This window comes from Hyphomonas sp. (genome assembly GCF_041398465.1).
GTDB lineage: Bacteria > Pseudomonadota > Alphaproteobacteria > Caulobacterales > Hyphomonadaceae > Hyphomonas.
Map to the genome: position 1 here is coordinate 789,099 of NZ_JAWKUS010000001.1, position 54,748 is coordinate 843,846.

At 61.1% G+C, this 54,748-nt stretch carries 60 protein-coding genes; 27 read left to right on the forward strand and 33 right to left on the reverse strand.

The features are described from left to right. The first annotated feature begins 6 nt into the window (after positions 1–6). Together R3C98_RS03795 and R3C98_RS03800 are read left to right on the forward strand one after the other, a co-directional pair. On the forward strand, positions 7–519 hold the full coding sequence (locus R3C98_RS03795; protein WP_371312788.1) for a prolyl-tRNA synthetase associated domain-containing protein: 513 nt from the start codon (positions 7–9) through the stop codon (positions 517–519). Between the two features lie 96 nt (positions 520–615). After that, positions 616–1,632, forward strand: coding sequence for an aldo/keto reductase (locus R3C98_RS03800; protein WP_371312789.1), 1,017 nt, complete (start codon positions 616–618; stop codon positions 1,630–1,632). Between the two features lie 95 nt (positions 1,633–1,727). Here R3C98_RS03800 and R3C98_RS03805 read toward each other — a convergent pair whose 3' ends face one another. Continuing rightward, complete coding sequence (locus R3C98_RS03805; RefSeq protein WP_371312790.1) at positions 1,728–4,292, reverse strand: DNA translocase FtsK 4TM domain-containing protein; 2,565 nt, start codon at positions 4,290–4,292, stop codon at positions 1,728–1,730. Positions 4,293–4,625: 333 nt separating this feature from the next. Then, positions 4,626–6,008 carry an ammonium transporter gene (gene amt, locus R3C98_RS03810; protein WP_371312791.1) on the reverse strand — a complete coding sequence of 461 codons (1,383 nt, stop codon included), beginning with the start codon at positions 6,006–6,008 and terminating at the stop codon, positions 4,626–4,628. Positions 6,009–6,220: 212 nt separating this feature from the next. On the opposite strand from amt, the gene R3C98_RS03815 reads away from it, so the two are divergent. Next, entirely contained in the window at positions 6,221–7,471 is a 1,251-nt protein-coding gene (locus tag R3C98_RS03815) for an FAD-dependent monooxygenase (RefSeq protein ID WP_371312792.1), read from the forward strand. On the opposite strand, the gene R3C98_RS03820 is transcribed toward R3C98_RS03815, so the two are convergent. From R3C98_RS03820 to trxA, 4 genes are read right to left on the reverse strand one after another with little or no spacing between them, the layout of a single operon-like run. After that, positions 7,461–7,781 carry a gamma-butyrobetaine hydroxylase-like domain-containing protein gene (locus tag R3C98_RS03820; RefSeq protein WP_371312793.1) on the reverse strand — a complete coding sequence of 107 codons (321 nt, stop codon included), beginning with the start codon at positions 7,779–7,781 and terminating at the stop codon, positions 7,461–7,463. The two genes, R3C98_RS03815 and R3C98_RS03820, sit on opposite strands and share 11 nt — an antisense overlap. Next, a complete protein-coding gene (locus R3C98_RS03825) occupies positions 7,778–8,002 on the reverse strand; it encodes a Trm112 family protein (RefSeq protein ID WP_371312794.1) in 225 nt (74 codons plus the stop codon). The genes R3C98_RS03820 and R3C98_RS03825 overlap by 4 nt, the downstream gene beginning before the upstream one ends. Before the next feature lie 7 nt (positions 8,003–8,009). Then, on the reverse strand, positions 8,010–8,660 hold the full coding sequence (locus tag R3C98_RS03830) for an LON peptidase substrate-binding domain-containing protein (RefSeq protein WP_371312795.1): 651 nt from the start codon (positions 8,658–8,660) through the stop codon (positions 8,010–8,012). A gap of 58 nt (positions 8,661–8,718) precedes the next feature. Further along, a complete protein-coding gene (gene trxA, locus R3C98_RS03835; protein ID WP_371312796.1) occupies positions 8,719–9,606 on the reverse strand; it encodes a thioredoxin in 888 nt (295 codons plus the stop codon). A gap of 231 nt (positions 9,607–9,837) precedes the next feature. Here trxA and R3C98_RS03840 point away from each other — a divergent pair, with 231 nt between their 5' ends. Together R3C98_RS03840 and R3C98_RS03845 are read left to right on the forward strand one after the other, a co-directional pair. Beyond that, on the forward strand, positions 9,838–10,497 hold the full coding sequence (locus R3C98_RS03840; RefSeq protein ID WP_371312797.1) for an outer membrane lipoprotein carrier protein LolA: 660 nt from the start codon (positions 9,838–9,840) through the stop codon (positions 10,495–10,497). A gap of 308 nt (positions 10,498–10,805) precedes the next feature. Next, positions 10,806–11,612, forward strand: a complete 807-nt coding sequence (locus tag R3C98_RS03845) for an exodeoxyribonuclease III (protein WP_371312798.1) — start codon at positions 10,806–10,808, stop codon at positions 11,610–11,612. A gap of 19 nt (positions 11,613–11,631) precedes the next feature. Here R3C98_RS03845 and R3C98_RS03850 read toward each other — a convergent pair whose 3' ends face one another. Then, the gene (locus R3C98_RS03850; protein WP_034766915.1) at positions 11,632–12,318 is read right to left on the reverse strand and encodes a response regulator transcription factor; all 687 of its coding nucleotides are present in this window, start codon (positions 12,316–12,318) and stop codon (positions 11,632–11,634) included. A gap of 99 nt (positions 12,319–12,417) precedes the next feature. Between R3C98_RS03850 and R3C98_RS03855 the strand changes: the two genes are divergently transcribed. Continuing rightward, on the forward strand, positions 12,418–12,927 hold the full coding sequence (locus R3C98_RS03855) for a L,D-transpeptidase (RefSeq protein WP_371312799.1): 510 nt from the start codon (positions 12,418–12,420) through the stop codon (positions 12,925–12,927). 1 nt (position 12,928) lies between these two features. Here R3C98_RS03855 and R3C98_RS03860 read toward each other — a convergent pair whose 3' ends face one another. Further along, a complete protein-coding gene (locus tag R3C98_RS03860; RefSeq protein WP_371312800.1) occupies positions 12,929–13,594 on the reverse strand; it encodes a YggS family pyridoxal phosphate-dependent enzyme in 666 nt (221 codons plus the stop codon). Between R3C98_RS03860 and R3C98_RS03865 the strand changes: the two genes are divergently transcribed. Next, on the forward strand, positions 13,578–14,234 hold the full coding sequence (locus R3C98_RS03865) for a thiamine phosphate synthase (protein WP_371312801.1): 657 nt from the start codon (positions 13,578–13,580) through the stop codon (positions 14,232–14,234). The two genes, R3C98_RS03860 and R3C98_RS03865, sit on opposite strands and share 17 nt — an antisense overlap. Here R3C98_RS03865 and R3C98_RS03870 read toward each other — a convergent pair. Further along, positions 14,231–14,689, reverse strand: coding sequence for an NtrZ family periplasmic regulatory protein (locus R3C98_RS03870; protein WP_371312802.1), 459 nt, complete (start codon positions 14,687–14,689; stop codon positions 14,231–14,233). The two genes, R3C98_RS03865 and R3C98_RS03870, sit on opposite strands and share 4 nt — an antisense overlap. Positions 14,690–14,769: 80 nt before the next feature. Beyond that, positions 14,770–15,936: a porin gene (locus R3C98_RS03875; protein WP_371312803.1), complete on the reverse strand. Its 1,167-nt coding sequence runs from the start codon at positions 15,934–15,936 to the stop codon at positions 14,770–14,772. 104 nt (positions 15,937–16,040) lie between these two features. Here R3C98_RS03875 and R3C98_RS03880 point away from each other — a divergent pair, with 104 nt between their 5' ends. From R3C98_RS03880 to holA, 4 genes are read left to right on the forward strand one after another with little or no spacing between them, the layout of a single operon-like run. Further along, positions 16,041–16,469 carry a DUF3576 domain-containing protein gene (locus tag R3C98_RS03880; RefSeq protein WP_371312804.1) on the forward strand — a complete coding sequence of 143 codons (429 nt, stop codon included), beginning with the start codon at positions 16,041–16,043 and terminating at the stop codon, positions 16,467–16,469. Between the two features lie 38 nt (positions 16,470–16,507). Continuing rightward, entirely contained in the window at positions 16,508–19,072 is a 2,565-nt protein-coding gene (gene leuS / locus R3C98_RS03885; protein ID WP_371312805.1) for a leucine--tRNA ligase, read from the forward strand. Further along, positions 19,069–19,542 carry an LPS assembly lipoprotein LptE gene (gene lptE, locus R3C98_RS03890; protein ID WP_371312806.1) on the forward strand — a complete coding sequence of 158 codons (474 nt, stop codon included), beginning with the start codon at positions 19,069–19,071 and terminating at the stop codon, positions 19,540–19,542. Before leuS ends, lptE begins: the two co-directional genes overlap by 4 nt. Further along, a complete protein-coding gene (holA, locus tag R3C98_RS03895) occupies positions 19,542–20,576 on the forward strand; it encodes a DNA polymerase III subunit delta (RefSeq protein WP_371312807.1) in 1,035 nt (344 codons plus the stop codon). Before lptE ends, holA begins: the two co-directional genes overlap by 1 nt. A gap of 2 nt (positions 20,577–20,578) precedes the next feature. On the opposite strand, the gene R3C98_RS03900 is transcribed toward holA, so the two are convergent. The 9 genes from R3C98_RS03900 to hemE all read right to left on the reverse strand — a co-directional run bounded on the left by R3C98_RS03900 (position 20,579) and on the right by hemE (position 30,195). Continuing rightward, positions 20,579–21,493, reverse strand: coding sequence for a ParB/RepB/Spo0J family partition protein (locus R3C98_RS03900; RefSeq protein WP_371312808.1), 915 nt, complete (start codon positions 21,491–21,493; stop codon positions 20,579–20,581). A 5-nt stretch (positions 21,494–21,498) separates the two neighbouring features. Beyond that, on the reverse strand, positions 21,499–22,302 hold the full coding sequence (locus R3C98_RS03905) for a ParA family protein (protein WP_034767098.1): 804 nt from the start codon (positions 22,300–22,302) through the stop codon (positions 21,499–21,501). Next, positions 22,298–22,918: a 16S rRNA (guanine(527)-N(7))-methyltransferase RsmG gene (gene rsmG, locus R3C98_RS03910; RefSeq protein WP_371312809.1), complete on the reverse strand. Its 621-nt coding sequence runs from the start codon at positions 22,916–22,918 to the stop codon at positions 22,298–22,300. The genes R3C98_RS03905 and rsmG overlap by 5 nt, the downstream gene beginning before the upstream one ends. A 3-nt stretch (positions 22,919–22,921) precedes the next feature. Beyond that, positions 22,922–24,787, reverse strand: coding sequence for a tRNA uridine-5-carboxymethylaminomethyl(34) synthesis enzyme MnmG (gene mnmG / locus R3C98_RS03915; RefSeq protein ID WP_371312810.1), 1,866 nt, complete (start codon positions 24,785–24,787; stop codon positions 22,922–22,924). Positions 24,788–24,852: 65 nt separating this feature from the next. Next, positions 24,853–26,178, reverse strand: coding sequence for a tRNA uridine-5-carboxymethylaminomethyl(34) synthesis GTPase MnmE (gene mnmE / locus R3C98_RS03920; protein WP_371312811.1), 1,326 nt, complete (start codon positions 26,176–26,178; stop codon positions 24,853–24,855). 16 nt (positions 26,179–26,194) lie between these two features. Beyond that, a complete protein-coding gene (gene rho, locus R3C98_RS03925; RefSeq protein ID WP_321439451.1) occupies positions 26,195–27,484 on the reverse strand; it encodes a transcription termination factor Rho in 1,290 nt (429 codons plus the stop codon). 158 nt (positions 27,485–27,642) lie between these two features. After that, positions 27,643–28,071, reverse strand: a complete 429-nt coding sequence (locus R3C98_RS03930) for a CopD family protein (protein WP_371312812.1) — start codon at positions 28,069–28,071, stop codon at positions 27,643–27,645. Between the two features lie 13 nt (positions 28,072–28,084). Then, positions 28,085–29,155, reverse strand: a complete 1,071-nt coding sequence (hemH, locus tag R3C98_RS03935; RefSeq protein ID WP_371312813.1) for a ferrochelatase — start codon at positions 29,153–29,155, stop codon at positions 28,085–28,087. A gap of 2 nt (positions 29,156–29,157) precedes the next feature. Then, positions 29,158–30,195, reverse strand: coding sequence for a uroporphyrinogen decarboxylase (hemE, locus tag R3C98_RS03940; RefSeq protein WP_371312814.1), 1,038 nt, complete (start codon positions 30,193–30,195; stop codon positions 29,158–29,160). Positions 30,196–30,536: 341 nt separating this feature from the next. On the opposite strand from hemE, the gene R3C98_RS03945 reads away from it, so the two are divergent. From R3C98_RS03945 to dnaQ, 5 genes are read left to right on the forward strand one after another with little or no spacing between them, the layout of a single operon-like run. Further along, positions 30,537–31,379, forward strand: coding sequence for a pyruvate, water dikinase regulatory protein (locus tag R3C98_RS03945; RefSeq protein WP_371312815.1), 843 nt, complete (start codon positions 30,537–30,539; stop codon positions 31,377–31,379). After that, positions 31,376–31,972 carry a Maf family protein gene (locus tag R3C98_RS03950; protein WP_371312816.1) on the forward strand — a complete coding sequence of 199 codons (597 nt, stop codon included), beginning with the start codon at positions 31,376–31,378 and terminating at the stop codon, positions 31,970–31,972. The genes R3C98_RS03945 and R3C98_RS03950 overlap by 4 nt, the downstream gene beginning before the upstream one ends. Beyond that, positions 31,969–32,784, forward strand: coding sequence for a shikimate dehydrogenase (gene aroE / locus R3C98_RS03955; protein ID WP_371312817.1), 816 nt, complete (start codon positions 31,969–31,971; stop codon positions 32,782–32,784). Before R3C98_RS03950 ends, aroE begins: the two co-directional genes overlap by 4 nt. Next, positions 32,781–33,389: a dephospho-CoA kinase gene (gene coaE / locus R3C98_RS03960; RefSeq protein WP_371312818.1), complete on the forward strand. Its 609-nt coding sequence runs from the start codon at positions 32,781–32,783 to the stop codon at positions 33,387–33,389. Before aroE ends, coaE begins: the two co-directional genes overlap by 4 nt. Further along, entirely contained in the window at positions 33,386–34,087 is a 702-nt protein-coding gene (dnaQ, locus tag R3C98_RS03965; RefSeq protein WP_371312819.1) for a DNA polymerase III subunit epsilon, read from the forward strand. Before coaE ends, dnaQ begins: the two co-directional genes overlap by 4 nt. Here dnaQ and secB read toward each other — a convergent pair. Continuing rightward, entirely contained in the window at positions 34,075–34,587 is a 513-nt protein-coding gene (gene secB / locus R3C98_RS03970) for a protein-export chaperone SecB (protein ID WP_371312820.1), read from the reverse strand. The two genes, dnaQ and secB, sit on opposite strands and share 13 nt — an antisense overlap. A 153-nt stretch (positions 34,588–34,740) precedes the next feature. On the opposite strand from secB, the gene R3C98_RS03975 reads away from it, so the two are divergent. From R3C98_RS03975 to R3C98_RS03985, 3 genes are read left to right on the forward strand one after another with little or no spacing between them, the layout of a single operon-like run. Next, positions 34,741–35,328 carry a Tim44/TimA family putative adaptor protein gene (locus R3C98_RS03975; RefSeq protein WP_371312821.1) on the forward strand — a complete coding sequence of 196 codons (588 nt, stop codon included), beginning with the start codon at positions 34,741–34,743 and terminating at the stop codon, positions 35,326–35,328. Between the two features lie 60 nt (positions 35,329–35,388). Next, the gene (locus R3C98_RS03980) at positions 35,389–36,612 is read left to right on the forward strand and encodes a murein transglycosylase A (protein ID WP_371312822.1); all 1,224 of its coding nucleotides are present in this window, start codon (positions 35,389–35,391) and stop codon (positions 36,610–36,612) included. Between the two features lie 9 nt (positions 36,613–36,621). Further along, positions 36,622–37,146 (forward strand): Smr/MutS family protein, encoded by a 525-nt coding sequence (locus tag R3C98_RS03985; protein ID WP_371312823.1) that lies wholly within the window; start codon positions 36,622–36,624, stop codon positions 37,144–37,146. A gap of 146 nt (positions 37,147–37,292) precedes the next feature. Here R3C98_RS03985 and R3C98_RS03990 read toward each other — a convergent pair whose 3' ends face one another. Both R3C98_RS03990 and R3C98_RS03995 read right to left on the reverse strand, forming a co-directional pair. After that, positions 37,293–37,964 carry a DUF1013 domain-containing protein gene (locus tag R3C98_RS03990; RefSeq protein WP_371312824.1) on the reverse strand — a complete coding sequence of 224 codons (672 nt, stop codon included), beginning with the start codon at positions 37,962–37,964 and terminating at the stop codon, positions 37,293–37,295. A 174-nt stretch (positions 37,965–38,138) separates the two neighbouring features. Continuing rightward, positions 38,139–39,143: an NAD(P)H-quinone oxidoreductase gene (locus R3C98_RS03995; protein WP_371312825.1), complete on the reverse strand. Its 1,005-nt coding sequence runs from the start codon at positions 39,141–39,143 to the stop codon at positions 38,139–38,141. A 53-nt stretch (positions 39,144–39,196) separates the two neighbouring features. Between R3C98_RS03995 and R3C98_RS04000 the strand changes: the two genes are divergently transcribed. Then, positions 39,197–39,385: a DUF1192 family protein gene (locus R3C98_RS04000; protein WP_371312826.1), complete on the forward strand. Its 189-nt coding sequence runs from the start codon at positions 39,197–39,199 to the stop codon at positions 39,383–39,385. Between the two features lie 62 nt (positions 39,386–39,447). Continuing rightward, complete coding sequence (locus R3C98_RS04005) at positions 39,448–39,996, forward strand: DUF1465 family protein (protein ID WP_371312827.1); 549 nt, start codon at positions 39,448–39,450, stop codon at positions 39,994–39,996. Here the strand turns inward: R3C98_RS04005 and R3C98_RS04010 are convergent. Next, positions 39,993–41,045, reverse strand: coding sequence for an acyltransferase family protein (locus R3C98_RS04010; protein WP_371312828.1), 1,053 nt, complete (start codon positions 41,043–41,045; stop codon positions 39,993–39,995). The genes R3C98_RS04005 and R3C98_RS04010 overlap by 4 nt on opposite strands. Before the next feature lie 98 nt (positions 41,046–41,143). Then, on the reverse strand, positions 41,144–41,743 hold the full coding sequence (locus tag R3C98_RS04015; protein ID WP_371312829.1) for a TetR/AcrR family transcriptional regulator: 600 nt from the start codon (positions 41,741–41,743) through the stop codon (positions 41,144–41,146). 147 nt (positions 41,744–41,890) lie between these two features. Between R3C98_RS04015 and R3C98_RS04020 the strand changes: the two genes are divergently transcribed. Beyond that, positions 41,891–42,514 (forward strand): carbonic anhydrase, encoded by a 624-nt coding sequence (locus tag R3C98_RS04020; RefSeq protein WP_371312830.1) that lies wholly within the window; start codon positions 41,891–41,893, stop codon positions 42,512–42,514. On the opposite strand, the gene R3C98_RS04025 is transcribed toward R3C98_RS04020, so the two are convergent. The 5 genes from R3C98_RS04025 to R3C98_RS04045 all read right to left on the reverse strand — a co-directional run bounded on the left by R3C98_RS04025 (position 42,511) and on the right by R3C98_RS04045 (position 45,696). Next, a complete protein-coding gene (locus R3C98_RS04025) occupies positions 42,511–43,140 on the reverse strand; it encodes a LysE family translocator (RefSeq protein WP_371312831.1) in 630 nt (209 codons plus the stop codon). The genes R3C98_RS04020 and R3C98_RS04025 overlap by 4 nt on opposite strands. Before the next feature lie 26 nt (positions 43,141–43,166). Next, positions 43,167–43,697, reverse strand: a complete 531-nt coding sequence (ppa, locus tag R3C98_RS04030; RefSeq protein WP_035581329.1) for an inorganic diphosphatase — start codon at positions 43,695–43,697, stop codon at positions 43,167–43,169. Positions 43,698–43,794: 97 nt separating this feature from the next. After that, positions 43,795–44,097, reverse strand: coding sequence for a putative quinol monooxygenase (locus R3C98_RS04035; RefSeq protein ID WP_371312832.1), 303 nt, complete (start codon positions 44,095–44,097; stop codon positions 43,795–43,797). A gap of 10 nt (positions 44,098–44,107) precedes the next feature. Next, positions 44,108–44,722 carry a TIGR02466 family protein gene (locus R3C98_RS04040; RefSeq protein WP_371312833.1) on the reverse strand — a complete coding sequence of 205 codons (615 nt, stop codon included), beginning with the start codon at positions 44,720–44,722 and terminating at the stop codon, positions 44,108–44,110. Between the two features lie 65 nt (positions 44,723–44,787). Then, on the reverse strand, positions 44,788–45,696 hold the full coding sequence (locus R3C98_RS04045; protein ID WP_371312834.1) for a class I SAM-dependent methyltransferase: 909 nt from the start codon (positions 45,694–45,696) through the stop codon (positions 44,788–44,790). Positions 45,697–45,897: 201 nt separating this feature from the next. Between R3C98_RS04045 and R3C98_RS04050 the strand changes: the two genes are divergently transcribed. Further along, positions 45,898–46,374: an Hsp20 family protein gene (locus R3C98_RS04050; protein WP_371312835.1), complete on the forward strand. Its 477-nt coding sequence runs from the start codon at positions 45,898–45,900 to the stop codon at positions 46,372–46,374. Between the two features lie 75 nt (positions 46,375–46,449). Here the strand turns inward: R3C98_RS04050 and R3C98_RS04055 are convergent, their stop codons facing one another. Next, positions 46,450–47,475: a glutathione S-transferase family protein gene (locus R3C98_RS04055; protein WP_371312836.1), complete on the reverse strand. Its 1,026-nt coding sequence runs from the start codon at positions 47,473–47,475 to the stop codon at positions 46,450–46,452. Between the two features lie 134 nt (positions 47,476–47,609). Here R3C98_RS04055 and R3C98_RS04060 point away from each other — a divergent pair, with 134 nt between their 5' ends. Further along, positions 47,610–48,698 carry a glycosyltransferase gene (locus R3C98_RS04060; RefSeq protein ID WP_371312837.1) on the forward strand — a complete coding sequence of 363 codons (1,089 nt, stop codon included), beginning with the start codon at positions 47,610–47,612 and terminating at the stop codon, positions 48,696–48,698. Here R3C98_RS04060 and R3C98_RS04065 read toward each other — a convergent pair. The 3 genes from R3C98_RS04065 to R3C98_RS04075 form a co-directional block, all read right to left on the reverse strand. Next, entirely contained in the window at positions 48,662–49,111 is a 450-nt protein-coding gene (locus R3C98_RS04065; RefSeq protein WP_371312838.1) for a bifunctional diaminohydroxyphosphoribosylaminopyrimidine deaminase/5-amino-6-(5-phosphoribosylamino)uracil reductase RibD, read from the reverse strand. The genes R3C98_RS04060 and R3C98_RS04065 overlap by 37 nt on opposite strands. Further along, complete coding sequence (gene gpmA / locus R3C98_RS04070; RefSeq protein ID WP_371312839.1) at positions 49,108–49,821, reverse strand: 2,3-diphosphoglycerate-dependent phosphoglycerate mutase; 714 nt, start codon at positions 49,819–49,821, stop codon at positions 49,108–49,110. Before gpmA ends, R3C98_RS04065 begins: the two co-directional genes overlap by 4 nt. Before the next feature lie 70 nt (positions 49,822–49,891). Then, positions 49,892–51,031 (reverse strand): AGE family epimerase/isomerase, encoded by a 1,140-nt coding sequence (locus tag R3C98_RS04075; protein WP_371312840.1) that lies wholly within the window; start codon positions 51,029–51,031, stop codon positions 49,892–49,894. A 141-nt stretch (positions 51,032–51,172) separates the two neighbouring features. Here R3C98_RS04075 and R3C98_RS04080 point away from each other — a divergent pair, with 141 nt between their 5' ends. The 3 genes from R3C98_RS04080 (at position 51,173) to R3C98_RS04090 (ending at position 54,595) form a co-directional block, all read left to right on the forward strand. Beyond that, positions 51,173–51,766, forward strand: a complete 594-nt coding sequence (locus tag R3C98_RS04080; RefSeq protein ID WP_371312841.1) for a hypothetical protein — start codon at positions 51,173–51,175, stop codon at positions 51,764–51,766. A gap of 47 nt (positions 51,767–51,813) precedes the next feature. Beyond that, on the forward strand, positions 51,814–53,916 hold the full coding sequence (locus R3C98_RS04085) for a prolyl oligopeptidase family protein (RefSeq protein ID WP_371312842.1): 2,103 nt from the start codon (positions 51,814–51,816) through the stop codon (positions 53,914–53,916). 88 nt (positions 53,917–54,004) lie between these two features. Further along, on the forward strand, positions 54,005–54,595 hold the full coding sequence (locus R3C98_RS04090; protein WP_371312843.1) for a GNAT family N-acetyltransferase: 591 nt from the start codon (positions 54,005–54,007) through the stop codon (positions 54,593–54,595). Positions 54,596–54,748: the final 153 nt, after the last annotated feature.

Consider the following 54,748-nt stretch of genomic DNA (forward strand, 5'->3'; position numbering starts at 1 on the left):
GGCCCCATGACGGCAACCCCCGACGATCTGTTCGCCTATCTCGATACGCTGGGCATCGCGCACTCCACGCAGTGGCACGAAGCCGTGTTCACCGTCGACCAGAGCACCGAAGTCAAACGCACCGTGCCCGGCGGGCATACAAAGAACCTCTTTCTGAGGGACAAGGACGACAACATCATCCTGATCGCGGCGGAGGCGCACTCACAGCTTAAGCTGAACAAGCTGCACAAGCTTATTGGAACGAAGCGGCTGTCCTTCGGTTCGCCGGACCTGATGGAAGAGCTGCTTGGTGTGACCCCCGGTTCGGTCACCGCGTTTGCCCTGATGAACGATACCGAAGGCCGCGTGCGGTTTCTGGTCGATGCGGCGCTCATGGAACATGACCCGGTCAATTTCCACCCGCTGACCAATACCGGCACGACCACGGTCTCAAAGGCGGATTTCGAAAAATTCGTCCGCGCCACCGAACACGGCTTTGAAGTGATCGACTTCACGCAGCTTTTGACTGACGCTGAGTAAGCCCGTCGGGCGCTTCACGAATTTGTTCGCGTTCGCCTCTGGTCATGCCGTTTCTGGCCGCTAGTGTCGCCGCAACAAGACAGGGAGAACGCCAACATGCAACACCGCCGCCTCGGCCGAAGCGCCATTTATGTATCCGATATCTGTATGGGCACGATGACATTCGGTTCCCAGACCGATGAAACCGAATCCCTGCGTATCCTCGATGCGAGCTTCGATGCCGGGATCAATTTCTACGACACGGCCGAAAACTATCCCGTGCCGCCGGACACGAAGTGGGCCGGACGTACGGAAGAAATCGTCGGCAAATGGCTGAAAACCAAGGATCGGGATTCCATCATCCTCGCCACCAAGGTGTGCGGGCCCTCCCATGGCTGGATCAAGGGCAGCCAGCGCGCCGGCATGACGGCGCTTGACCGCCACAACATTACCAAAGCCATCGAGGACAGCCTCACCCGTCTCGGAACGGACTATGTGGATCTCTACCAGACCCACTGGCCGGACCACGGCACGGCCTATGACGAAACCATGGAAACGCTGGACGATCTGGTCCAGGCCGGGAAGGTGCGCATCGTCGGCTGTTCCAATGAGGACGCCTGGGGCCTGATGAAAAGCCTCGAAGCCTCCAGCCGTCTTGGCACGGTACGCTATGAGACCATCCAGAACAATTTCAGCCTGAACAATCGTCGCTTCGAGGACGCGCTCTCGAAGGTCTGCGTAAAAGAAGGCGTCAGCCTGATCCCCTACTCCCCGATCGGCGGCGGTGTCCTCTCCGGCAAATATCAGGACGGGGCTCGCCCGGAAGGCGCGCGCTTCTCCCGTTATCTGGAAATCGGTGGCCGTCAGGCAGCGATGGCCCACCGCTTCGTGAACGAGAAATCGCTCGCCTCTACTGCCCGGTTCATGGAGATCGCAAAAGAGGCCGGCATCAACGTCGTTACGCTCGCCACGGCGTGGTCGAAGCAGCACAAATTCGTGGCTTCCACCATCGTCGGCGTCTCAAAGTTCGACCAGCTGGACGACATCTTCGCCGCAGCTGACTTGACCTTGTCAGACGATGTGATGAAAGCCTGTGACGCGGTGACGAAGGACATCCAGTACCCGATGGGCTGACACCGCCACAAATTGAAACCCCCGTTCGCATTTCACCGCGAACGGGGGTTGCCCCAAGTGCCCACCTTAGCTGGGTGAGTTTATTCAGGCGACGGTCATTCCGGAGACGGACGCGCGTTCGCCAGGACTTCGCGTTTGCCGGCATGGTTCGGCGCGGAAATGATACCTTCTTCTTCCAGCCGGTCGATGACGCCTGCGGCCTTGTTGTAGCCGATCTTCAGGCGGCGCTGCAGATAGGACGTGGAAGCGCGCTGGTCGCGGACCACGATGGCAATGGCCTGGGAGAAGAGATCATCTTCTTCGTCGCCGGTCGAGGTGCCGAGCATCGCATCCATCACAGCCGAACCGGTGGAGCCGTCATCCGGCGCTTCCAGGATATCCATCACATAGTCCGGTTCGCCCTGCTCGCGCAGCCAGTCGGTGACGGCGCCGACATCTTCGTCCGAGACGAACGGGCCGTGCAGGCGGGTCGATTTATGACCCGGTGCCTGGTAAAGCAGGTCGCCCATGCCGAGCAGCTGTTCGGCGCCCTGCTCGTTGAGGATGGTACGGGAGTCGATCTTCGTCGTGACCATGTAGGAAATTCGGGTCGGGAAGTTCGCCTTGATCGTACCGGTAATGACGTCTACGGACGGACGCTGCGTTGCGGTGATCAGGTGAATACCGGCAGCACGCGCCATCTGGGCGAGACGCTGGACACAGCCTTCCACTTCCTTGCCGGCCACCAGCATCAGGTCGGCCATCTCGTCGATCACGACCACGATGTTCGGGATATGCTCGGTCGGCAGGATCTCGGTCTCATAGACCGGCTTGCCGCGATCGTCGAAACCGGTCTGAACCTTGCGGACAAGCTGTTCTCCGGAATTACGGTACTTCGCGGCCTTGTCGTTGAACCCGGCCAGATTCCGGACGCCGGCCTTGGACATCAGTTCGTAGCGGCTTTCCATTTCACGTACCGTCCACTGCAGCGCGTTCACGGCCTTTTTCGGATCGGTCACAACCGGTGCCAGCAGGTGCGGGATTCCTTCGTAGATCGACAGTTCGAGCATTTTCGGGTCGATCATGATGAAACGGCACTGTTCCGGCGTGTGACGGTAGATCAGTGACAGGATCATCGCGTTCACACCGACCGACTTACCCGAACCCGTCGTACCGGCGATCAGCAGGTGAGGCATCTTGGCGAGGTCAACCACGGTCGGCACGCCGCCAATGTCTTCGCCAAGCGCCATCGGCAGGCTGGCGCGCGAACCGGTATAGGCGTCCGACTGAAGCAGCGTGCGGAGATAGACCGTGTCACGATCTTCGTTCGGCAGTTCGATACCAATAGCGTTCTTGCCTGGCACAACCGCAACGCGGGCAGACTTCGCGCTCATCGAGCGGGCGATGTCGTCGGCCAGGGAAATGACGCGAGAAGATTTCACGCCCGGCGCCGGTTCCATTTCGAACAGGGTGATCACCGGGCCAGGGCGTACTTCCTTCACACGGCCACGGACACCGAACTCCTTCAGGACGTCCGACAGCTTGGCGGCCTTGGCGAGCAGTGCATCTTCATCAATCGAGTCGGCTCGTTCGGCCGTCTGCTCCAGCAGGTCGATGGTTGGCAGCCGACCAGTCTTGCGGCGGCGTTCGACCGGCTTGGAAACGCGCGGCTCGATCGCTTTCGGCTTGGCCTTCGGCAGGGTGAAGAGCGGCTTACGCACCTGTTCTTCATCCTCGTCGTCTTCGTATTCCTCTGCTTCGTCGTCGATGTCGTCTTCGTAATCGTCGTAGTCGTCTTCGGCGTCGTCGAGGTATTCCTCTTCATCGTCGAAGTCGTCGTCTTCTTCGATCTCGATGACTTTCTTGCCGCGCTTGCGCAGGAAGCCGGGCGTTTCATCGTCATCGGTCAGCACGACCCGGGCGCGGTCTTCGCGGGCGTCGACCATCTCGTCTTCGACTTCAATCCTGCGCTTCGGTGCGATGGCACGGGCGATGGCGAGCAGCACGCCGCCGACGCCGCTGGCCTGGCGGGCGGCACGGGCACCGGACGATGCGGCCGCATGCTTCAGAAGACGGGCGTCCCCGCGGCGGAAGCCAAGGGCAGACAGTCCGGCCCACAGGGCGAGCGTTCCCAAGAAGAAGGCCGCCCAGCTTTCCGGGGATGGCAGCATCAGCGCGCGAAAAGGCATGGCCGCAAAATGGAACAGGCCGTCGCCGACCACGCCGCCCAGCCCGGCACTCAGCGGCCAGGACTGCGGCACCGGCCAGGCAGCGAAGAAGGCTGCCGAAAACGGCACAAACAGAAAGCCCTTCACCCAGCGATGCACACGCGGCGCGCCAATCAGCACGGTCCGCATGGCTCCACCGATCATCAGGGCGAGACCCGCGGTCCAGGCCGACCAGCCGAGCGTCTGGCGGGCCAGGTCCGCAAACACGGCGCCGGAGCGGCCGAACAGGTTCTGGACGTCAGAATCGGTTGCCGCATTCCAGGAAGGATCCGTCGCAACATAGGAGCCGACACTGCCGCAGATGAAAACGCCGATCGCAAATGCGGCAGCCCCCGTCAGGATGCGCCAGACAGGATCGCTAACGCTGAAATGGGTTGCGTCATCATCATAAGCATAGTCGGTCATGAAGGGGGACGGCTCCGTGTTGTCGGTGGAGCGGTCAATCTGGCCCATCAACCTTAATTCCGGGCAAATGCGCTGAAGTCTTTTTGTTTCGCAGATTAACTTTTCAGGCTGCCGGCTTTCCGGGCCGGATTCCCCGACCTGCCGCGAATATCACGTATCCAGGCACTCTCGGGTCACCCGTCCGCCGTTAACATTTGTGTCAGCGGGCACGCAGGAAATGAATGAAGATGCCCCTGCAGTTAACGTCCCCAATCCGCATAATTTTCATATCCGCGCTGATGGAGAAAGACATCTGGCCGGCGATTGCCTGCCTGCCCCTCCTCCAAAGAAAAACCCCCGGCAGTTTCCTGCCGGGGGTCTTCGTTTCGGAGAGCCGCAACCTTAGGCGTTGGTGAAGTCCGGATAGGCTTCGAGACCAACTTCGGAGACGTCCATACCGGCCATTTCCTCTTCCTCGCTGGCGCGGACGCCAATCGTGACCTTGAGGGCCATCCAGACGATCAGGGAAGCGATCGAGACGAACACACCCGTCAGGACCACACCAACCAGCTGGCCGACATAGCTCGGGTCACCGGCTTCGTTCGGCATGATGTTGTTGCCGTAGGAAGCTGCAACGATGATCGTGCCCCAGATACCGCAGACAAGGTGGACCGGGATGGCGCCGACGACGTCATCGATCTTGAACTTGTCGAGCACCGGAACGGTCAGGACAGCCAGGACACCGCCCACGCCGCCGATCAGGACCGAAGCACCCATGGAAGGTGCCAGCGGTTCAGCCGTGATGGACACCAGACCACCAAGGGCGCCGTTGAAGACCATGGTTGCATCGACCTTGCCCTTGTACAGGACAGCGGTGGTGATCATGGCGAACAGCGTTCCGCCGACAGCACCCATATTGGTGTTGGCGAAGATCTGGGCGACCGAGTTGATGTCCGTCACCGTGCCGGCAGCGAGCTGCGATGCACCGTTAAAGCCGAACCAGCCGAACCACAGGATGAAGGTACCAAGACCGGCGAGCGGGATGTTGGAACCCGGCATCGGGTTCACCTGCTTGCCGAAATACTTGCCTGTCCGCGGGCCGATGATCAGCGCGCCAACCAGAGCAGCCCAGCCGCCCGTCGAGTGCACCAGCGTCGAACCGGCGAAGTCGGAGAAGGCCCACTCGGAGTCGAGGTAGCCGCCGCCCCACTCCCAGGACACAACGATCGGATAGATGAAAGAGGTCAACACGGCCGTAAAGATCAGGAACGGCCAGAGCTTCACGCGCTCAGCAACCGTACCGGAAACGATCGAGGCTGCCGTCGCAACGAACACCATCTGGAAGTACCAGTCGGAAGCCGGAGCGTATCCCGCATCGCTCATCGCTTCGAGGTCACCGCCGCTCCAGATGAACGAAGGAATGCCGACCAGGCCGGCGATCGTGTCGCTCGGATAGGCCATGTTGTAGCCGACGAACCAGAACATCAGGCCTGAGACTGCGTAGAGAACCACGTTCTTCATCGACTGCATGGCGGCGTTCTTCGAACGCACCAGGCCGACTTCAAGGCACATGAAGCCAGCAGCCATGAACATAACGATCAGGCCGCCGATCAGGAACAGGTAGGAGTTGTCGACGTAGGCGCTTGCGCTGCCGTTGACGGACTCTTCCAGTGCGGCCAGCCGCGCTTCCAGATCTGCCTCCTGTGCGTATGCGAGCGCCCCCGTGAACGCGACTACGGGCAGCAAGGCTACCCCGCGCGTCATTCTTTTCAGTAACTGGCCCATTCGGCCCCTCCATGTCGCAGGTTTCGGAGCTCGGGACCCCCCGCGCTCTCCCATCACCGATATGATTTCGGGTGCCCGAGAAAGTCGCTTGGCGCTTCTGCTCTGAGGGCCATTCTCAAGACGAGTGGTCAAAACTTGTGCAGTGTTGCGGCGAAACGCCCAACTCGTTACCACCGCTAGACGGGGGATTAAGACAGGCGTAGCTAGTCATCATGTCGAAACCATCCCTCGCCTCCAACGAACCTGTGGACCTCGTTATTGTCGGGGCCGGACCGGTTGGCACCTCTCTGGCGGTTCTGGCCGTGCAACGCGGCTTCTCAACTATCCTGATTGATGCGCGGGAGCCTTCTGCAGCGCCAGCAACGGATACACGTACATTTGCTATAGTTCGCGGCAGCTGGCGGATGCTCGGCGCCACCGGGGTTCATCCCCTGCTGGAAGGGTGCACAGAGCCCCTGAATGGACTGGAAGCTACCGACGGCGGCAGCCATGTCTTCGGCGCCCCCGGCGTGATCTTCGGAAATGAGGATCTTCCCGAGGATGATGACGGCCAACCCCTAGGACAAATGGTCCCGTCAGCCGACCTTCAGAAGGCCCTGGACGAGGTTGCTGGTCAGATTGCAGGCACTGATCAGGGTCTCGTTATCCTTAACGACGCCCGGTTCAAGGGACTGGAAGAAGGACCCGGTCCGGCGACGGTTGTGCTGGAAGACGGCACCCGGATCCGCACTCGTCTGGTTGCCGCCTGCGACGGGGTGAATTCCTCGGTTCGCGATGCCCTCGGCATCGGGACGGAGGACCATGATTACGGCAAATCCGTCTTCGCCGCGAATGTGAAACTGGACCGCCCGCATGAAGGGATCGCCCGCCAGCTGTTCATGCCGGAAGGCCCGTTTGCGACCCTGCCGATGCCGGGCAACCGGGCCAATCTGGCCTGGTACATGAAGCGCGGCGCCGCCGAAGCGCTGGCAAAAATGCCGGTTGAGGACATCGAAGCGGAACTGAACGCCCGGTTCGGGGATTTTGCTGGCCATATGACGATCGACGGACCTGTCATCTCCTATCCGCTGAAGATGCGCCTCGCCCGGGCAATGACCGGGCCGCGTGTGGCCCTGCTGGGCGATGCGGCGCACCGGATCAACCCGCTGGCCGGGCAAGGCCTGAACCTCGGCTTCAAGGATGTCGCCGCGCTGATCGATATTATGGTGGAGTCGCGCGAAGTGGGCCTCGACCACGGCGCCGCCCCTGCCCTGGAACGCTACCAGCAATGGCGCCGCTTCGACATGACGAGCGTTGCCCTGTTCATGGACGTGATCGACAGGGCCTTTTCAAACGACAATGCCGTGCTGAAGCCTCTGCGGGGCCTCGCGCTGACGGCGGCCAACAAGATTGGCCCGCTCCGCCGGGCAATGGCGCGTCAGGCGAGCGCTGATCAGTCCCACCTGCCGAGTCTTATGCAGTAACGGCCTCATCGCCGACGGTGAGCTGCCGGATTAGGTCCCAATTGTAGAGCCCGCTGTCGTGCCCGTCCGAGAAGACGATGCGCAGGGCGTAACGGCCGACCGGGTCGGCGCGCAGCACACTGATATCGTCCGGCACGGGCGCCTGCGGTGGGGGCGGCCCGCCGCCATGGCCGCGTACAGCGGCTGACGGAGACTGTTCTCTCAACCGCTTGTAGCCAACGGAGCCGGATTTTCCGTCATCGAATTCGGCGTAAAGTTCGCCTTCGGACTTTCGGAAGACGAGCTTCACGGGCCAGGCCATGCTGCTCATGCTCCACCCTCTTCCAAATCCAGGTCGCGCGCTTCTTCCGGCAGCATGATCGGGATACCGCCGCGGATCGGATAAGCCAGCCGCGCCTTGGGTGAGACCAGTTCATCGGTTTCCGCATTGTAGCGGAGCGGCTGGCGCGTCAGCGGACAGATGAGGATTTCAAGGAGTCTCGGATCGACGCCCGAATGGGGCCGTCCGGTGCTGGGTGTGTCGTCGGTCATGGGCGTCCTATTGCAGGGTTCCGTCATCCGGACCAGCGGAATCCATTGTCAGGATGGTGATCAGCATATCGGCCCGGTCTTTCAGTGTGGGCGCTTCCAGCAGGGCCTGCTTCTCCATCACCGAAAACGGGCTGCCGGCGGCCAGTGCCTGAACCAGCGCATCGACCGGAGCCACCTCAACCGCATCCCAATCCGCCTTCATGTCGTGGCTGCTGACATATTTGCGCAGCGCGGCGACCAGGTCTTCGCGGGCCGGCAAACCGACAAGAGAATCCGGCTTCAGGTCATTCGCATAAGGTGCCCAGTTCGGGCGCACCTGCCGGTAGGGCGTGATCACATCCAGCTCTTCCAGCACGCGAAAGCGGGCAATGCCGGCCAAAGTGATCAGGTAGCGTCCGTCATCCGTTTCGGAATAAGACGTGATGCGCCCGGCACAGCCGACACCAATCAGATCCGGTTTCTGGCGGTCACCACCAACGCTCTGGATCATGCCGATCAGCCGGTTACCGGCCATCGCATCGTCGATCATGTTGAGATAGCGCGGCTCAAAGATGTTGAGCGGCAGATGCCAGTGGGGAAACAGCACGACACCCGGCAGCGGGAACACGGTCAATGTGTCCGGTAACTGCTCCACCGAGTGATAGGTCGTGCTGCTCATTCTGCCTCCGGGACGCCGTTGCCCCTCGCATCATGGCATTATGCGGGAGGTGGCTGCCTCAGGCAAACATCAGGGATGCGAGACGGCGGCGTCCTTCGACTGTTACCGGATCGGTCGCGCCGGCGGCTTCGAAAATCTGAAGCAGCTTTTCCTTCGCCTTACCCTCTTCCCAGTCCATCTTGGACCCGAGAATGATCAGCAGGTGATCGACTGCATCGCCGTAGCGCTGGGCCGCCGCGTATTTCTCGGCCAGTTCGAACCGCTTGGCGTGGTCCTCCGGCGCGGCCATGACGGCGTTCAGCAGTTCGTCGAATTCGTCGGCAGCCGGAGCGTCTTCCATCATGTCGATCGCCATGCGCACGCCTTTGACGGCGGTGTCGTGCTTCTGGTCTTCCGGCACCATGTCCAGCGTTTCGGCGGCGCGTTCCTTGTCGCCATTGGCAAGGTAGCAGCGCGCAAGGCCTGCAATCGCGGCGACATTCTGCGGATCATGCTGGATAATCGCGGCGTAGATCTGCGCGGCCGTGGCGATGTCACCAGCCTGGCTTGCAGCTTCTGCCTGAGCAAGCGCATCGGCGATTTCCTTGGCGGAATCCGTCCCGGAGACGAGCTTTTCGATGAAGCTGCGCACCTGGCCTTCCGGCAACGCGCCCATGAACGCATCGACCGGGCGGCCCTTATCGAAGGCATACACCGCCGGGATGGAGCGCACGCCGAGCTGACCGGCATAGGCCGGGTTTTCGTCGATATTGATCTTCACCAGTTTTACTGCGCCATTGTGGCTTTCGACCACTTTCTCGATCACCGGGCCGAGCTGGCGGCAGGGGCCGCACCAAGGCGCCCAGAAATCGACGATCACGGGCTGGGTGTTCGACGCCTCGACCACATCGGTCATGAACTCCTGGTCGGTGGTGTCTTTGGTATGCAGGGCTGCGGCATCGGCCATGGCTTGTATTCCTTCAAAGTCTGGCCGGAAGATGGGCGCTCGCGCCTGACTTCGCAAGCGGAACCACCGACACACCTGCGTGTTCATCTGCGGTCCGGTCTTGCGCCGCACACTGGCTGAAGCTGAATGGCGGCCAACGAAAAGCGGCCGAAATACCTTTATCCCGCCCTGTTTAGGCAGGGTTCAGGCGATTAAGTGTAAGCGCAAGGTCACGAAAAGGAGACCCGTTCGATGAAGACCAAACTCGCTGCCCTGGTTGCTGCTGCCGCGCTCGCCGGCACGCCCCTCGCGCTGGCGCGTCAGGCAACCCCCGAAGCGGCCCCGACAAAGATCACCGCGGCACCGGCCGGCATGACCGCCGCCCAGCGCACCGCGCTGCTGAAAGAGATCGCCACCTCCATGGAGAAGGTAAAAACCGCCTCAGGCCGGTTCGACCAGCTCGCGCCGGACTTCACGACCAGCACGGGCAGCTTTGCGATTTCCCGTCCCGGCAAGGTGCGGTTCGACTATGACGCCCCTTCCCCGCTTCTGATCGTTTCCAATGGCACGACGGTCGCGATGCAGGACTCTGAACTGGAGACGACCGACCGCGTGCCTCTTGGCTCCACGCCACTTGCCCTGCTGCTGGACGACAATCTCGATTTCGAGACCGAAGCCGAGATCGTGGACGTCAGTGAAAGCGGCGATGAGACTGCCGTTACCCTCCGCGATCCGGATGGCGAAATGGACGGCACACTGACCCTGTTGTTCAGCGGCCCGGATCATGACCTGACCGGCTGGCGCACGATCGACAGCGCCGGCAACCTGACTCAGGTCGAATTGCACGATGTGGTGACCGGAAAGAAACTCAACCCACGCCTCTTCATCGTCAGGGATTTCGACGACGAATAGTGTAACAGTTGCAACAGATCCCACCTTCACGCGCCCCGGGAGCCCCCGCTTCCGGGGCGAGCGTTACCAAGAGTCACTCAAGCACTTAACACATATTTTACTTGAAATTTTCGCCCGTAGTGACATCTTTGCAACTGTCGACACACGGCAAACCCCGCGCAGCACCCGACCCCCCCGCTGTGAACCACCGTGTCGTCGCCGCCGGAGCCTTCCCCTCCCGGCGAGACGTTGGAAACCGCGTCAGGCGCGCCCGAACTCCCCGCGTTCGGGCGCGTTGACGTTTCAGGGAACAATGCTACGCAGCCGGAATGCCTAAACCTCTCAAGATCGTCAGCTGGAACATCAATTCGGTTCGCCTGCGCGCCCCGAACATCGAGGCCTTCGTTGCGCAGGAAAATCCGGACGTGATCTGCCTCCAGGAGACCAAGTGCCAGGACGGGGAATTCCCGGAAAAGGCCTTCAACGAGATGGGGTTGAAGCATCTCGTCCTGAACGGCCAGAAGGGCGGACATCATGGCGTGGCCATCGCCTCGCGCTTGCCGCTGGAACGGATCGAGGCACCGGACCTTTGCCGTGAAGGCCATTCGCGCGTGATCGCCGCGAAAGTCGCCGGGGTCGAAATCCACAATATCTACCTGCCGGCTGGCGGGGATGAGCCAGACCCTGCGAAGAACGAGAAGTTCGCCCACAAGCTCGACTTCCTCGAAAAACTCGGGCCCGCCTACAAGAAACAAACCAAGACACCGCGTGTGCTGGTCGGTGACCTCAACGTCGCTCCGCATGAGAATGATGTCTGGTCGCACAAACAATTGCTGAAAATCGTCTCCCACACGCCGGGTGAAACCGAGCGTCTGGAAGCGTCCCGCAACATGGCAAAGTTCGCCGACATTGCCCGCCTTGCCGTGCCGGACGATCAGAAGCTCTACACCTGGTGGAGCTATCGCGCGAAGGACTGGGCCGCTTCGAACCGCGGACGCCGGCTGGACCACATCTGGGTCAATCCCGCGGGTCTGCCAGACACGCTGGTCGACAGCTACAGGATCCATCTCGGCTGGCGCGGCGGCTGGAAACCATCAGATCACGCACCGGTCAGTGTGCAGATCAAGACAGGCTAAAGCTCAACCGCACGTATGATCACGGCTGCAGGCGGTAGCCGCCCGCATCGGTCAGCAACAGACGGGCATGGGCCGGATCCGGTTCGACTTTCTGGCGCAGGCGATAGATGTGCGTTTCCAGCGTGTGCGTTGTGACGGCGGCATTGTAGCCCCAGACTTCCGCCAGCAATTCGTCCCGCGCCACCGGCTTGCCACCCGCGCGATAGAGATACTTCAGGATATTGGTTTCTTTTTCCGTCAGTCGGATCTTCTTGTCTTCATCCGTGACCAACAGCTTCATCGCCGGGCGGAACTCATATGGGCCGACCTTGAATGTAGCGTCCTCGGATTGTTCGAAACTGCGCAGGTGCGCGCGGACGCGGGCCAGAAGGACGGAGAATTTGAATGGCTTGGTCACGTAATCGTTCGCACCCGACTCAAGACCGAGGATCGTGTCAGCATCGCCATCCTGACCCGTCAGCATGATCACCGGAGCACGAACGCCTTTCTGCCGCATGATCTTGCAGGCCTCGCGGCCATCCATGTCCGGCATGTCCACATCCAACAGGACCAGGTCGATGCGCTGGCTGGTCGCGGCTTCGATACCCTCGTTCGCATTGGCTGCCTGAAGGGTTTCGAAACTGTCGTGCAGCTCGAACTGCTCAGCCAGCGCTTCGCGCAGGTCTTCATCATCATCCACCAGAAGGACCGTTTTCTTGGCAGCCATGCGACTCTCCTGTTCCAAGTGAGTGCTGCTTCTATCCATATCGCTTCACGATGCCATAAGAATGTAACGCACGAACGATCACAAGAGTGGGAGGTTTCCGTGAGCGCGGATTTCGTAGCCTTTGGAGATGGACGCTTCCTGCTCGCCGGGCGGGAGACAAAGTGCTCGGTCGGCCGCAGCGGTGTGGTGGCCGCTGAAGAAAAGCGGGAAGGCGACGGCTATTCGCCCGCCGGCACCTGGCCGATGCGGCGAGTCTTTTACCGGCCTGACCGGCTGGAGGCCCCGAAAACCCTGTTGCCACTGGTGGCACTGACGCCGGAAGACGGCTGGTGCGATGCACCGGAAGACCCGCTCTACAATCGCTGGGTCAAACTGCCCTACGCGGCCAGTCACGAGAATCTCTGGCTGGAAGACCACGTCTATGACGTGATTGTTGAACTCGGATACAATGACGATCCGCCCGTTCCGCCACTGGGCAGCGCAATTTTCCTGCACCTTGCCCGGCCGGACTGGGGCCCGACAGCCGGCTGCGTGGCCGTGACGCTGGAAGACATGCTGGAAATCCTGCGCCTGTCAGCGCGGGGGTCAGAGATCGAGATCCGGCTCTAGGTCAGGGATAATCGCGCGGACCGAACAGGGCTGACCCGACCCGCACATGGGTCGAGCCGAAGTGCGCGGCCGTCACATAGTCGGAACTCATGCCCATGGAGAGGATCGGCAGGCCCGCCTCCTTCGCCAGTTTCGCGAGCAGGGCGAAGTGCGGCCCGGCTGGTTCATCCACCGGCGGAATGCACATCAGGCCCTGAACATCGAGGCCTTTGTCGCGCGCGTACTGTAGCAACTGCTTCAGTTCGGAGGGAATGACCCCGGCTTTTTGCGGCTCCTCGCCCGTATTTACCTGGATCAGGACGGGCAGGGCGCGGCCGACTTTATCCATTGCCTTTGCCAGCGCATCGGCGAGCTTCGGCCGGTCCAGCGTCTCGATCACATCGAACAGGCGGACGGCCAGCTCCGCCTTGTTGGTCTGCAGCGGCCCGATCAGGTGCAGCTCCAGGTCCGGATAGGCAGACCGGCGACCGGCCCACCGGGCCTCGGCTTCCTGCACCCGGTTCTCGCCAAAGACACGCTGGCCCGTGGCGAGGATCTCGTCGATCGCCTCGTCAGGCTGGGTCTTGGTCACCGCCACCAGCTGCGGCGGCGGGGAGGCAGCGTCGGAAAGTTCGGCCAGGACCGCCTCGCGGCGCTTGGCAATGGAGAGCGTGTCGGTATCAGTCATCACGATGACGCAGGAAGACCGAAACCGCGCCGAACGCAAGCTCCGCACCGCCGCACGTGTCGCGGGGCGGCACCTGCCGTCTGGCCTGCCGCCGATCCTCTACCTGACCGATCCTGCGCGGACGCCCGATCCGGTGGTCACCGCTAGTCGTTTATCGTCATGCTATGGTCTGGTTTACCGCCATTATGGTCAGCCGGGGCACGAGATGGTCGCCGCTAGTCTCGCTATGATCTGCCGCAAGCGGCACGTAAGTCTCCTCATCGCGAATGATCCACAACTCGCCATGCGTGTCGGTGCGCAGGGCGTGCACTGGCCATTTGCAGAACGGGCCAAAGCACGCCGTTGGCGCAGTCGCTTTGGTCTCATGACGGCCAGCGCCCACTCTCCAGAACAGCTGCGATTATTACAGGATGCAGGAATTGATGCCGCGCTGGTGTCAACGGCATTTCCCTCCGCCAGCCCAAGTGCCCGCAAACCCCTCGGCCCAATAAAATTCCGCACCCTCGCCCATGGATCCACGCTGCCGATCTACGCGCTCGGCGGCATGAATGCAGAAACGGCCAGCCAGGTCGCACCTGTTGCAGGTATTGCAGCAATCGAAGGAATAGAGGCCGCGTTCGGCCCGAAAACGCAGCCTTAGAACTTGAAGGCAGACTTCAGGCGGAGGCCGGTTTCCACCGCGCGGTCTTCCCACGTCGAAACGGCGTTCAGATCGTCGGCACCGACGCTGACTTCACCGCCAACCGAGAAGCGCGGCGTAATCTTGAAAGTCGCTCCAGCCTGCATTTCCTGACGCGGAAGCGGCGACAAATTGGCGGACGGGCGGGAAAGTTTGTCGATGCGGAATTCCCAGCGGTCGCTGCCGGAGAACTGCATGGACACATCTTCCGAAGGCTCAGCCTGCCAGACAGGACGGGCGTCGGAAGGCTTGGTGATGGCGAACTGGCGGTACCAGTCCACATTGCCAGCCTGCGTATCGGATAGCTGAGGCGCTTCTATCGCCACTGACGGTGCGCGAGAATCCTCCTGCGCCGCCGCTGGCAATGCCAGCACCGTCGCTGAGAACACACAAGTGAGCAAAAGCCCAAGCCGCATAATTTGCACCGTTTTCCTCACCAGACATTAGGGGTCCGATCTCCTAAACAGAAGATTAATTATCGGACACGCCTGATAAACTAATGCGATAGTGTGATTTCTATCACAATTCCTTCCCCTCCCAGGGGTCGGGAAGATGCATCTGCCGCGAAATCCAGCTGGTCATACCGGTATCCGAACGCAATCCGTGCAGATTCAGTCACCGGACGGGCGAGTCCGGCCCGCCAGGATTCGCCTTCCACGCCAGCAGCATCGTCATTTGCGCGGCCATATTCGACGCCCCAGTCGAATCCGAGGGCCGATTGCGTAATTCCTGCGGTCCAGGCGGAGTAGTCACCAGAGAGGCCCGAAACGCCATTATCGCTGCCCTGCCAGCTGGCTCCGACAATCGTATCTTTCCACTCCGCGTTCGCGCCGACCGAAAGAGTTTCCACCGTACCGTAAGTGACAGGCGATACGGGCGAAGCATCGACATCCGCGCGGCTCCAGGCCGTTGCCGCACGTATACGCACGCCACTTTCCCGGAAGCGGTGGTTGAAGCTCAAACTGGCTTCCCCGGCATCCGACAAGGGATAGGCCGCAGTGCCGGGCAGGATTCGCGCAGGATCCCGGTCCAGACCGCGGACATTGGCATCTGGCGCATACGAAATGCCACCTTTGAAACCGACGATTCGCGGCGTGGTGTAGGAGATTTTCGCTGCCGGACCGGTGAGGTCGTGGTCTGCGCGCACAATCGCGCCCCCGTCGGGGTCCAGTCGCGGAGCGTGCAATGACACTGTCGAGAACAAGGATGGCGCGCCTTGCGAGAAGCGCTTTGCGACACCCTCATCGCGCCCAAGGCGAAGTTCACCATATCCCCCCTCAGCGTAAAGATAGGCTGTCTGTAGCTCACCGCGGGCGCCTTCATCTTCAGGGCCGGGAGCCTGAGCCAGGCCGCTGAAGGCGCCCGCAACTGCAGGCGCGCCGGGCGCCGGATCAGAAACAATGCCGGTGAATCCAGACCGGGCGGGATGATCCTGCTGCGCATCCAGCTGAAGGGCGAAGCCCAGCACCAATCCGTTATCCAGGACACGATTGGTATCGACGCCAAGTCCCAGACGGTAGAGGGCTTGCTCGTCCGCACCAGGTGACAGCACGAGCCCGGCTTCTGCTTTCCAGTCCGTTTCCCAGACAGACCAGTTTTCCTGTGCCATCGCCGGCAGGCAGGCAGTCATCGAAACAAAGGCCAGAAGGATCGGGTGTTTCATGCATTTCTCCTTCGGGATGCTGCACACATGAGCACTGGCGAGCCTAGACTCGTGTTGTTATACAAACGCCGGTCTACAAGGTATTGCGCTCGGGAACTTTCCTCATGAACAAATATGTCTTCTCCGCGGCAGCTGCTGCCCTCTTCGCACTGGTTGGATGCCAGAGCGGTGGCAAGCGTCTCAGCGCAGACGCCCAGGTTACTGCGAAGAATGTCGGCACGGTGAACCCCTATCTGTGGCGCGCCTCGCTCGACACGTTCACCAATATGCCCGTTTCGAGCACCGATCCGATCGGCGGCCTGATCGTCTATGACTGGAAGAGTTTCCCGGGCTCCGAAAATGAGCGCATCAAGGCGACTGTCTACATCCTCGACACGCGACTACGCGCTGATGGTGTGAAAGTGGCCGTGTTCCGCCAAGTGAATCAGGACGGCACATGGGTTGACGCGCCGGTTGACCCGGAAACCGCGATGCAGCTTGAAAACGCGATCCTTGACCGCGCGCGGAATCTCAAGAACTCACAACTCGGCTAGAAGCCGGTCAGATCAGACCAAATTCAAGGGAGAGGCCAATGGCCACCCGATACGATCCGCAAACCGCGGAGCAGAAATGGCGTGAAGCCTGGGCGGAAGCAGACCTGTTCAAAGCTAAGTCGCCGAAAGAGGCGGGCGATGCGCCGAAAGCCTATGTGCTGGAGATGTTCCCATATCCCTCCGGGCGCCTGCACATGGGCCATGTGCGCAACTACGCCATGGGCGACGTTGTCGCGCGCCACAAGCGAGCCAAAGGGTACAACGTTTTGCATCCGATGGGCTGGGACGCCTTCGGCATGCCGGCGGAAAACGCTGCGATGGAAAAGAAGGTTCATCCCGGCGAATGGACGTACCAGAACATCGCCGCGATGAAGGCCCAGTTTGCGAAGCTCGGCCTGTCGCTGGACTGGAGCCGGGAATTCGCGACCTGCGATCCCGAATATTACGGTGACCAGCAGGCCCTCTTCCTGAAGATGCTGGACAAGGGCCTGATCTACCGGAAAGCCTCCAAGGTGAACTGGGATCCGATCGATAATACAGTTCTGGCAAACGAGCAGGTGATCGACGGACGCGGCTGGCGTTCCGGCGCATTGGTCGAGCAGCGTGAGCTGACGCAATGGTTCTTCAAGATCACCCACTATGCCGAAGACCTGCTGGAAGAAGTTCAGAAGCTGGAGCGCTGGCCCGAAAAGGTGCGCACCATGCAGGCGAACTGGATCGGCAAGAGCACCGGGGCAACTTTCCGCTGGTTGTTCGACGGTGTGGCCCCCGCCGGATATGAAGATGGAATCGAGGTCTTTACGACCCGGCCGGACACGCTGTTCGGCGCAAGCTTCGTTGCGCTCGCCCCGGATCATCCAATCACGAAGGCGCTGGCCGAGACCAATCCGGCCGTGAAGGAGTTTATCGCCGAAGCGACCCGTATCGGCACTTCCGAAGAGGCCATCGAAAAAGCGCCCAAGCTGGGGGCCGATCTGGGTCTGCGCGTACAGCACCCGTTTGATCCGGACTGGACGATCCCGGTCTGGGCGGCAAATTTTGTCCTGTCTTCCTACGGCACGGGCGCAATTTTCGGATCTCCGGCTGGCGATCAGCGCGATCTGGATTTTGCCCGCAAATATAATCTGCCGGTCCAGCCGGTCGTGCTGCCACCGAATGCGGCACCGGAAGACCACGCCATTACCGACGAGGCTTATGTTGGCCCAGGCACAATCTACAATTCAAAATTCCTGGATGGTCTCAGCACGGACAAAGCCATTGCGGCTGCCATCGCGAAGCTGGAAGAGCTGGGACTCGGCCGCGCGACTACGACATATCGCCTGCGAGACTGGGGCGTCTCGCGCCAGCGTTATTGGGGTTGTCCGATCCCGGTTATCCATTGCGAGAGCTGCGGCATTGTCGCGGTGCCGCAAAGCGACCTGCCGGTAAAGCTGCCGGACGATGTCACCTTCGACAAGCCGGGCAATCCGCTGGAACGCCACCCGACCTGGAAGAATGTGGACTGTCCGAACTGCGGCAAGCCGGCCCGCCGCGAAACGGACACGCTCGATACCTTTGTCGACAGCTCCTGGTATTATGCCCGCTTTGCGAGTGCGGACGATCTGGAAGAGCGCGCTTACTGGCTGCCGGTCGATCAGTATGTCGGCGGCATCGAGCACGCAGTGCTGCACCTGCTGTATTCCCGCTTCTTCTCCCGTGCGATGCGCGATGTCGGTGAGCTGGACCTGCCGAGCGGCGAGCCCTTTGCGGGCCTGTTTACGCAAGGCATGGTGACCCACGAAACCTACAAGTCTGCTTCCGGACAATGGCTCCAGCCATCCGAAGTCGAGCAGGAAGGCGATACCTGGATCGAAAAGGCAACCGGCGGCCTCGTGACGCCCGGTCCGATCGAGAAGATGTCGAAGTCCAAGAAGAACACGGTCGATCCGGATGCGATTATCGCCCAGTTCGGAGCCGACGTCGCACGCTGGTTCGTTCTGTCAGACTCGCCGCCTGAGCGGGATGTGGAGTGGACGCAGTCCGGTGTCGAAGGCTCTGCCCGCTTTGCACAGCGCCTGTGGAGCGTGTTCGACGCACTGGGCGACCTTGAAAAGACCGATCCCGCCGAGGATGCAGCATCCCTCACCGTTCGCAAGGCCAGCCACAAAGCGGTTGTAGCGATCGACAAGGCAATTGAGGAATTCCGTTTCAACTCAGCTGTCGCAAGCATCCATGAATGGGTCAGCGTGCTGAAAAAGGCTGAGTCGGCTGGAGATGCAGTCGGCGCTCGTTTTGAAGGCGCTTCCATGTTGGCGCGCTGCCTGACGCCATTCATGCCGCACCTCGCAGAATCCTGCTGGAAGCGGATTGGCGAAGACGGCTTTGTGTCGGCTGCGCCGTGGCCTGTGGCTGACAAGGCGCTCACCCAGGACGATTCGGTCACCATGGCAGTGCAGGTCAACGGCAAACGCCGGGGCGAAATCACTGTTCCGAAGGGCGAATCCAACGAAGCTGTTGAAGCCGTGGCGCACGCCCTTCCCGAAGTGGTGTCGTTCATTGAAGGCAAGACCGTGAAGAAAACCATTGTCGTGCCGGGCCGCATCGTGAATATCGTGGTGGCATGAAACGCTTCCTGATCGCGCTCGCTCTCATCCTGCCGGCCTGCGGCTTCCAGCCTGTCTACGCCCCCGGCGGCAGTGCATCGTTTGCCTCCGGCAATATCACGGTGAAAGAGATTCCGGGCCGGTCGGGTTACATACTGCGCCGCGCGCTCCAGCAGGAACTTGCCGCCGGCCTGCCGAATCTGGGCACGACTGCCATCCTGGAAGTGAAACTGTCAGACAATCTGACCCGTCTGCAGTTCAAACCGGACGGTGCCGCATCGCGTTCATCCTACACTGCCAAAGCAACTTATGCACTTTCGGGAGAGAGTGTCAGCGTTGTTGGTAGTTCGGACGCTGAAACGAGCTTCTCCGTGCCTGACCAGCCTTATGGTGACATCTCGGCCCAGACGAATGCGACTGATCGCATCATGCGTGTCTTGGCGGGCCGTATCGTCGACGACCTGCGGCTGCAACTCGCCGCCAAGAACTGATGCTGCTCCAGGGCAAGAAGGCTGCCTCCTTTGCCCGCAAGCCGGATCCCGGGATCTGGGCAGTGCTCGCCTTCGGAGAGGACGAGGGTCTTGCCAGCGATAATGGCCAGCAACTGATTTCCGCCTGGGCCGGAAAGGGAGCGCACGCAGATGTCACCCTTCTCGACGATGACGCCATCCGGAAGGAACCGGCCCTTCTCTTCGATGCACTGGAGGCAGTTTCCCTGTTGGGTGACCCGCGCGTTGTTCGCGTGCGCACCGCCGGAGATAAAATAGCCAAACTGCTGATTGAAGCCATCGAAGAGGGCGACAAAAGCGAGGGGCGATTCAGCGCGAACCTGCTGATCGAAGCAGGCAGCCTGCAGAAAAAATCGAAACTCCGTAGTGCGGCGGAATCTGCGAAGCGGACAGCCTGCCTTCAATTCTTCTCCGACGAAGGGGTGGATATTGAGCAGCGCGCCAAGTTGGCCCTTAAAGAAGCGGGGGTCGACATCGACCCGGAAGCGCTGCGCCTCTTTGTCGGTGACCTGCCCGGCCATCGCATGGCGGCAAATTCCGAAATTGAAAAGCTGTCGCTTTATGCCCGCGGCCTCGGACGGGCTGTATCCGTGGCAGATATCCGCGCGCTTTGTGCGACGGAATTCGAACAGACCCTGTCAACAGCCATATCCGCGACACTCGATGGGCATCCCGCGGCGGCGAACGCGGCTTTTGAAAAGCTGGCCCTGGCCGGCACGGCCGGCATAAGTGTCCTGAGGTCCCTGCAGTTCGAAGTGCGGCGAATGCTGGATGCGCATGCGCGGATTGAAGAAGGCCAGCCGAGTCCGAACATGAAGCTTCGCCCACCAGTATGGCAGAGCGAATGGCCGGCGTATCGGGCCCGGCTAAGCAAGTGGCCCGTCCGGCGGCTGACCCGTGTTCTGGAGCGGATCTATGATGCCGAAGCCCAGGCCAAGCGCGCAGGCGGTAGCACGGACGCTGTTGTTCGTGTACTGATGAATGATCTTTCGCGGGCAGCAGAAGCCGCCCGCTAAGGTCAGCTCTTCTTGCGGGTCAGCCTGCGGCAGACATCGTCCAGCTGTTCCAGATCGCGATACTTGATCCGCAACTCGCCGCCATTCTTGCCATGCCGGATATCCACCTGCAGCCCCAGCTGGCGCATCAGGTCCGCTTCAAGCGCTTCGGTATCGACATCCTTTTCCGGCGCCTTCTGCCGGGAAGACCCGCTCTCAAGCGAACCGCCGGCCCGGGCGCCTTTGACCAGGGCTTCGACTTCGCGAACGCTGAGGCCGCGCTCTGCTGCCATCTCGATCAGGGCTTCCGGATCGCTGGCGCCGAGCGCTGCACGGGCGTGGCCGGCTGTGACCTTGCCCTCACGTACATAGGCTCGTGCCGCTTCCGGCAGCTGGAGCAGACGGAGCGTGTTGGTGATGTGCACCCGGCTCTTGCCAACACTGCTGGCGAGGCTTTCCTGCGTCCGGCCGAACCGGTTCATCAGTGCCTCATAAGCTTCGGCTTCCTCGATGGGGTTCAGGTCGGCGCGCTGGACGTTTTCGATTATCCCGACTTCCAGCAATTCCAGCTCGTCGACATTCCGCACAACGGCCGGAATTGTTTCAAGGCCCGCGAGACGTGCTGCGCGCCAGCGGCGTTCCCCGGCAATGATCTGATACTTACCGGCCTCTTTTGGATCGGGCCTGACGAGGATCGCCTGCAGCACACCCTTCGTGCGAACTGAATCCGCAAGCTCCTGCAGGGCAGCTTCGTCAAAAGTCCGGCGCGGCTGGGCCGGATTCCGCCGGATATCCTTGATCGAAATCTCGTTGACGCCGTTCATGGCCGGCGCCGCACCGGGTTCCGGCTTGGCCGGTGTGGACGCTTCGACCTCGCCGATCAGGGCTGACAGGCCCCGGCCGAGGCGGCTTGGTTTCTGCTTCGGTTCGTTCGCCATATCGATCAGGCCGCCCGCGCCTTCTCGCGCTGGAGAACTTCGGACGCCAGGCGGATATACGCCTCGCTGCCCGGACAGCGATAATCATACAGCAATGCCGGCTTGCCGAAGGACGGCGCTTCGGACAGGCGCACATTGCGCGGGATCACCGTGTTGTAGACCTTGTTGCCAAAGAAGGCGCGGACCTCATCGGCCACCTGATCCGAGAGATTGTTGCGGCGGTCATACATGGTCAGCACCACACCCTGGATCTCAAGGTTCGGGTTCAGTCCCTGGCGCACGACATCCACAGTCCGCAGCAGCTGGCTGAGGCCTTCCAGGGCGAGGAACTCGCATTGCAGCGGAACCAGCAACGCATCGGCGGCGGTCATGGCATTCATTGTCAGCGCTGAAAGTGAGGGCGGGCAGTCGATGAGGATGTAGTCGTAGCGCGGCAGACCCTGCTCTTCAGCGCGATCCACATAATTGTGGAGCGCTTCGCGCAAACGATACGAGCGATGCGGATCCGCAGCCAGCTCCGTCTCTACGCCAGAAAGGTTCTCATCTCCGGGAACAATATCCAGACGTGGAACGATGGTAGACAGAACCGCTTGTTCCAGCGGCAGCCGATCCACGACAATGTCGTAAGATGTGGTCGCGCGATCCGTGCGTTCGATCCCCAATCCGGTGGACGCATTCCCCTGCGCGTCGAAGTCGACAATGAGGACGCGACGGCCAACAGCGGCCAGCGCCGTGCCAAGATTGATCGAAGTTGTGGTTTTACCGACGCCACCCTTTTGGTTCACGACAGCAAAGATTCTGGGCCTAATGCCTGCCACCTCGTAGCTCCCTGACAATCAGAATTGTACCTGACCCACCAACCCGGCTTGGAATCGCCTCATAAGCGAAGTTCCATGTTTGACTGGCCTCCGTCAATTCTTCTTTCCAGCGTTCGCCCTTGAGGAAAAGCCCTGTTGCACCCTGTTTTAGCCAGGGCGCCGCATAGTCGAGCAGTTTTGGAAGCGGCGCGAAAGCACGCGCGGTCACGAAATCAGCGGGGATTGCCCCGACTGATTCCACGCGCTCCTGCCGTACAGCGGCGCTGAGACCTGCCGCATCAATGGCCGCACGCAGGAAAGCGCACTTCTTTCCGACGCTTTCGATCATGGTCACATGGCCTTCCGGCCGCGCCGCCGCGATGATGAGACCAGGGAATCCCGCCCCGGATCCAAGGTCGACGACCTTCGCATCATCTGGAAGGTGGTCCAGAAGCTGGAAACAATCTGCGACGTGGCGGGTCCAGATCACCGGCCATTCTCGCGGCCCGATCAAATTGCTCTTCTTCCGCCAGACATCCAGCGTGTCGATGACACGATCGAGCCGGCCCAGTGTTTCACGTGAAACATCCTCAGCGGCCAGAAAGGCCGCGCGATCCTTACTTTCCATGACTTAGCCCGTCTTCCGGCGGCGTTTGACATGACCAAGAAGCGCCGTGAGCGCACCCGGCGTGACACCCTCGATACGAGATGCCTGTCCGAGCGTCGCCGGACGGATGGCTTCAAGTTTCTGGCGGACCTCATTTGAAAGTCCCCCAATCGCCGAATAGTCGATCGTTTCCGGAATAAGGAGTGCCTCATCCCGGCGAAGGGCTTCGACGTCCCCGGCCTGGCGTTCGATATATCCGGAATAGAGCGCCTCGATTTCCAATTGTGCCGCGATGGCCGGATCAATATCTGAAAGTTCCGGCCAGACCCTGGCGAGGGTCTCGAGGGAAATGTCCTTGTAGCCGAGATATTCCCAGGCGGTCCGGACGCGGCCATCCTGATTAACGTTCCACCCAGCCTCGCGGGCCTTCGCAGGGGACAAAGACAGGGTTTGGAGCGCTTTTCGGGATTCCGACAGCGCCAAATGTTTCACGTGAAACATCGCCGCGCGAGTTTCACCGACACATCCGGCGTCAATGCCTTTCTCCGTCAGACGCTGATCAGCGTTGTCGGCTCGAAGCGCGAGGCGGTATTCGGCCCGGGACGTAAACATCCGATACGGCTCCGTCACGCCGCGGGTGATCAGATCATCGACGAGAACCCCAATATACGCTTCGGCCCGGTCAAGAATGATGGGTTCTTTGCTATCGGCGGCGCGCGCCGCATTCAGACCCGCCATCAAACCCTGGGCGCCCGCTTCTTCATACCCGGTCGTCCCATTGATCTGTCCGGCGAGATAAAGGCCGGGCAGGGCTTTGACCTCCAGAGACGCGCTCAATGCCCGCGGATCGACGTAGTCATATTCGATGGCATAGGCATGCTGGAGAATTTCGACATTCTCCAATCCGGGAATCGTCCGGACGAAACGTTCCTGAACCTCCTCCGGAAGCGACGTCGAGATGCCATTCGGATAGACGGTATGATCGTCGAGACCTTCCGGCTCCAGGAATACCTGATGCCGATCCCGATCGGCAAACCGGTTCACCTTGTCTTCGATGGAAGGACAATAACGTGGTCCGCGTCCGGCAATCGCGCCGGAATATACAGCCGAAAGCTCCATGTTCTCTTCGATGATCGCGTGCGTTTCCGGCGTGGTCCAGGTAATCCCGCAAGAGATCTGAGGCACTTCAATCCGGTAGGTCATGTAGGAGAATGGCACCGGCGCTTCATCGGCGGGCTGCATCTCCAACCGGTCCCACGCAATCGTGCGGCCATCCAGTCGGGCAGGCGTGCCGGTTTTCAGTCGGCCCATTGGAAGATCCAGGCTGTAGAGCCTGTCCGATAGGCCGATGGCGGGCGCCTCACCGACACGTCCGGCCGGAATCCGCTTGGCGCCGATATGGATTTCGCCCTTCAGGAACGTTCCCGTCGTGATCACGACCTTCGGCGCACGGTATTCTTCCCCTGCCAGACCAATCACACCTGCGACATGCCCATCCTCGACAACGAGGTCTTCGGCACCGTCTTCAATGACGGTCAGGTTCTCATGATTCAGGATCGCTTCCTGCATGGCCTCGCGGTAGAGCTTCCGGTCGATCTGGGAGCGCGGTCCCCAGACGGCTGGGCCTTTGGATCGATTCAGCATCCGAAACTGGATGCCAGCCTTGTCTGCGAGCCGTCCCATCAAGCCATCGAGGGCATCAATTTCCCGAACCAGGTGGCCCTTGCCGAGCCCGCCGATTGCCGGATTGCAGCTCATTTCGCCAATGGTCGAGATCTTGTGTGTGATGAGCGCCGTCTTTGCACCATAGCGCGCCGCCGCAGATGCGGCTTCGCATCCGGCATGGCCGCCGCCAACAACAATGACATCGAAGCGGGAAGGTCCCGTCATGGCTCTGCTCATCCTGTGGACAATGAGCGGGCTATATAACGCCGGGTGCCGCTAAACCCTAGGGGTCATTTGCCGATACAGAACTGCGAGAAAACAGCGCCCAGAATTTCTTCGACCCCGACTGTCCCGATCACGGCACCCAACTGGCGAAGCGCCATGCGCACATCTTCTGCAGCGAGCTCCGCGCCCAAATCATCTTCCAGCAGCTGCCGGGCCTGGACCAGGCTAGCGAGACCAGCGCTCAGCTTCTCCCGATGCCTTGCCCGCGTGATGACGGGTGCCTCAACTGAAGCAGCGCGATTGGAGATGAAGGCCCCGATCAGGGATTCCAGTTTTTCAATCCCTTCACCGGTCGCTGCCGAGACGAGCAGGGGGCCTGCTGGTGCCAACGTATCTGGCCGCTGGTCGGCTTTGTTGAAGACAACAATGTCCTGCTCTTCGACGGGGCCTGCTGGTGGTTCGGGTTTGGCGCCGTCGATCACGTGAATTCGGAGGTCCGCCTCGCGCGCCGCCCGCTCAGCCCGCCGAACACCTTCTGCCTCCACGACGTCTGCTGTTTCCCGCAGGCCGGCTGTGTCAGCCAGCCAGACAACCTGTCCACCAAGCACAAGACGCACTTCAACAACGTCCCGCGTGGTGCCAGCAATATCCGTCACGATGGCCGCCTCGCGCCGGGCGATCCTGTTGAGCAGGGAAGACTTGCCGGCATTGGGCGGTCCGACGATTGCAACGCGGAAACCATCTCGGATCTTCTCGCCGATCCCCCGGTCGCCGAGCGCCTCTTCGAGCTCAGCGATGATCAGGTCCAGCTTGGCCAGAATCGGCCGGACCGTGTCTTCCGGCGTGTCGCCTTCATCCGGAAAATCAACCATGACTTCGATCAGCGCCAGGACACCCATCAGCTCGGCACGCCAGTGATCATAGGTCTCTGTCAGCCCACCAGTAAGCTGGCGCAGGGCCTGGGCCTTTTGCGCTTCGGTCTCTGCCTCGATGATGTCAGCAACACCTTCGGCTTCCGTCAGATCCAGCTTGCCAGCCTCGAAGGCACGGCGCGTGAATTCTCCAGGTTCGGCAAGTCGGACACCCGGCTGCCTAGTGAGTGTTTCAAGTGAGTGTTTGATCACAGCGGGACCGCCATGGAGATACAGCTCCAGCGTGTCTTCGCCCGTGTAGGAATGCGGACCCGGCATGAAGAGGGCGAGGCCTTCGTCAATGAGGTTTCCGTCTTCGTCCCGAAACTTCGTGAGGGTCGCGTGGCGGGGTTCCGGCAATCCGCACTCGAGCAACGCGCCAGCAATCTTCCAGACGCGATCGCCTGACAGGCGTAGAATGCAGATGGCAGCTGGAGGTTGGCCCGAGGCGAGGGCGCAGATTGTGTCGCGCTCGCTCATGGCCTCGCGCCTTCCGCTAGTTCTTCATCGCTTCGAAGAACTCGTCGTTCGTCTTCGTCTGGCGCAGCTTGTCGATCAGGAAGTCGATTGCATCGTTGGTGCCCATCGGACCGAGGATCCGGCGCAGGATGTAAATCTTCGACAGCTGGTCCTGCGGTGTGATCAGCTCTTCTTTCCGTGTGCCGGACTTCATGATGTCGATAGCCGGGAAGGTCCGCTTGTCGGCAATCTTCCGGTCGAGCACGACTTCGGAGTTACCCGTGCCTTTGAATTCTTCGAAGATGACTTCGTCCATCCGGCTACCGGTGTCGATCAGGGCCGTTGCAACAATGGTCAGCGAGCCGCCATTTTCCACGTTCCGCGCCGCGCCGAAGAAGCGTTTCGGGCGCTGCAGGGCATTGGCGTCGACACCACCGGTCAGGACCTTGCCGGAGGAGGGGACGGTCGTGTTGTAGGCGCGGCCGAGACGCGTGATCGAATCCAGCAGGATGACGACGTCACGCTTGTGCTCGACCAGGCGTTTCGCTTTCTCGATCACCATCTCTGCGACCTGGACGTGGCGCGTCGCTGGCTCGTCGAAGGTGGAAGCAACGACTTCCCCCTTCACCGTGCGGCGCATGTCCGTCACTTCTTCCGGTCGTTCGTCGATCAGCAAAACGATCAGATAGCATTCCGGATGGTTCTCTTCGATGGCCGACGCAATGTTCTGCAGCAGAACCGTCTTACCGGTGCGCGGCGGCGCGACGATCAGGGCACGCTGACCTTTGCCGATCGGCGCCACGATATCGATCACGCGGCCGGAGCGGTCTTTCCGGGTCGGGTCCTGGCTTTCCATACGCAGGCGCTCTTCCGGATAGAGCGGCGTGAGGTTGTCGAAGTGGACTTTCTTGTTGGCCTTGTCCGGCTCTTCGAAATTGATGCGCGAAACGTCGGTGAGGGCGAAGTAGCGCTCATTGTCCTGAGGCGCGATGATCGGACCTTCAACCGTATCGCCGGTGCGAATGTTGCCCTTTTTCAGGACTTCCGGGCTGACATAGATATCGTCCGGGCCGGGCAGATAGTTGGATTCCGGCGAGCGCAGGAAACCAAAGCCGTCCGTGAGAACTTCCAGCACGCCCTGTCCGGTAATCTCGACTTCGCTGTCGGCCAGCTCTTTCAGGATGGCGAACAGCATGTCCTGTGTCCGCATCGAGGAGGCGTTCTCGACTTCCAGTTCTTCTGCGTATGCCAGCAGTTCTTCCGGAGACTTCGCTTTCAGTTCACGAAGAGTCACGCTGGTGACGTTGTCGAGCATCGAAGAGGCCATGCCGATGGATTCCAATTGTAAGGGTCTGCGGGAGACGAATTTTGGGAAGTCCGAGCGACGAAGAACGCGTCGCGAGGCACAAGGACTGTGCTCCGGATTGATCGGCTTATGGGCTCACTGAGCCTTGTTCGTCAAGAGTTCTCGCGCAACCAGCCGATTCAGAACGGCCGAACCAGCACCATGATGACCACAACGATCATCATCAGAAAGGGGACTTCGTTCAGCATGCGCAGGGTCCGCGCGGAGACTTTCGAAGTCCCGCGATCAATGCGCTTCCCGACACCGACATAATATCCGTGCATGGCGGTGATCAGGGTCACGAACAGCAGTTTCACATGCATCCAGGGCTGGGAAAGCAAGGCAGGGTTCATCCACAGCATCAGCCCTCCGAACACCCAGATCAGGATGATGGACGGGTTCATCACGATCAGGCGTAGCTTGTTCGCAGCTGATTTCATAGTTTCGAACAAGGGTTCTCCTGGCTGGCTTGCCAGTTGATGGATCTTGTATCGCGGATAGATCATCAGGCTCGCCATGGTGGCGATGACGAAGATCACGTGTGCGGCCTTGATCCAGTTGTAGAGCATGTCTGCTGACCCTTCAGGATTGCGGATTGATAGCCTGGCCAGCCTTTCGGACCGGCTGTTTGTGCGGGCATCCGCTGAATTCATGCGGGCAGAGCCGGTCGCCGCCACAAGACCGCATTGGCGTTTTCATGCCCAGCGCCTCCATGGTCTCGCTTGCCAGCATGGAAATGAAATCCGGATGGGTGCCGAGCGCCTCCACACGTGTATAGCTCGCTGCGCCGTGCTCTTCAGCAACGAGCCGGTACTCTTCGCCAAGCTCGACCAGAGTTTCGATATGCTCGGACACGAACGCGATCGGAGCGATCAGGATATTCTTACCCGCTTTGGACTTCTCGGCGATCACTTCTTCGGTCGGCGGTCCAATCCATTTCAGCGGACCAACCCGGGACTGGTAGCAGGCAGTCACTTCCCAATCGCGCGGCACGCGACCTGCGATCATTTCAGCCATGGTTTCGCATTGCCACTGATAGGGATCGCCATCCTGGACAATTTTTTCCGGCAGGCCGTGCGCTGACAGGAGCAGGGATACGTTTTCCGGCCGGCCCGCTTTCTCCCAGGCCTGCATGATCCGGTCGACATGAGCCGAGACGAAGTTTTCCTCGAATGGGTAACAACAGATCGTCCGGACTGAATCCTTGTAGGCCTTCTTCCAGGCCGTCAGCGATGACCCCGTCGTCGTTGTGGAAAACTGCGGATAGAGCGGCAACAGGACGACTTCATCCGCGCCCCAGGTTTTCACATCCTTTGCGGCCTGCTCGGTAAACGGGTGCCAATAGCGCATAGCGATGAAGCAACGCACTTCATCTTCCGGCAGGCGTTTCGACAATTCTGCCTGCAGGGCAGCAGCCTGCTCCTCGGTTTCAGGCAGAAGGGGAGACCCCCCGCCAGCATCCATCATCGCATAGTTCTTGATGACGCTCGGCGCGCGCGTTCGCGAGATCAGCCGCGCCAGGAACCACCGGATGGGCAGAGGAGCCGTGATAATAGCCGGATCGCGGAACAGGTTCTTCAGAAATGGCCTGACAGACTCCGCCTTGTCCGGTCCACCCAGATTGAACAATACGACGGCAACCTTCCGGCCCATACTCAACCTTCCCGCAAAATCTTCAGAACGCGCTCGACGTTTACGATCGGCGTCTCCGGACGGATGCCATGGCCGAGATTGAAGATATGGGGACGTCCTGAATAAGCTGCCATCAATTCCCGCACGCGAGCATCCATGCGCTCTCCACCTTCGATCAAAAGCAGGGGATCCAGATGGCCCTGGACCGGCATGTCCGCCGGCAGGACGGCATTCACAAAGGAAGGCACGGCGGCCGTATCGAGTCCCACAGCGGTCACACCGGTTTCCTTGGCATAAGCTTCAAGCATGACGCCCGCACCGCGTGGGAAACCGATCACTGGCACCGTGATCCCTCTTTCCCGCAGGCGTGCAACCAGCTTTTGGGTTGGTGCGATAATGACTTCCCGGAAAATGTTGTCCGGCAGCCCTTCCGCCCAGCTGTCAAACAGCATCAGGGCATCAGCGCCTGCCTCTACCTGACGCGCAAGATATTCCACCGTCGCTTCGGCAATCTTGTCCAATACAGCCGCGAGATCTTCCTGCCGGCCATGCGCCCAGCGCCAGGCATCGGATTTGTCGGTCTTCCCGCGTCCTTCGATGGCATACAGGCCTACCGTCCAGGGGGATCCGGCAAATCCAATGAGCGTTGTCTCTGCCGTGAGGCCCTCGCGCACACGTGACACAGTTTCATATACGGGAGACAACCTGTCAGCGGCTTTGACAGCGGGCACTCGGTCCAGATCGGCAGGCCCGGAAATCTGTTCCACCAGCGGCCCGACACCTTTTTCGAACGTCACGCCCAGACCCATCGCATCGAGGACAAGCAGAATATCCGCAAACAGGATGGCGCCGTCCATGCCGTAACGGCGAACCGGTTGAAGCGTCGCTTCAGCGGCCATGGAAGGTGTGTAGCAAAAGTCGAGGAAGTTCTTCGCCCGGGCACGCAGCTCGAGATATTCAGGCAGATGGCGCCCGGCCTGGCGCATCATCCATACCGGTGGTTTTTCAAATCGCTCTCCACCGAGAACCTGAAGCAGCTTTTTCGATCCATCGGTGCCCATGGCATTTTTCCCAAAAAACAAAAACAAGCCCGTCAGGGCGCTTATGACTATTAGACGGTGAGTCCGTGGGAAAAAGGGTGATGTGCGGATTTGTCCAGAGAATTCCACACAGGAGTCACAGGTTGGCAGACAGGGTTAAGAGGGTCTTAACACCCGGGATTCAATAGTTAACCAAACGTAAATGGGCCAATTGGAGTCACAGGCTGGAACGGAAGGTGATTCCGCGGAGTCGGATTCCGGCACCTGTGGGGTTTTTGTGATTCCAGCGGGACAAAAAGCGCTATCCACAGGCGAGTCACAGGTCTTGTGAAATCGTTGAACCTCGGCAAGACAAGGAAACCATGACTCGGTCACAACGCCCCAGCATCTATTTCAATGTTCACCTCGTCTCGGATTCGACGGGTGAGACGCTGAACGCCATCCAGCGAGCGGCCTGCGCCCAATTTGGAAATGTGCAGGCGCTGGAGCACAACTATTATCTCGTCCGGTCCGAACGCCAGCTGGAACGGGTGATGCGGGAAATTGAAGCTGCGCCAGGCGTGGTCTGGTACACGATCTCGGACGAGGCCCTGCGCGGACGGCTGGAATCCTTTTGCCGCGAGAAAGCTGTGCCAACTCTGCCGGTTCTGGATGCCTCTATTGCGATGCTCAGCCGCCATCTTGGGATATCAGCAAACCAGAAAGTTGCCGGACAGCATGCGCTGGACGCCGACTATTTTGAGCGAATGGAAGCGATCAACTTCACGCTGGCCCATGATGATGGGCAGAATGTTGAAAGTCTGACCGGAGCGGATGTGATCCTTCTGGGAGTGAGCCGGACATCGAAGACGCCAACCTGTGTGTATCTGGCCAACCGTAAGGTTCGTGCCGGGAATATTCCGCTTGTGCCGGGCGTGCCACTCCCGCCGCATATCGAAAAGATGGGCGATAGGGGCCCCATGATTGTCGGCCTGAAAATCAGCGCTGAACGACTCGTGCAGATCCGCCGCGCACGCCTGATCTCCCTGAACGAGGACGAGCATACAATTTATGCAGATGAAGATGCCGTACGCGATGAAGTAACCCAGGCCAACCGACTGTTCCAGCGTAACAAATGGCGCACGATCGATGTCTCTCGCCGCTCGGTCGAAGAAACGGCCGCCGCAATCCTGAACCTGCTCAATGAACGACGGGGGCACCCGTGAGTCTTGATGTGATCCTGGCATCCGGCAGCGAAAGCCGCCGTCGCTTGCTGACGTCCGCTGGTGTGGAAGCAACAGCAGTCCGCCCGAATGTGGATGAAGATGCGATGAAAGCAGGCCTGCGTGCAGAAGGTCTTCCGGTACGGGATCAGGCAATGCGGCTGGCTGAACTCAAGGCGATCAAAATTTCCCAGCGCCAGTCAGGGCTTGTGATTGGCGGTGATCAGATGCTGGCGCTCGGTGACGAAGCGTTCGACAAACCGAAAGACCTCGGTGGCGCCCGCGATCATCTGCGCAAACTGTCCGGCAAGGCGCATACGCTTGAGACGGCAATTGTTGTTTGTGAAAACGGCCAGCCAGTCTGGCGTCATCTCGCACGGCCGCGTCTGACCATGCGCCCGCTCAGCGAGGACTTCATCGAAAAATATGTAGACCAGGTCGGCGAGCCGTTGCTCTCTACAGTTGGCGCCTACCAGCTTGAGGGTCTCGGCGCGCAGCTCTTCAACAAGATCGAAGGAGACTATTTCTCGATCCTCGGGCTGCCATTGCTGCCCTTGCTGGACTATCTGCGTATCCGGGGTGTGCTGCCGTCATGACCTGGTTGCTTGGTGTTATCGGCGATCCGGTATCGCACTCGCTGTCCCCGGTGATCCATAATATGTGGATTCGTGAGCACGGCTTTGACGCGAGTTACGAAGCGCTACGAGTAGAGCGCGGCAATCTTGCGGGCGCGCTCGAAACACTATCTAAGCGCAATGCGCTCGGTTTCAACATCACCCTTCCGCACAAGGAAGACGCGCTGAACCTCGCCGATGAGGCAAGCGACATTGCCCGCCGGATCGGTGCGGCGAACACGCTGGTCCTGCGGGAGCAGGGAGGTTGGCGCGCGGAAAATACCGATGCGCCAGGATTTGTGCGCAGCTTGCTGGATGCAGGGATCGAAGTAGCCGGGTGCCGCGTGACCCTGTTGGGTGCCGGCGGCTCGGCCCGCGCAGTTGCCATCAGCCTGATGGACCTGCGGGCGGAGATCACCATTGCCAACCGTACCCGGGAACGTGCTGAAACCCTTGTTTCCGAAACTGGCATCACCGCAGAGATCTGTTCATTGGAGCAGGGAATCTCGGAAGCTGCGACAGCAGATCTTGTCATGAACACACTCAGCCTCGGACATTCAGGGCAGAGCCTCGACCTGCCGGAAGCGACGGGTCAGTATTTCTACGACATTTCCTACGGCAAGCCTGCGGCAGCCATCCGCGCCGAAGCGCTTGCAAAGAATTGGCAGCCTATGGATGGGCTCTCCATGCTGGTTGCTCAGGCCGCATACAGTTTCGAGCACTGGTTCGGCGTTCTGCCGGACACGAAGGAAGCGCTCGCGCATTGCCGCAAACTTGTGGAGGCAACCACGTGATCATTCTTGGTCTCACTGGCTCGATCGGTATGGGAAAGTCCGCAACGGCTACCCTGTTCCGCGATGAGGGTGTGCCGGTTTACGATGCCGATGCAGCTGTGCATCAGCTTTATCAAAGAGACGGCGCTGCCGTTGAGCCCGTCGAAGCCGCTTTTCCCGGTGTGAAGGTTGAGGGTGCTATTGATCGCACACTGCTGCGCGAACGTGTGCTGAACGATTCCGCCGCGATGAAGCAGCTGGAAAAGATCGTTCATCCGCTTGCTGGCGCCGCGCAGCAGAAGTTCCGGGAGGTCGCACGCAAGTCAGGCGCAGCGTTTGCGGTATTGGATATTCCCTTGCTCTACGAGACAGGTGGGTCAGGCTATTGCGATTATGTGCTGGTCGTCACAGCGCCGCCAGACATACAACGCACGCGCGTTCTGTCCCGGCCGGGCGTTACAGAAGACACCTTCGAAGCCATCCTGAAGCGTCAGGTCCCTGATGCCGAGAAGCGCGCAAAAGCCGACTTTATCCTATCGACAGCGCATGGGTTCGAGTTTGCACGCGACCATGTTCGCGCCATAGTGGCCCTGATGAATCGCAAGGCCGCAGGGGATAATGCATGAGCCAGATCCGCGAGATTGCTTTCGATACCGAGACCACGGGACTCAATCCCAATGAGGGCGACCGGATTATCGAGCTTGGCGCTGTCGAGATGATCAACCATATCCCGTCCGGCCGCACGTTCCGGACGCTGATAAATCCGGGCCGGGCAGTCTCTGCCGATACTGTCCGCATCACCGGCATCACGGATGATGACCTGAAAGACGCGCCGCCTTTTGAGGCGCCCGAAGTGATCGACGCCTTCCTGGAGTTCATCGGCGATGCCACGCTGGTGGCGCACAATGCCGGATTTGACCGGGGCTTCCTGAACATGGAGCTTGGCCGGTGTGGACGTGTCCCGATACCGGATGACCGCTGGATCGATACAGCAGCTATGGCCCGGCGCAAGTTTCCCGGCGCTCCGGCCAGCCTCGACGCGCTTTGCAAGCGCTTTGACATTTCGCTGGAAAGCCGGACGTTTCACGGTGCGCTTCTTGATAGCCAGCTGCTGGCAGCCGTCTATCTCGAGCTTAAGGGGGGCAGGGCCCGGGCATTTTCTTTCGAAGCGGTCGTCGAAACCGAAATCGTGGAAGAGATCCAGCCGGCACGCCAGCGTCCAAAACCGCTTGGTTCGCGTTTGACCGAAGACGAAAAAGCCGCCCACGAAGCCTTCGTGAGCGGCCTTGGCGATGAAGCTGTGTGGAAGCGCTACGCGTCCTGAGTTGGCGGCGTCTGACCGGACGCGGCGGCCGCTTCCTGCGCGCGCCGGTATTGCTGCTGGTAAAGCTGCACAAAATCCACCGGATCGATCAGCAGCGGCGGGAAACCGCCCTCGCGCGTGATCTCTGCCACGATACGCCGGGCGAACGGGAACAGGAGACGCGGGCATTCAATCAGAAGCAGCGGCTCGAGCTGGGCTTGCGGAACGTTCTGCAGCTGGAACAGGCCGGAATAGTCGAGCTCTGTGATGAACAGGACGGTGCCATCAGCGACGGCCTTGGCTGACAGCTTCAGTGAAACTTCGTAAATGCCGTTGCCGTCGGCATGCGGTGTTGCGCCGACATCGATGCCGAGATCGATATTCGGCTGGGACTGTACGGGCGAGTGTCCCGGATTCTCGAAGGACAGGTCCTTCACATACTGGCCGAGGACGCGCAGACCCGCCGGGGTCGCGCCATTCTGGCCTGGGTTTGGTGCTTGCGGCGCACTAGTATCGGTCATGTCTACCTCCCAACTTTACCGGGCGGGCGCTAGCATGCGGCCCCTTAACGCGCAATGATCACTGGCACTTCCAGCCTGTCGGCCCTATCTTGAGGGCTGAGTAAACACGAACGCAAGGACACGCCACCACCAATGGACCCCGTGATGCAAGTCATGATCCTGGCAGCTGTTGCGCTGTTTGTCCTGTCGCGCCTGTATTTTGCGCTCGGCAAGGGCGACAACGACACCCCTGTGAGCCGCCCGTCTCCGGCAACTGCCGGTGATGATGCGCCTGGCCAGGCAAAAGCCCACGACGATGCGATGGCCCATGCGGACCAGCCGATTTTCACCGGGCCGGCCGCTGGCGGACTGGAAGAAATATACAATGCTGACCACAGCTTCAGCACACCTGCCTTCATGAGAGGCGCCCGCGCAGCTTACGAAATCATCGTATCGGCCTTTGCGCGGGGCGATCGCGACAAGCTGCGCCCGATGCTGGACGACGATGTCTATGAAGCCTGGGACGCGGCAATCGCGGCTCGCAAACCGGACCAGCCAGCCTTTGAACTGCTGCGAATCCGCAAGGCGGAAATCGAAAGCGCTGAACTGGATGGCTCCATCGCGCGCGTTGCTGTGCGCTATGAAGCAGAGCTCGGCGATGGTGAAATGGTGCGCACTGCGAAGGAAATCTGGACCTTCATGCGCAATGTTCACGAGAATGATCCGAACTGGATTCTCGACGATGTCGAGGTTGCCAGTTAACGCCAGTGGCCGAAATATTTCCGGGTGACACCTCCGCCGGAAGCACGCCATAAAGTGTGCATGTGGCCGCGTTTCCGTTCGATTTTTTTTCTGCTCCTGCTGGCCGCCTGCCAGTCCCATCCGGCACCGATCAAGGTGATCACACCTCCGGCACCTGAAGTCCCAGCCCCGGTCAGTCCTCCGCAGCTGCCGGTCTGGGAAACACCCGCGGCATATTCCGATCTGCCGGCCTGGCCTTCGGTGAAGCTTGAAGCCGCGGTCAGTGCGTTCAAACGGTCCTGCGAGAAGTTTTCCAGTCTGGAACTCACAGCTTTCCTTTCCGAAAAAGCTCCCTGGGCAGGGCAGGTGGAGGACTGGGCCGAGCCTTGCGGCGCGCTCTCCGCGGCGCGCAGCGACGATGAAGCCCGTGCCTTGATCGAACAGGTTTTCGTCCCGATCGAAATCATCCCGCCGGATGGCGCGCGCAAGTTCACCGGCTATTTCGAACCGACTTACGAAGCCCGCCGGACACCGACGCCGCCCTTCACAGAGCCGGTCCCGGCAATGCCAGCAGACCTGATCCCGAACAATGGCAAGCCGTTGCAGCGCCTGCCCGATGGAACGACCCGGCCTTATCCCTCGCGGGCGCAAATAACGACATCTGGCGTTCAGGCGATTGCCTATGCCCATCCGGCGGATGTGTTCTTCCTGCAGATTCAGGGCTCCGGCCGGCTGACCTTTCCGGACGGTACGACAATGCGAGCGGTCTATGCCGCGCATAACGGGCACAAGTTCAAATCGACCGCGAACTGGCTGATCCGTACCGGGCGCATCTCCAGCGGGGAGGCCAGCATGCAGGGCATTCGCGCCTGGATGAACCGGGCGGGGCCTGCCGAAACGCGGATGGCGATGAACCAGAATCCGCGCTTTGTTTTCTTCCGTGCCGAAGCAGAGGGTGATCCCGAACTCGGACCAGCCGGGGCGGAGGGTGTTCCACTGACACCGCTTGGTTCTATGGCCGTGGACACAAGTCTTCATCCGCTTGGCGTCCCCATGTTCGTTCAGACCACCGCGCCGGGACTGGGCGGGGATTGGTCCGGGCTCCTGATTGCGCAGGACACAGGCGGGGCCATCAAGGGCGCGGTGCGCGGCGACATTTATTTCGGTACAGGCACCGAGGCAGGCGAGCGGGCCGGAACGATGAATGCACCGGGGCGGCTCTGGGTTTTCATGCCCCGTGCCGTGGCGCAGCGGATGCGTTCCGAGGGCTATGCCAGCCTCGACATGATCCCGCCGGCACCTTAAGGGGCGGGCATGAGCCATCGCCGCCTGACCCCTGATGAAGCCCGGGCCTGGGCCCGTGTCGCGCGGACGGTGAAGCCGATCGGTCCGAAGACGGAAGACATCGAAACCTTCATCGACGCGCTGGAACATGGCGAGCCGGTGATGCGCCACGGCAAGGCGAAGCCCGCACCCGTGCCGCCGGAAAAGCCAGCGCCGAAAGCGGTAAAATCGCCCGCGCCCCCGCAGAACCGGGCGAACGAGAAACGTGTGCGCCGGGGCAAGCTGGAACTGGCAGGCCGGTTCGACCTGCATGGCCATACCCAAATCAGCGCCGATGCGACATTGCCGGAATTCCTCGCGCAGAAACAGGCAGAAGGTGCGCGCTGCGTGCTGGTCATTACAGGCAAGGGGAAAGGCGGGGAGGGCGTCCTGCGCCGCAATTTCCTGCGCTGGCTGGAGATGCCTGCGGCGCGTGCTCTGGTATCCGGCTATTCCGAAGCGCATCCGCGGCATGGTGGGTCCGGCGCCTGGTATGTGTTCCTGAGGCAGACTTAGCGCGGATCACGCATGTGCATTGCCGGACCAAACCGGACCGCACCATGACTATAACGGACTTAGCCGGATCATTGCAGACTTGGCCGAACATAAAAAAAGCCGGCACCCAAGGAGCGCCGGCTTTCTCTTGAACAAAGGCGTCCGGATCAGTTGAAGTCGCGGAACACGTCGTCGGCGGAGACGTCTTTCTTCGCGGCGTCTTCTTCGCCCGCATCATAGGCGTCCGGATCGTCCTGGGCCGGGGCGAGGCCCGGGCCTTCGGTACGGAGCGCCTTTTCGGCTTCCATCTTGCGGCGCTTCTCGGCCGATTTCGCGATCACTTCATCGAGTTCGATCTGGCTGCAGAGGCCGAGCGTCACCGGGTCCACCGGGCGGATGTTCGGCGAGTTCCAGTGGCTCTTGTCGCGCACATTGTTGATGGTCGATTTGGTCGTACCGATCAGCTTGGAGATCTGTGCGTCGGAGACTTCCGGGTGGTTGCGGATGAACCAGGCCACGGCGTCCGGCTTGTCCTGGCGGCGGATAACCGGCGTGTAACGGCTGCCCTTGCGCTTCGGCTGCGGGATGTGGGCGATTTTCGACTCGGCCACTTTCATCCGGTAACCTTCGTCATTCTCGCCGCGCTGGATTTCCTCGCGCGAAAGGATGCCGCCGGCGATCGGATCGACGCCGCGCATGTTCTCGGCGACGTCGCCATCGGCGATGCCTTTGACTTCGAGATGATGCAGGCCGCAGAAATCGGCGATCTGGGCGAAGGTGAGGCTGGTATTGTCGAGCAGCCAGACGGCGGTTGCCTTCGGCATGAGGACTTCGGACATGGGGCTCTCCCTGTTGTTTTTACGCCGCCTGAAATGCAGCCGCCCGGCACATCGTGCCGGGCGGATGGGGTCAGGCGCGTGCTGAACCTTGCCTGTTCCTATAAACTACACGCCGGCGGTTGGAAAGGCTCCAGCCTCACTGGCCAGTATTAGCGTCTGTAATTCCGGACTTTTTTACCAGGCGAGCAGGATCTTCCCGGAATGCATGCCGGACGCCATCAGCTGATGGGCTTGCTCGGCTTCCGCCACTGGAAACGCTTTCTGCAACACCGGAATGATCGCGCCGCTGGCAATATGCGGCCAGAAATCGGCTTCGACGGCGTCCCGGATGCGCTTTTTTTCCGGCAAGGGCCGGGCGCGCAGCGTGGTGGCCGCCAGCGTCAGCCGCTTCATCAGGACCGGCGCGAAATTGACGTTCGCCTGAAAGCCGTTCTGGTAGGCAATATTGATGATGCGCCCGTCCGGATTGGCCGCGGAAATGTTCTTCTGGATGTAATCCCCGCCGACCATATCGAGCGTGACGTCTGACCCGCCTTCGGCCTTCACAACTTCGGCGAAGTCCTCGGTCTTGTAATTGATCGCGCGGGTGGCGCCGAGGCTGGCGGCGAGCTGGCATTTCGCATCGCTGCCGGCGGTTGCGAAAATCTTCGCGGCCCCTGCGGCTTTTGCCATCTGGATCGCCATGACGCCGATACCGGACGTGCCGCCATGGCAGAGAAAATTCTCTCCGGCTTTCAGGCCGACCCGGTCGAACACATTCGCCCAGACGGTCATCATGGCTTCAGGCAGGCAGGCCGCCTGATCGAGGCTCATGCCCTCCGGCACCGGGAAGATGGAGCCTTCATCCACGGCAACATATTCGGCGTAGCCGCCACCGGCGAGCAGACAGCAGACCTTGTCGCCAATCTTCCAGTGTGAAACGCCGCTGCCAACGGCTTCGACTGTACCGGAAATTTCAAGACCCAGGATGTGGGAGGCGCCGGGCGGCGGGGGATAGGCCCCGGCCCGCTGGACGAGGTCTGCCCGGTTGAGGCCCGAAAAGGCCGTCTTAACCAGAACCTCGTTTTCGCCCGGTTCCGGCTTTGGCACGTCCGCCAGGAATAGCGGTCCGTCCTTCTCGATTTCGACGGCTTTCATCGTCTCGCCCATCTGCATGACTCCCGTGTTGAGGAGTCGCATGTAAGGCCTGTTTCTGCTTTGATGACCCCCAAGAGACCGATCTGGAGGCGAAGATGGCAATTTCGGATGAAGAGCCGATCCTCGTGAACACACCGCAGACGCTGGAACAGATGTCCGTGGACGAGCTGGAAGCGCGGATTGTTGCGCTGAAGGACGGCATTGCCGCCTGCGAACGGGAAATCGAGAAAAAGCGTGCCCAGAAATCAGCAGCCGATGCGCTGTTTGGCGGCGGCGGGAATTAAGCGGACATAAACATCGCGATGGTAAAGCAGGTGTTGGTGTCCAGAGTGTCAGGGACAGGTTTATGGCAGCGGAACAGTCGCAGGGCGAAGGCATGAGCATGTCGGACGGGTTCACCGGCGGCAAGCTGTTCGATACCGTCTTCACGCGCGGCATGGCGCTGGTTGAAGAAACCGCCACCTATCTGGACGGGCCGGGCCGTGAGCATGCCAAGACGCTGGATCGTGAGCCGGGGCTGACCTATGCCGCCTGGAGCATGGAGCTGACGACGCGCCTGATGCAGGCGGCAAGCTGGCTGGTCATGCAGAAGGCCGTGCGCGATGGCGAGATGAAACGCGACGACGCAGCCGCCAAGAAATACCGCATACGGAGAGAGGATCCGCCACTCGACGTGAAGGCGCAGGAAGGCAGGGGCCTGCCGGAGCGTTTCCTGGAACTGGTGGATCGCTCAGAAGCGCTGTTCGAACAGATCTGCCGTCTCGACGAAGCCCTCTACGGTGCGCAGGCGAAGGCCAATGGCGCAAACCCGGTCTCGGAGCAGATCGCGCAGCTCCAGAAAGCAGCCGAAACCGGTGCGTTCGATCCGCTGATGGTCTGGAATCGCGGGCGCTAGGCTTCCGGCCGGGGCGGAGAGACCAGCAGGCTGCCGCGCTGTTTGGCCATTGAGGGCTTCAATCTGAAAATCTGCGGGCGGACATAAAGTGCGCGCAGCGGTGTTCCCATCGCGAAGCGGTGTATGCCAAGGGCAACCATCAGCGCAGCGGCAGCGGTCGCAAGACTGGCTGCGCCTGCGTCGGCAAAAATGCCGCTTGCCTGAACCAGTGTGACCAGAGCCTGAAGCGGAATGAAGAAGCCGAGATAGACGGCCAAAGACTGACGGCCCGTATCGCCGATCAGATGGGCGGCTGGCAGGGAAGACAGCATGACGCCTAGGCCGATGAGTGCGAAGCTGCCGGCAAAGCCGAGGATCAGCGACACGATCGGCAGGCCCGAAATGCCCATGACGACAAAGGCTGTATGAACGCAGGCCCAGATGGCGAGCGCCCGGGCGAGATCTTTCCAGCGCGCGGCGGCACCTTTCGCAAAGGAAAAGGCCAGGGAGGCACCGACATAGCCGGCATAGAAGAAGACGAAGTTCGCAGCAAAATGGTCGGCAACGGACCAACCGGTGTGAAACAGGCCTGCGGCGGCGAGCATTTGCAACAAGGCGCCGGCGGCGAGGACGCGCACAGGCTTCAGCCGCCGGATCGCGCGGGTTGCAATATGGAAGAGGGCCAGCTGCTGCAGGAACCAGAGCGGGCTCTCCGGTGCAATCCAGCCGGCGAGGTAAAGGCGGGCAATTTCCGCGGGGCCTCGGGTGAACGCGCCAGCGTTCAGGATCACCGTTTCAATGGCGAGCCAAAGCGCGAAAAAATAGACAAGGCGAAGGATTTTCCGGTCGAAATAGACAGATGCGGAGCCGTAAAGGGACCGATGAAGGAACAGGCCGGACAGCAGGAAGAAGGCGGGGATCACGAACGGCAATGCCCAGTCGGCCAGTCCCAGCATCCAGTTTGCCGTATCTCCCGTCGTGCCATAGGCGAGCGCAGCGCAGGACATGACCACAAGGATGATACCGAGGCCTTTTGCGTGATCGATCCAGTCAATGCGTCCGGCGGACATGCGGGGTTCCTCCCTGTTTGGGGAAACCCGCTGCAAGATTCGTGCAGACAGGGATTAAGCCTGTTCAGGCACCGGTATTCGGTGAAGGCGAATGCGGCTCAGATCGTCGAATAGACGCGCAGGGCATAGCGGGCCTGCTGGACGCAGTAGCCTTCTTTTACCGGCGCGCGCAGCACGCAGATGCGGTGCCAGAGTGGCCCAAGCAGCTGTTCGATGACTTCATCGAGATCGAAATCGCGCCGGATCACGCGTTTTGCGGCCAATTCGGCGAGAACCATGCGCATCGGCTGGCGGACGTCGCGGTTCATCCAGGCGCGCCAGGCCTCGCCGGCATGCTGGTCGTCTGCTGCGGCCATCAGCGCGCCGCGCAGGACGGCATGGCCGTTTCCGGTGCGGGCGGCGGCCTCCAGCGGCACGATCAGGGCGGCGATGCGCTCTTGCGGGTCACGTCCGCCATCCGGACTGTCCGGCACCAGTGCCAGCGCCGCATCCACACACATTGCCCCGATGGAGGGCCACCAGCGATAGATGGTCTGCTTCGAGGCGCTTGCCCGCTTGGCTACCGAATCGACGCTGAATGTGCGCCAGCCGCTCTCGGCAAGCTCGGCCCGCGTCGCTTCCAGGATGGCGGAACGGGACTCTTCGCTGCGCGAAGGGCCTTTGCGGGAAGTCTTCTTCTCGCTGGCGTCTGTCGACATTCGAATTGTCTCCCTTGCGGAACTGTAGGGGCCTCTTTCGTGAAACTAGATCAAACCGGTAAACAATGTCCGATTCACATTGGCGACTTCTGCAGTATGCAATAGAGAGGCGCCGGCAGGAACAGGCCCGAATACAGGATTGGAAACATGAAATCGATTGAAGAGCTGATCGAGGGCTACCGGCGCTTCCGCGGCGGCGTCTATTCTGAGCAGGCAGCCCTTTACCGGGAACTTGGTGAAGGCCAGAGCCCGGCCATCATGCTGATCGCTTGTGCCGACAGCCGCGCAGAGCCCTCGGACATTTTCTCAGCAGCGCCGGGCCAGCTGTTCGTTGTGCGAAATGTGGCGAATCTCGTGCCGCCTTATATGCCGGACGGAAAGCTGCACGGGGTCAGTTCGGCGCTCGAATATGCGGTGAATGTGCTGAAGGTGCAGCACATCGTGGTGATGGGCCATGGCGGCTGCGGCGGGGTGGCTGCCTCGCTCAGCGGCGGGGACAACCCGCTGATCGGTGAATTCGTGACGCCCTGGGTCTCGCTGCTCGATGAAGCGCGCGAGCGGGTGCTGGAATCCGGTTCGATCAATCCGCAGTTCTCTCTGGAACTGGAAGGCATCGAAACCTCCCTCAAAAACCTGCTGAGCTTCCCCTTTGTGGAAAAAGCGGTCAGCGCGGGCGAGCTGGAGCTGCACGGGGCCTGGTTTGCCATCAAGCATGGCGAACTGCATTGGCGGAATGCGAAAACCGGGCGCTTCGAGGTCGTCGACCGCTAATTGTGCGGGACGAACGTCGAAATCGAGGCAAACAGGGCTGACGCCAGCATGGCGAGCGCCGCTCCGCGATTGAACCAGCGGGTAAAGGCGGGCGACTCGAAATGGTGGTTCATGCCGTCCGCCAGCCAGGCATAGAGCGTCAGGCCCGTCATTTCACACACGGTGATCGTGGCCATCATGATCAGCGCCTGCGGCACGACCGGGTGCGTCATGTCGAAATAGGACGGAAGCAGCAGGCCGAAGAAGACCAGCGCATTCGGGTTCAGCACCTGCAGGCCGACGCCGCGGGCGAACAGTTTTCCGCGCGGCGGGGCATCCTTGGCGCTGGCATGGGGGCTCGATGGGTCCGCCATGGCCAGTGACCATGCGAGCCAGGCGATGAAGCAGATCCCGGCGACCTTCAGCCCGTTCAGGAGGACCGGGAATTGCGCGGCAAAAGCCGCAATGCCGCCGGCGGCCAATGAAATCCAGATCAGGTTTGCGGCGGCAACGCCCAGCGCCGGGATGAGCGCCGTCGGCGCGCGATAGCGCAGCGACGTGCTCATCACCAGCATGACGGCCGGGCCGGGGGTCAGGCCGCCTGCAATGAACAGGGCGACCAGGGCAATCCAGACCGAAAGGTCCATTCAGGCCCCCGTCAGATGTTTGAGGATCAGCTCTCGGCGCCGCGCTTGACGGCTGCGTCGATCAGCTCGCGGGCCTTCTCGATGCCGTACCAGCCCTCGATGCGGGTCCATTTGCCCTGTTCGAGGTCTTTGTAGTGCGTGAAGAAGTGAGCGATCTTGTCACAAAGCGTCTGCGGCAGGTCGTGATAGGTCGCGATCTTGTCGTAGTAAGCCGTCAGCTTCGGGTGTGGCACGGCGAGGATCTTCTCGTCCGGGCCCTTGTCGTCGGTCATCATCAGGACGCCAACCGGGCGCGCACGCACGACAGACCCCGGCACCAACGGACGGTTTCCGACGACCATGACGTCGATCGGGTCGCCGTCGAGGCTCATCGTGTGGGGCACGAAGCCGTAATTACAGGGATAGCGCATCTCGGTGTAGAGATAGCGGTCGACGAACATGGCGCCGGAATCCTTGTCGATCTCGTATTTGATCGGGTCGCCGCCGAGGGGCACTTCGATCAAAACGTTGAGGTCGTCCGGCGGATTCTGGCCCGCGCTGATCTTTGAAAGGTCCATTGTCTGCGCTCGCTTAGGGAGGAAGTGAGGGTTCGCGTGGCGATGGCCTTTTGAGGCCTTAACGTCAAGGGCGGCGTTGCCGCAGACGACTAATGTCTTAGGCCTCTGCCTTTACTTCTTCCGCTTCGAAGATCCGCATGGGCGCCCCGCCGGCAGAGAGGCGCCGGGCCGTTTTGACGAATTCCCGGCTCTCTTTCAGGGCAAAATGGGCCTTCAGTGCTTCCATGTCGCGCCAGTATTCGACGAACACCAGAAGGGCCGGATCGTCGCAATCGCTGTGCACATTGTGGGCGATGCAGCCGTCTTCAGCGCGCGATCGTGCACAGTGTTCGCGGCAGAGTGCGATGAGTTCTGCTTCGGTGTCTGGCTGTGTGCGGACGCTGCCTGTCACAATGATCATGGGACTTCTCTCAATCGCGAAGCAGGGCGTAATTGAAACTGATCGACACGCGCGGCTCTTCGGACCGGTTTGGCATCACTTCATGGCGCAGCCAGGATTCCCAGAACAGGGCGTGGCCTTCCTTCGGTTCCAGATAAACGAAGCGGCGGGCGGCTTCCGGGGCGTCGTCCTCAGGCTGGGGGGCGCCCATCATGAAGCTGAGGCGCGGGTCTTCCATCTTCAGCGTGCCCGCTCCCTCAGGTACGGCGACATAATAGGTACCGGAAATCACGCTGCCCGGATGGATGTGGCCTGAATGACTGCCGCCTTCGCCGAGAATGTTCACCCAGAGGGCATCCAGCTCCAGATGGAAGCCGGCCATGTCCCAGTGGAGTTCTTTCGCAAACTCGGCAGCCTGCTGGTCGAGCAGCTCTTTCAGCGCGGCGAATTCCGGGAAGCGCTCCGGCAGGTCATCCAGCGATGCGTAGGACGTATAGCCGTCATAGCCCTGCTCGTCGCACCAGTCATTGCCCGCAGTGTCCTCGTCTTCCAGCAGCCAGCAGACGGCTTCGAGTTCGGAGCGCATCGCATCGGTGCCGAGCGCGGCTTCTTTCACAAGAGTGGGGAACAGGGATTTGAGTGACATGGCAGACCCGAAAAGAAAGGCCCCGCCGGACAGGCCGGCGGGGCAGGAGTTTTACAGAGGGCGGATTATTCCGCAGGTTTGATGAATTTCAGCGTCATGCGGTCGCTTTCGCCGATGGCCTTGTAGATTTCCGGATCCCAGCCTTCGGGGGCCTCTTCGCCTTCTGCCGGCTGGTTGCTGACCGGTGGCAGAGTCCAGACGCCGTACGGGTGGTCTGCGGTGTCGGCCGGGTTGGCGTTCACTTCGGATGATCCGTCAAATACGAAGCCGGCATTCTTTGCGAGCGTCCGGACATAGTCCTCGTGCACATAGCCGCTGGGGGCTTTCGGGTCCTGCACGGCGGAAGAGGGCAGGCGATGCTCCACGACGCCGAGAATGCCGCCCGGTTTCAGCGCGGCATATGCCTCGTTGAAGAATTTTTGTTCGTACCCGCCAGCCATCCAGTTGTGGATGTTGCGGAAAGTCAGCACCACGTCTGCCGTGCCGGGCTCGGTCAGCGGGCCGCTGCTTGCCGAGAAGCCGGTATAGGAGACCGAGCCGAATTTCGGGTCGGCATAGTTTGCCTTGAAGTTCTCATTGTTCGACTCGATCCGGGCGACGCGCTCGGCATCGTCGATACCGTCCGGGGAAAACAGCACTTCGACGAGGTGCCCGCCGCCAGAGGCAAGCCACGGCGCGAGGATGTTGGTGTACCAACCGCCGCCCGGCCAGATTTCAACGACCGTATCGTCTGGCTCGACGCCGAGGAATTCCAGCGTTTCCTTCGGGTGGCGCCACACATCGCGGGCCTTTTCTTCCGGTGAACGCACATCGCTGGCGATTGCGGCTTCGAGTGCGCTGACCGGCGCGGGCGCCTCTTCGGCGGAAGCTTCGGTATCGATCTCGGCGACAGCCTCCGGGCTGTCTGCCGGGGCGGGTGAGCAGCCGGCGAGCAGCGCCAGTGCAAGGATGGAAGCGGATACGGCGGTTTTCATCTGTGTTTCTCCGTCGATGGGACCTCTTGAACAGCCCTTTTAGGCACCCACATGTACCCTTGTCACGGTGCTGCGACGCGGGCCGTGGCCGGGTTTCGTGCCGGCGCCATCTTTCGGGCCGGGTGTTTGCGAAGTCCGAACCCCAGACGGAGCGCCCCGATCAGGGTGTTCCCAGTTGCTTTGAGACAGAGGACTGAACACATGTCGAATATTGATCTGACCCCCCTTTACCGCACCATGGTAGGCTTTGACCGCATGGCAAACATGATCGATCAGGCCGCGCGCCTGGACGGTTCGCAGGGCTATCCCCCTTATAATATCGAGCGAGTCGACGAAAACGCCTTCGCCATCGAGATCGCCGTGGCCGGCTTCACCCAGGACGATCTGGAAATCGAAACGAAGGAAGGCCTGCTCACGGTCGCGGGCAAGAAAACCGACACCGAAGATGCCAGCGGCAAGAATTATCTGCATCGCGGCATCGCCCAGCGCAGCTTCATTCGCCGCTTCCAGCTGGCCGATCACATTCTCGTGACCGGCGCCCATCTGGACCATGGCGTGCTGAAAATTGAACTCGTCCGTGAACTTCCGGAAGAGAAAAAGCCGCGCAAGATCGAGATCGGCGCCTCCGAAGCACCGGAGCCGAAACTGATCGGCAAGAAAAGCGCTGACGCCGCCTGAGGCTGAGCCTGTCCGATAAAGACAAGATACGGCGCGCTCCTGTCCGGGGCGCGCCGTTTTCTTTTGTCTCGAAAATCAGGAGTCGGCGTCTGCCGGCTTCTGGGCCTGTCGGAATGCCTGAAGGCAATGCGTTTCGCCAAGGAAGACTTCCAGTGAACGGGAATCCTTCAGCGTACGGCTGACAAAACGGTTCACGGCGTTGAACGCTTCTGCGGCGTGTTTCTGCGCCGATTGCTCGAATGCACCCGATTCAAGTGTCGCGGAGAAATGACCGGCGCCTGTCCGCACGGCTGCGGCGTTCGCCTTCGCCCAATGCAGGTAGGTCTTGCCGACTTCTTCTGCGAAGAGCGGTGCCAGCGTCGGCTCCAGCGCGGGCAGGTCCGCAAACGGACCACCGGCCTTCGGATCGTCCATGTTTTCACACCAGGCAACGACAAACGGCGCGCGGTCTTTCAGCCATTCGGCCGGGGTTGGATCCAGCAGCATTTGCTGGAACTGCGCGGCGAGGCTGAAATCGGCAAAAGCCGGTCGGCCGCCGAAAATGAAGAGATGCTGTTTCAGGTGGGCATCCAGCAATTCCGCGAAGCGGCGCCATGACGCTTCCAGCACGGGCCAGTTTTCCGTCGAGGCGCCGACCAGCGGCAGCCGGTCAGACATGCGTTCGGCAATCTGGACGGACGGTTTCTTCCAGGCGCGCGGGCGCTTGCCGCCCGACAGCTGAACCAGTGCGCGCAGGCCTGCCTGATCGCGATCCGGCTTGTTGCCCCAGCGCTGTTGGAACATGCACTTGTTCAGCCACTCGTCGCCATAGTCCTCGAGGATCAGGGAGAGCGCGGCCAGCGCAGCGTCGTCCGGCGTGGCAGACGGCTCAGGCTGCGCCGCTTCCAGCGCGAACAGCATGCGTGTCGATTCCTGGCTCACCGGACGGTCCGGCGAGACGAGCAGCGGCACAGTTGCGACACGGGCAAGCGCCCGGAAATCTGTTTCCGTCTCGCGCGAGCGGGTGATCCATTCGAAGTCGAGTCCCTTGTAGCGCAGGAAAGCACGGACTTTCAGCGAGTAGGGCGACGTCTCGGCGCCGAAGAGGCGATAGGCTGTCATGTCTTCTGGTTCCCGGATCGGCTCGGCCCCTGCTTAGGCATTTCATCCCCGACTGCCAACCAGTGTTTGCCGCCGCGTCTGTAAATGGCTATGCGCGTGACCAGACATTCTGACCTGACATGAAGGAGAGGCCCATGCGCGTGATGCACGTCATGGCCGGTGCTGCAGAGGGCGGCGCGGAAAATATCATGCTGGAATCGGTTCTGGCGCTGGCAGAGGCTGGCCTGACACAACATGTGGTGACCCGGCCGGATAATCAGTTCCGTGTGCAAAAGTTCCGCGAAGCCGGAATCGGTGTGGATGTGGCGGCTTTCAACAACACATGGCCGTTCCCGACCCGCCGTGTCCTGGGGGATGCGATCAAGGCCTTCAAGCCGGATGTCATCGAATACTGGATGGGCCGCGCGGGGCAGTTCGCGCCAAAGGAATACCGCAACCGCTCGATCGGCTGGTATGGCGGCTATTACAAGCTTGCCCGCTTCGTGAATTGCGAATGGCATGTTGGCCTGACCATCGATTTGCTGCGCCACATCCGCGAACAAGGCGTGGCCGAAGACCGGTCCGGCATCATTCACACCTATGCGGATTTCGAAGGCGCCGATCCGGTCGACCGGGCGAGCCTCGAAACACCGGAAGACGCACCCGTCGCACTGGCGCTGGCCCGCCTGCATGAGAAGAAGGGACTCGACACGCTGCTCGACGCCACAGCGAAAGTCCCGGGTCTCTATGTCTGGATCGCCGGGGAAGGCCCACTGGAGGCGGAGCTGCGAGCACACTGCAAGCGGCTGAACCTGGACGACCGGGTCCGTTTCCTCGGCTGGCGGAACGATCGCGGCGCATTGCTTGCCGCCTGCGATGTTGTGGCGTTCCCGTCACGCTATGAGCCTTTCGGCACAGTGACAGTGGATGCCTGGGCGGCATCCCGCCCGCTGGTCGCGGCAGATGCCGTCGGCCCGGCCGCCTATGTGAAAGATGGCGAGAACGGCGTTCTGATCCCCAAGAACGATGTCGATGCGTTGGCGAATGCGCTCAACAAGGTGATTTCGGACAAGGATTTTGCCGCGAAGATCGTTGCCGGTGGGCGCGCGTCATATGAAGCGCAATTCAACAAGGCGGCCTTCCAGCGGGATTCGAAAGCGTTCTACGAAAAGATCATCGCGCATGCTGGCCCGTTTCCGGGCTGGGATCAGCTACCGGTGACGCTGGCGAAAAAGGCGCGGTAGAGCCCCTCGGCGGCGTGTTGGCCAAGGCCGACATCGACCTGTATGCCCGCCCGGCGGAGGCGCAGAATGCCGCCATTCGCCACCGGGTGCGGATCCAGCACAGAACAGACAACGCGGGCAATTCCGGCGTCTTCCAGTTTCATCGAGCAGGACTTGCCGCCGGCGGAGCGTTCACGGCAGGGTTCCAGCGTGACATAGGCCGTGCCGCCGCGCGCGGCGTCTCCGGCTTCTTCCAGAGCGATCTCTTCGGCATGCGGGCGGCCGCCCCGGCCGGTGACGCCTTCACCGACGATATGTCCGTGAGAATCGAGAATGACACAGCCGACGGACGGATTTGGCCCGGTCAGGCCATGGTTCAGACGGGCGAGCGCGAGTGCCCGCCCCATCATGCGCCGGTCACGCCGTTTGCTCACGGCAGATCCGGCAGCGCCTGGGCGCGCTCGGCGTCGAGATAACGCACCGAAACCGGCTTCAGATTGTCATCCAGGTCGATCAGCAGCGGATTGCCCGTCGGGATCTCGACCGAAGTGATCTTGTCGTCCGGCACATTGAAGAGGTGCTTCACCAGCGCGCGCAGGGAATTGCCATGCGCAGCGATCACAACGTCCTTGCCGGATTTCAGCACCGGCGCGATCTCGGCATCCCAATAGGGCAGCACGCGATCCAGCGTCAGTTTCAGGCTTTCTGTGTCCGGAATATCGATGCCCGCATAACGTGGGTCGGTGGAAAGATCCCAGGTGGAGCCTTTTTCCAGTGGCGGTGGCGGCACGTCATAGGAACGGCGCCAGACATGGACCTGTTCGTCACCATGCTTGGCAGCAGTCTCCGCCTTGTCGAGGCCGGTCAGGCCGCCATAGTGGCGCTCATTCAGCTGCCAGGCTTTCTCGACCGGCATCCAGGCGCGGCCCATTTCGGTCAGGGCCAGCCACAGCGTGCGGATGGCGCGGGTCTGGTAGCTGGTGAAGGCAGCGCGGAAATCGGCGTCGACACCTTTCAGCAACTGGCCGGCTTTCTTCGCTTCGGCTTCGCCTTTCTCAGTCAGGTCGGCATCCCACCAGCCGGTGAAGCGGTTTTCGAGGTTCCAGGCGGATTGTCCGTGGCGGACGAGAGCTAGCTTCGGCATCGCGGTGAGAAGTCCTTTATTAGTCCCGAGTGTCTGTCTGGCGGCCTTTTCGGCGGAAACCGGCGCAGATTCAAGCGTCCATGATCCGCATCAGCTCGGCCATCGCCAGCACGACATGATAGCCGGTGGAGGCAGGCATGTTGTGGGCCATGGGTTTGCCGGTGACGTCGTACTGGTCGATCCAGCCGCCCTCGGGGGTCAGGTATTCGTCCATGAGCACATCGAAACTGCGGCGGGCAGCGTCGGCGAAATGCTCCTCGCCGGTCGACTCGAACATGGCGAGATGGGCTTTCAGCGCCTCGGTCTGCGGCCAGGTGCGGCGCGAGCCGTCAGCGATGGCGCCTTCGCGCGTGACTTCCTGCAGAGCGCGGCCTTCATCGTCCAGCGTGGAGCAGGCGAAGGCATAGAGCGTCCCGGCGCGGGGGTGGACGGGTGTGTTACTGGCGCGGGCATAGGTATGCAGCAGCCAGACCCATTCGAACTGGTGGCCGGGTTCGACGATGTCGGCGTCGCGGCCTGTCGGCTGGGTCCAACCTGGCGCGAAATGCTCACCCAGCAGGTCTCCAGGCCCCGCCGTAAAGAACCGGTCGAACAGGCTGACAATTTCACCGCCCCGGGAAAGATGGTCGCCTGAAGGGTCGGCCCGGTGCAGGGCGAGGCAGGCTTCCAGCAGATGCATGTGCGGATTCTGGTGACGCGTCTGGTCAGCTGGCAGTGTTTCGAAATAGCCGCCGTCGGGGGCGCGCAGTTTTCCGTCGAGCGCTTTCAGGATGTCCTTCGCGCCCTGCAGCGCCTCTTCGGCGCCGTCCAGTGCGCTGGCGGCTTCCGCCAGAGCGAACAGCACGAAGGCCGTGTCATAGAGGTCCGCTGTGTCATCGACGAGACCCGCGCCGTCAGCCGCCAGTATGCGGCCGACGAGCCCGTCGCTTCGCAGGGCAGGCCCTGTCAGCGTGGAAAGGCCCATACCGATATGATCGGTGGATGTATCCGGCTTCCAGCCCATCCGCAGGGCTTCGGTGAAGACGTAAGTCTGCCGCGCCTGCACCCGCACGCGGGTTTTGTCCTGATCTGTCGCCTGGTGGTCCAGTGTGAGGACTTCCCGGAACAGTCCATGCTCGCCCACGCCGCGTTCGGACCATAGCGGAAAACAGGCATCCGTCAGCCAGTGGCGGGCTTCACGCGCCCGGCGTTTCAAGGCGGACTTTGACATATGGCGCAAACCCCGTAGCACATGCGGCGTCGAATGCCGCTCGCCAGACCCGATGCACACCTGCTAACAGGAGCGGACCCGGTTGGCCAGCGGCGCCGGTTTGTTGCCTCACACGAAAGTGGCTGAGAGAGAAAGGCCCCGATGAAGGACAAGTTTTTCTTCCCTCTGGCCCTGCTGGTTGCGGCCGCGATGGTGGGGGTCGCCATTCTGCCGGGCGTGGGCCGCCTGCCGTCTGGTGCGGTGACCGGCGATGGCAAGGACTACAGCGAGATCACGCTGTCAGGGGTCTATCTGAACAAGATCGTTGCCGGCGGTGATGCCACAACACGCCTGATCGACGGACCCGGCGGGCGTAAGCAGCTTTATCTGGAAGTGGAAGCCGGCACACTCGACGATGCGCCGGAACTCGGGCCGCATTTCCGGCTGGCCGCCGACATCGAAGTCCAGTTCTCGGGCTACACGATCCGGTGCACCGTACGGGCCCGGCCGGCGGATACGCACGGCGCGCTCCAGATGCAGGCAAATTATTCTGCTGGCCGGGTCGGGGATTCGGGCTGGCAGGTATTTGACCTGCAACCCGATTTTGCCGACTTCAGCTTCGACTACGATGTGCCGCTCGCCGAAGGGGATCAGGGGGTCGACTATTTCGCCATCCGCCCTGTCGTTCCCGAAAAGTCGCGGGCGATGATCGTTACAGAAGTAAAATTCGAGCGCCTTGGCCGCTGGGCTGAATAGCGGGCAGGCGATTGTTGCGCGCAGCGACATAATACCCGGAGACGAAATTGGCCGACACAGACATGCCGAATCCTGCAGGGGCCCAGACGGGCGAAGACCCATATCTCTGGCTTGAGGCGGTGGAAGGCGAGGAAGCGCTCGGCTGGGTCCGTACGCAGAATGAGCGCACGCTGGCGGAGCTTCAGGCTGATCCGCGTTATGCCGGCTTTGAAGCGGCGGCGCTGGACGCCCTGAATTCGAAGGAGCGCATTGCGTACGGCGTTGTACGGTCCGGATTCGTCTACAATTTCTGGCAGGACGACACCTATGTGCGCGGCCTGTGGCGCCGCACGCCGGTCGAGTCCTACCGGACTGACGCGCCGGACTGGGAAACCGTGGTCGATTTCGACCAGCTGGCAGAGGATGAAGGCAAGAATTGGGTCTACAAGGGCGCCAATTGTTTCGCGCCCAAAGGCAGCGATGCCTACAAATGCATGGTGTCGTTGTCCGATGGCGGCAAGGACGCCGTGATCCAGCGCGAGTTCGATCTCGCCACAAAGACATTCGTCGACGGCGGGTTTGTCACCCCCGAAGCCAAGCAGGGTCTTGCCTGGGCCGGACCGGACACGGTGCTGATCGCTACGGATTGGGGCGAGGGGACGGTGACGGAGTCCGGCTATCCCTTCGTCGTGAAACGCTGGTCGCGCGGCGCGCCGCTGGACGGCGCCGAAGAAGTCTTCCGCGGCAAAGTCACCGATGTCGGCGTCTGGCCGATGACGCTGGAACTGGATGACGGCACGGTACTTCAGGGCGCCGTGGAGGCGGAAACCTTCTTCACCTCCAGCTACTGGTGGTTCCCGGAAGGGGAGGCGGCCCCGGTCAGATGGCCGATCCCGATGAAGTCCACGCCGGAAGGAATTTATCAGGGCCGGTTCCTCGTCACTCTGCAAGAAGACTGGGCGCCGGAGGGCCAGACGGAAAGCTTCAGGTCGGGCGACCTGGTGGCCTTCGATGTTGCTGCCTTCATGACGCACCGGACCTTGCCGCCGGTGTCGCTGGTCTTCCATCCGAACGAGGCGCAGGCGCTGGAAGGCGTTGCGATTTCGAAAGGCGCGATGTTGCTGTCTGTCAGCGACACGGCCGTCGGCAAGGTGATGCGGGCTGAACCGGAAGGCGATGGCTGGCGCAGCTGGAGTGTGGTGCTGCCGGGGGAAGGCCAGGCGGGCATCGCCTTCGCAAGCCCGCATGAAGCGGTCGTCTTCCTGAATTACGAGGACTTCCTGACGCCTGACTCGCTGCTCGAATACGATGCCGCGAGCGATGTGGTGACACAGCTGAAAAGCGTGCCTGCCAAGTTCGATGCGTCAGGCCTGAAGGTAGAGCAGCATTTCGCGACGTCGAAAGACGGGACGAAAGTGCCCTATTTCCTCGTTGCGCGAAAAGACATCCCGATGGATGGGTCCACCCCGACATTGCTCTACGCCTATGGTGGTTTTCAGGTTTCGATGAACCCGGCCTACAGCCCGGTCACCGGACGGCTCTGGCTGGAGCAGGGCGGGGCCTATGTGCTGGCCAATATCCGCGGCGGTGGTGAGTTCGGCCCGGCCTGGCACCAGGCAGGCCTGAAGCAGAACCGCCAGCGCATCTATGATGACTTCATTGCTGTGGGAGAAGATCTCATTGCATCCGGAGTAACGCGTGCGGATCATCTCGGCATCATGGGCGGTTCCAATGGCGGCCTGCTCATGGGGGTCATGCTGAACCAGCGCCCGGACCTCTGGAATGCTGTCGTCGTGCAGGTGCCGCTTCTGGATATGATGCGCTACCACCTGCTGCTGGCGGGCGCCTCCTGGGTCGATGAATACGGTTCTCCCGAGGTTCCGGAGGAGCGGGCCTTCCTCGAGACGATCTCGCCCTACCAGAACTTCGATGCGGCAAAGCCTTACCCGGAACCCTTCTTCGTCACCTCCACCAAGGATGACCGGGTTCATCCCGGCCATGCACGTAAGCTGGCAAGGAAATTCGAAGCTGCGGGCCTGCCTTTCCTCTACTATGAGAACATCGACGGCGGGCATGCCGCGGCGGCGAACCAGACGGAACGGGCGAAACGGACCGCGCTGGAATTCACCTATCTCAGCCGGAAGCTCGCAGGTGCTTCCGACAAGGCGTGAGGCCAGCTTCCGGTCACTGCTCGATCACAATCCGGTTTTTTCTATTCGAATGTCTTGTCAAAATACGCGAGCGTGAGACTGTCTGGGCATGAAACTGGATGACCCGGGCTTCGAGAATGAGCTTGTCAGCCTGAAAGTGCTGACGGAGGCCGACCGGGACGTGCTGGCCGGAACGAGCGCTGTCGAAGCGATGTGGCAGTGGATGCCGGTGATTGCGACGGGCACCAATTTTCATTCCTATTTTGACCACACGCTGGAATTGAAAAAATCCGGCGACTACATCCCGTTCACAATCTGGCGGAAGTCGGATGGTGCCTTCGCCGGTGTGGTCGCCTATGCGGACATTTCCCGCACGCACCGGCGTCTGCGGATGGCATCGCTCTGGATCGTAGAGGAAATGCGGGGCACGGCCATCGTCCCGGCTGTCCAGCTTGCGACGATCGAACGGGCGGTGGCCTCGCGCATGCGCCGGATCGAAATCCTGACCCCGCAAGCCAATGAGCGCTCGATCCGTTCCATTGAACGGTTTGGCGCCAGGCGCGAGGGCACGCTGCGCAGCTATTTCCGGATGGCCAATGGAACCTGGGCCGATATGGCCGTCCTGTCGCTGGTGGGCGATGAGGCAAAAGCCGCGATGGCGCTGTTGCAGGACCGGGTGCGGGAGATGCAACAGGCTTAAAAGCTTGACGCCACTGGTCTTCGCGTGCTTTAGGCGCGCCAAATCTGCGCAAATCCAGAAGCGCGCCTTGACCGTTCCCGTGAGGACAGCGAGGCCCCCCGCCCGGCGAAGTGTCGCTCAGCGGGGCTCTTGGTCTTTGCGTTGAACCCATGG

Coding starts and splice junctions, on each gene's coding strand:
- R3C98_RS03795 (WP_371312788.1), top strand. CDS start 7: ATGACGGCAACCCCCGACGATCTGTTCGCCTATCTCGATACGCTGGGC.
- R3C98_RS03800 (WP_371312789.1), top strand. CDS start 616: ATGCAACACCGCCGCCTCGGCCGAAGCGCCATTTATGTATCCGATATC.
- R3C98_RS03805 (WP_371312790.1), bottom strand. CDS start 4,292: ATGGGCCAGATTGACCGCTCCACCGACAACACGGAGCCGTCCCCCTTC.
- amt (WP_371312791.1), bottom strand. CDS start 6,008: ATGGGCCAGTTACTGAAAAGAATGACGCGCGGGGTAGCCTTGCTGCCC.
- R3C98_RS03815 (WP_371312792.1), top strand. CDS start 6,221: ATGTCGAAACCATCCCTCGCCTCCAACGAACCTGTGGACCTCGTTATT.
- R3C98_RS03820 (WP_371312793.1), bottom strand. CDS start 7,781: ATGAGCAGCATGGCCTGGCCCGTGAAGCTCGTCTTCCGAAAGTCCGAA.
- R3C98_RS03825 (WP_371312794.1), bottom strand. CDS start 8,002: ATGACCGACGACACACCCAGCACCGGACGGCCCCATTCGGGCGTCGAT.
- R3C98_RS03830 (WP_371312795.1), bottom strand. CDS start 8,660: ATGAGCAGCACGACCTATCACTCGGTGGAGCAGTTACCGGACACATTG.
- trxA (WP_371312796.1), bottom strand. CDS start 9,606: ATGGCCGATGCCGCAGCCCTGCATACCAAAGACACCACCGACCAGGAG.
- R3C98_RS03840 (WP_371312797.1), top strand. CDS start 9,838: ATGAAGACCAAACTCGCTGCCCTGGTTGCTGCTGCCGCGCTCGCCGGC.
- R3C98_RS03845 (WP_371312798.1), top strand. CDS start 10,806: ATGCCTAAACCTCTCAAGATCGTCAGCTGGAACATCAATTCGGTTCGC.
- R3C98_RS03850 (WP_034766915.1), bottom strand. CDS start 12,318: ATGGCTGCCAAGAAAACGGTCCTTCTGGTGGATGATGATGAAGACCTG.
- R3C98_RS03860 (WP_371312800.1), bottom strand. CDS start 13,594: ATGACTGATACCGACACGCTCTCCATTGCCAAGCGCCGCGAGGCGGTC.
- R3C98_RS03870 (WP_371312802.1), bottom strand. CDS start 14,689: ATGCGGCTTGGGCTTTTGCTCACTTGTGTGTTCTCAGCGACGGTGCTG.
- R3C98_RS03875 (WP_371312803.1), bottom strand. CDS start 15,936: ATGAAACACCCGATCCTTCTGGCCTTTGTTTCGATGACTGCCTGCCTG.
- R3C98_RS03880 (WP_371312804.1), top strand. CDS start 16,041: ATGAACAAATATGTCTTCTCCGCGGCAGCTGCTGCCCTCTTCGCACTG.
- leuS (WP_371312805.1), top strand. CDS start 16,508: ATGGCCACCCGATACGATCCGCAAACCGCGGAGCAGAAATGGCGTGAA.
- lptE (WP_371312806.1), top strand. CDS start 19,069: ATGAAACGCTTCCTGATCGCGCTCGCTCTCATCCTGCCGGCCTGCGGC.
- holA (WP_371312807.1), top strand. CDS start 19,542: ATGCTGCTCCAGGGCAAGAAGGCTGCCTCCTTTGCCCGCAAGCCGGAT.
- R3C98_RS03900 (WP_371312808.1), bottom strand. CDS start 21,493: ATGGCGAACGAACCGAAGCAGAAACCAAGCCGCCTCGGCCGGGGCCTG.
- rsmG (WP_371312809.1), bottom strand. CDS start 22,918: ATGGAAAGTAAGGATCGCGCGGCCTTTCTGGCCGCTGAGGATGTTTCA.
- mnmG (WP_371312810.1), bottom strand. CDS start 24,787: ATGACGGGACCTTCCCGCTTCGATGTCATTGTTGTTGGCGGCGGCCAT.
- mnmE (WP_371312811.1), bottom strand. CDS start 26,178: ATGAGCGAGCGCGACACAATCTGCGCCCTCGCCTCGGGCCAACCTCCA.
- rho (WP_321439451.1), bottom strand. CDS start 27,484: ATGGCCTCTTCGATGCTCGACAACGTCACCAGCGTGACTCTTCGTGAA.
- R3C98_RS03930 (WP_371312812.1), bottom strand. CDS start 28,071: ATGCTCTACAACTGGATCAAGGCCGCACACGTGATCTTCGTCATCGCC.
- hemH (WP_371312813.1), bottom strand. CDS start 29,155: ATGGGCCGGAAGGTTGCCGTCGTATTGTTCAATCTGGGTGGACCGGAC.
- hemE (WP_371312814.1), bottom strand. CDS start 30,195: ATGGGCACCGATGGATCGAAAAAGCTGCTTCAGGTTCTCGGTGGAGAG.
- R3C98_RS03945 (WP_371312815.1), top strand. CDS start 30,537: ATGACTCGGTCACAACGCCCCAGCATCTATTTCAATGTTCACCTCGTC.
- aroE (WP_371312817.1), top strand. CDS start 31,969: ATGACCTGGTTGCTTGGTGTTATCGGCGATCCGGTATCGCACTCGCTG.
- dnaQ (WP_371312819.1), top strand. CDS start 33,386: ATGAGCCAGATCCGCGAGATTGCTTTCGATACCGAGACCACGGGACTC.
- secB (WP_371312820.1), bottom strand. CDS start 34,587: ATGACCGATACTAGTGCGCCGCAAGCACCAAACCCAGGCCAGAATGGC.
- R3C98_RS03975 (WP_371312821.1), top strand. CDS start 34,741: ATGATCCTGGCAGCTGTTGCGCTGTTTGTCCTGTCGCGCCTGTATTTT.
- R3C98_RS03980 (WP_371312822.1), top strand. CDS start 35,389: ATGTGGCCGCGTTTCCGTTCGATTTTTTTTCTGCTCCTGCTGGCCGCC.
- R3C98_RS03985 (WP_371312823.1), top strand. CDS start 36,622: ATGAGCCATCGCCGCCTGACCCCTGATGAAGCCCGGGCCTGGGCCCGT.
- R3C98_RS03990 (WP_371312824.1), bottom strand. CDS start 37,964: ATGTCCGAAGTCCTCATGCCGAAGGCAACCGCCGTCTGGCTGCTCGAC.
- R3C98_RS03995 (WP_371312825.1), bottom strand. CDS start 39,143: ATGCGACTCCTCAACACGGGAGTCATGCAGATGGGCGAGACGATGAAA.
- R3C98_RS04000 (WP_371312826.1), top strand. CDS start 39,197: ATGGCAATTTCGGATGAAGAGCCGATCCTCGTGAACACACCGCAGACG.
- R3C98_RS04005 (WP_371312827.1), top strand. CDS start 39,448: ATGGCAGCGGAACAGTCGCAGGGCGAAGGCATGAGCATGTCGGACGGG.
- R3C98_RS04010 (WP_371312828.1), bottom strand. CDS start 41,045: ATGTCCGCCGGACGCATTGACTGGATCGATCACGCAAAAGGCCTCGGT.
- R3C98_RS04015 (WP_371312829.1), bottom strand. CDS start 41,743: ATGTCGACAGACGCCAGCGAGAAGAAGACTTCCCGCAAAGGCCCTTCG.
- R3C98_RS04020 (WP_371312830.1), top strand. CDS start 41,891: ATGAAATCGATTGAAGAGCTGATCGAGGGCTACCGGCGCTTCCGCGGC.
- R3C98_RS04025 (WP_371312831.1), bottom strand. CDS start 43,140: ATGGACCTTTCGGTCTGGATTGCCCTGGTCGCCCTGTTCATTGCAGGC.
- ppa (WP_035581329.1), bottom strand. CDS start 43,697: ATGGACCTTTCAAAGATCAGCGCGGGCCAGAATCCGCCGGACGACCTC.
- R3C98_RS04035 (WP_371312832.1), bottom strand. CDS start 44,097: ATGATCATTGTGACAGGCAGCGTCCGCACACAGCCAGACACCGAAGCA.
- R3C98_RS04040 (WP_371312833.1), bottom strand. CDS start 44,722: ATGTCACTCAAATCCCTGTTCCCCACTCTTGTGAAAGAAGCCGCGCTC.
- R3C98_RS04045 (WP_371312834.1), bottom strand. CDS start 45,696: ATGAAAACCGCCGTATCCGCTTCCATCCTTGCACTGGCGCTGCTCGCC.
- R3C98_RS04050 (WP_371312835.1), top strand. CDS start 45,898: ATGTCGAATATTGATCTGACCCCCCTTTACCGCACCATGGTAGGCTTT.
- R3C98_RS04055 (WP_371312836.1), bottom strand. CDS start 47,475: ATGACAGCCTATCGCCTCTTCGGCGCCGAGACGTCGCCCTACTCGCTG.
- R3C98_RS04060 (WP_371312837.1), top strand. CDS start 47,610: ATGCGCGTGATGCACGTCATGGCCGGTGCTGCAGAGGGCGGCGCGGAA.
- gpmA (WP_371312839.1), bottom strand. CDS start 49,821: ATGCCGAAGCTAGCTCTCGTCCGCCACGGACAATCCGCCTGGAACCTC.
- R3C98_RS04075 (WP_371312840.1), bottom strand. CDS start 51,031: ATGTCAAAGTCCGCCTTGAAACGCCGGGCGCGTGAAGCCCGCCACTGG.
- R3C98_RS04080 (WP_371312841.1), top strand. CDS start 51,173: ATGAAGGACAAGTTTTTCTTCCCTCTGGCCCTGCTGGTTGCGGCCGCG.
- R3C98_RS04090 (WP_371312843.1), top strand. CDS start 54,005: ATGAAACTGGATGACCCGGGCTTCGAGAATGAGCTTGTCAGCCTGAAA.